The 57,671-nt window shown below is 65.1% G+C and carries 46 protein-coding genes and 2 tRNA genes (1 of these 48 running past the window's edge); 32 read left to right on the top strand and 16 right to left on the bottom strand.

Annotation, left to right across the window (positions count from 1 at the left end; translation table 11 throughout):
- The 17 genes from AC07X4_RS08930 to AC07X4_RS09010 form a co-directional block, all read left to right on the top strand.
- A partial coding sequence (locus AC07X4_RS08930; protein WP_198556962.1) for an EF-Tu C-terminal domain-related protein occupies positions 1–76 on the top strand: 76 nt, incomplete at its 5' end.
- A 15-nt stretch (positions 77–91) separates the two neighbouring features.
- Positions 92–167 (top strand) — tRNA-Trp (locus AC07X4_RS08935).
- Positions 168–258: 91 nt separating this feature from the next.
- Positions 259–645 carry a preprotein translocase subunit SecE gene (gene secE, locus AC07X4_RS08940; RefSeq protein ID WP_056641821.1) on the top strand — a complete coding sequence of 129 codons (387 nt, stop codon included), beginning with the start codon at positions 259–261 and terminating at the stop codon, positions 643–645.
- Positions 642–1,238, top strand: a complete 597-nt coding sequence (nusG, locus tag AC07X4_RS08945) for a transcription termination/antitermination protein NusG (RefSeq protein ID WP_015012231.1) — start codon at positions 642–644, stop codon at positions 1,236–1,238. The genes secE and nusG overlap by 4 nt, the downstream gene beginning before the upstream one ends.
- Positions 1,239–1,398: 160 nt before the next feature.
- Positions 1,399–1,830 carry a 50S ribosomal protein L11 gene (rplK, locus tag AC07X4_RS08950; protein ID WP_008907082.1) on the top strand — a complete coding sequence of 144 codons (432 nt, stop codon included), beginning with the start codon at positions 1,399–1,401 and terminating at the stop codon, positions 1,828–1,830.
- Positions 1,831–2,526 (top strand): 50S ribosomal protein L1, encoded by a 696-nt coding sequence (rplA, locus tag AC07X4_RS08955; protein WP_056059944.1) that lies wholly within the window; start codon positions 1,831–1,833, stop codon positions 2,524–2,526. It abuts the gene before it with no gap.
- Positions 2,527–2,767: 241 nt separating this feature from the next.
- Positions 2,768–3,292 carry a 50S ribosomal protein L10 gene (gene rplJ / locus AC07X4_RS08960; protein ID WP_034695835.1) on the top strand — a complete coding sequence of 175 codons (525 nt, stop codon included), beginning with the start codon at positions 2,768–2,770 and terminating at the stop codon, positions 3,290–3,292.
- Positions 3,293–3,332: 40 nt separating this feature from the next.
- Positions 3,333–3,710, top strand: coding sequence for a 50S ribosomal protein L7/L12 (gene rplL, locus AC07X4_RS08965; RefSeq protein ID WP_008907085.1), 378 nt, complete (start codon positions 3,333–3,335; stop codon positions 3,708–3,710).
- A 266-nt stretch (positions 3,711–3,976) separates the two neighbouring features.
- Positions 3,977–8,089, top strand: coding sequence for a DNA-directed RNA polymerase subunit beta (gene rpoB / locus AC07X4_RS08970; protein WP_494739878.1), 4,113 nt, complete (start codon positions 3,977–3,979; stop codon positions 8,087–8,089).
- A gap of 21 nt (positions 8,090–8,110) precedes the next feature.
- Positions 8,111–12,346 carry a DNA-directed RNA polymerase subunit beta' gene (gene rpoC / locus AC07X4_RS08975; RefSeq protein WP_056745839.1) on the top strand — a complete coding sequence of 1,412 codons (4,236 nt, stop codon included), beginning with the start codon at positions 8,111–8,113 and terminating at the stop codon, positions 12,344–12,346.
- A gap of 179 nt (positions 12,347–12,525) precedes the next feature.
- Entirely contained in the window at positions 12,526–13,134 is a 609-nt protein-coding gene (locus AC07X4_RS08980) for a LemA family protein (RefSeq protein WP_494739879.1), read from the top strand.
- Between the two features lie 18 nt (positions 13,135–13,152).
- Positions 13,153–14,625, top strand: a complete 1,473-nt coding sequence (rsmB, locus tag AC07X4_RS08985; protein ID WP_494739880.1) for a 16S rRNA (cytosine(967)-C(5))-methyltransferase RsmB — start codon at positions 13,153–13,155, stop codon at positions 14,623–14,625.
- Positions 14,626–14,635: 10 nt separating this feature from the next.
- The gene (locus tag AC07X4_RS08990) at positions 14,636–15,247 is read left to right on the top strand and encodes a DUF4390 domain-containing protein (RefSeq protein WP_108498076.1); all 612 of its coding nucleotides are present in this window, start codon (positions 14,636–14,638) and stop codon (positions 15,245–15,247) included.
- Entirely contained in the window at positions 15,244–17,538 is a 2,295-nt protein-coding gene (locus AC07X4_RS08995; RefSeq protein WP_494739881.1) for a sensor histidine kinase, read from the top strand. The genes AC07X4_RS08990 and AC07X4_RS08995 overlap by 4 nt, the downstream gene beginning before the upstream one ends.
- Positions 17,539–17,580: 42 nt before the next feature.
- Positions 17,581–18,264: a response regulator gene (locus tag AC07X4_RS09000; RefSeq protein WP_060986598.1), complete on the top strand. Its 684-nt coding sequence runs from the start codon at positions 17,581–17,583 to the stop codon at positions 18,262–18,264.
- Positions 18,265–18,324: 60 nt separating this feature from the next.
- A tRNA-Phe gene (locus AC07X4_RS09005) sits at positions 18,325–18,400 on the top strand.
- Positions 18,401–18,569: 169 nt separating this feature from the next.
- Positions 18,570–19,823: an Hsp70 family protein gene (locus tag AC07X4_RS09010; RefSeq protein ID WP_056059922.1), complete on the top strand. Its 1,254-nt coding sequence runs from the start codon at positions 18,570–18,572 to the stop codon at positions 19,821–19,823.
- A gap of 101 nt (positions 19,824–19,924) precedes the next feature.
- Here the strand turns inward: AC07X4_RS09010 and rsmI are convergent, their stop codons facing one another.
- On the bottom strand, positions 19,925–20,854 hold the full coding sequence (gene rsmI, locus AC07X4_RS09015; protein WP_146870195.1) for a 16S rRNA (cytidine(1402)-2'-O)-methyltransferase: 930 nt from the start codon (positions 20,852–20,854) through the stop codon (positions 19,925–19,927).
- Between rsmI and AC07X4_RS09020 the strand changes: the two genes are divergently transcribed.
- The 3 genes from AC07X4_RS09020 (at position 20,854) to AC07X4_RS09030 (ending at position 22,616) form a co-directional block, all read left to right on the top strand.
- Positions 20,854–21,264, top strand: a complete 411-nt coding sequence (locus tag AC07X4_RS09020; RefSeq protein WP_494739882.1) for a YraN family protein — start codon at positions 20,854–20,856, stop codon at positions 21,262–21,264. The genes rsmI and AC07X4_RS09020 overlap by 1 nt on opposite strands.
- A gap of 90 nt (positions 21,265–21,354) precedes the next feature.
- Positions 21,355–21,954, top strand: a complete 600-nt coding sequence (locus AC07X4_RS09025) for an SIS domain-containing protein (RefSeq protein ID WP_056059914.1) — start codon at positions 21,355–21,357, stop codon at positions 21,952–21,954.
- Positions 21,951–22,616: a BON domain-containing protein gene (locus AC07X4_RS09030; protein ID WP_056745822.1), complete on the top strand. Its 666-nt coding sequence runs from the start codon at positions 21,951–21,953 to the stop codon at positions 22,614–22,616. The genes AC07X4_RS09025 and AC07X4_RS09030 overlap by 4 nt, the downstream gene beginning before the upstream one ends.
- A gap of 204 nt (positions 22,617–22,820) precedes the next feature.
- On the opposite strand, the gene AC07X4_RS09035 is transcribed toward AC07X4_RS09030, so the two are convergent.
- From AC07X4_RS09035 to AC07X4_RS09050, 4 genes are all read right to left on the bottom strand, one after another.
- Positions 22,821–23,735: an NAD(P)-dependent oxidoreductase gene (locus AC07X4_RS09035; RefSeq protein ID WP_494739883.1), complete on the bottom strand. Its 915-nt coding sequence runs from the start codon at positions 23,733–23,735 to the stop codon at positions 22,821–22,823.
- 99 nt (positions 23,736–23,834) lie between these two features.
- Positions 23,835–24,971 carry a PilT/PilU family type 4a pilus ATPase gene (locus AC07X4_RS09040; protein ID WP_056059906.1) on the bottom strand — a complete coding sequence of 379 codons (1,137 nt, stop codon included), beginning with the start codon at positions 24,969–24,971 and terminating at the stop codon, positions 23,835–23,837.
- 58 nt (positions 24,972–25,029) lie between these two features.
- On the bottom strand, positions 25,030–25,665 hold the full coding sequence (locus AC07X4_RS09045; RefSeq protein WP_015012256.1) for a Crp/Fnr family transcriptional regulator: 636 nt from the start codon (positions 25,663–25,665) through the stop codon (positions 25,030–25,032).
- 67 nt (positions 25,666–25,732) lie between these two features.
- A complete protein-coding gene (locus tag AC07X4_RS09050) occupies positions 25,733–26,776 on the bottom strand; it encodes a type IV pilus twitching motility protein PilT (RefSeq protein ID WP_015012257.1) in 1,044 nt (347 codons plus the stop codon).
- A gap of 37 nt (positions 26,777–26,813) precedes the next feature.
- Between AC07X4_RS09050 and AC07X4_RS09055 the strand changes: the two genes are divergently transcribed.
- Positions 26,814–27,533: a YggS family pyridoxal phosphate-dependent enzyme gene (locus tag AC07X4_RS09055; protein WP_218299053.1), complete on the top strand. Its 720-nt coding sequence runs from the start codon at positions 26,814–26,816 to the stop codon at positions 27,531–27,533.
- A 6-nt stretch (positions 27,534–27,539) separates the two neighbouring features.
- Here the strand turns inward: AC07X4_RS09055 and ltaE are convergent, their stop codons facing one another.
- The 3 genes from ltaE to AC07X4_RS09070 form a co-directional block, all read right to left on the bottom strand.
- Complete coding sequence (gene ltaE / locus AC07X4_RS09060) at positions 27,540–28,610, bottom strand: low-specificity L-threonine aldolase (RefSeq protein WP_494739884.1); 1,071 nt, start codon at positions 28,608–28,610, stop codon at positions 27,540–27,542.
- A gap of 109 nt (positions 28,611–28,719) precedes the next feature.
- The gene (locus AC07X4_RS09065; RefSeq protein ID WP_494739885.1) at positions 28,720–29,967 is read right to left on the bottom strand and encodes a branched-chain amino acid ABC transporter substrate-binding protein; all 1,248 of its coding nucleotides are present in this window, start codon (positions 29,965–29,967) and stop codon (positions 28,720–28,722) included.
- 52 nt (positions 29,968–30,019) lie between these two features.
- Positions 30,020–30,670 carry a TetR/AcrR family transcriptional regulator gene (locus AC07X4_RS09070; RefSeq protein WP_063459232.1) on the bottom strand — a complete coding sequence of 217 codons (651 nt, stop codon included), beginning with the start codon at positions 30,668–30,670 and terminating at the stop codon, positions 30,020–30,022.
- A gap of 155 nt (positions 30,671–30,825) precedes the next feature.
- Between AC07X4_RS09070 and AC07X4_RS09075 the strand changes: the two genes are divergently transcribed.
- Together AC07X4_RS09075 and AC07X4_RS09080 are read left to right on the top strand one after the other, a co-directional pair.
- The gene (locus tag AC07X4_RS09075) at positions 30,826–32,436 is read left to right on the top strand and encodes an AMP-binding protein (RefSeq protein WP_494739886.1); all 1,611 of its coding nucleotides are present in this window, start codon (positions 30,826–30,828) and stop codon (positions 32,434–32,436) included.
- 87 nt (positions 32,437–32,523) lie between these two features.
- Complete coding sequence (locus AC07X4_RS09080) at positions 32,524–35,796, top strand: acetyl-CoA carboxylase family protein (protein WP_494739903.1); 3,273 nt, start codon at positions 32,524–32,526, stop codon at positions 35,794–35,796.
- Positions 35,797–35,824: 28 nt separating this feature from the next.
- On the opposite strand, the gene AC07X4_RS09085 is transcribed toward AC07X4_RS09080, so the two are convergent.
- Positions 35,825–36,436 (bottom strand): LysE family translocator, encoded by a 612-nt coding sequence (locus AC07X4_RS09085; RefSeq protein WP_494739887.1) that lies wholly within the window; start codon positions 36,434–36,436, stop codon positions 35,825–35,827.
- Positions 36,437–36,534: 98 nt separating this feature from the next.
- Positions 36,535–37,341 (bottom strand): AraC family transcriptional regulator, encoded by an 807-nt coding sequence (locus tag AC07X4_RS09090; protein WP_260666025.1) that lies wholly within the window; start codon positions 37,339–37,341, stop codon positions 36,535–36,537.
- Between the two features lie 90 nt (positions 37,342–37,431).
- Here AC07X4_RS09090 and AC07X4_RS09095 point away from each other — a divergent pair, with 90 nt between their 5' ends.
- Together AC07X4_RS09095 and AC07X4_RS09100 are read left to right on the top strand one after the other, a co-directional pair.
- Positions 37,432–38,571, top strand: coding sequence for an aminotransferase class V-fold PLP-dependent enzyme (locus AC07X4_RS09095; RefSeq protein WP_494739888.1), 1,140 nt, complete (start codon positions 37,432–37,434; stop codon positions 38,569–38,571).
- A 33-nt stretch (positions 38,572–38,604) separates the two neighbouring features.
- The gene (locus tag AC07X4_RS09100) at positions 38,605–39,900 is read left to right on the top strand and encodes a DUF445 domain-containing protein (protein ID WP_494739889.1); all 1,296 of its coding nucleotides are present in this window, start codon (positions 38,605–38,607) and stop codon (positions 39,898–39,900) included.
- A gap of 55 nt (positions 39,901–39,955) precedes the next feature.
- On the opposite strand, the gene AC07X4_RS09105 is transcribed toward AC07X4_RS09100, so the two are convergent.
- The 5 genes from AC07X4_RS09105 to purU all read right to left on the bottom strand — a co-directional run bounded on the left by AC07X4_RS09105 (position 39,956) and on the right by purU (position 44,547).
- Positions 39,956–40,681, bottom strand: coding sequence for an LrgB family protein (locus AC07X4_RS09105; protein WP_056059876.1), 726 nt, complete (start codon positions 40,679–40,681; stop codon positions 39,956–39,958).
- A complete protein-coding gene (locus tag AC07X4_RS09110; RefSeq protein WP_494739890.1) occupies positions 40,665–41,024 on the bottom strand; it encodes a CidA/LrgA family protein in 360 nt (119 codons plus the stop codon). Before AC07X4_RS09110 ends, AC07X4_RS09105 begins: the two co-directional genes overlap by 17 nt.
- A 5-nt stretch (positions 41,025–41,029) precedes the next feature.
- Positions 41,030–42,529: an FAD-linked oxidase C-terminal domain-containing protein gene (locus AC07X4_RS09115; protein ID WP_494739891.1), complete on the bottom strand. Its 1,500-nt coding sequence runs from the start codon at positions 42,527–42,529 to the stop codon at positions 41,030–41,032.
- Between the two features lie 251 nt (positions 42,530–42,780).
- Entirely contained in the window at positions 42,781–43,686 is a 906-nt protein-coding gene (locus AC07X4_RS09120) for a LysR substrate-binding domain-containing protein (protein WP_056059867.1), read from the bottom strand.
- Positions 43,687–43,698: 12 nt separating this feature from the next.
- Positions 43,699–44,547 (bottom strand): formyltetrahydrofolate deformylase, encoded by an 849-nt coding sequence (gene purU, locus AC07X4_RS09125; protein ID WP_056059864.1) that lies wholly within the window; start codon positions 44,545–44,547, stop codon positions 43,699–43,701.
- Between the two features lie 72 nt (positions 44,548–44,619).
- Here purU and AC07X4_RS09130 point away from each other — a divergent pair, with 72 nt between their 5' ends.
- The gene (locus tag AC07X4_RS09130; protein ID WP_165836537.1) at positions 44,620–46,941 is read left to right on the top strand and encodes a putative bifunctional diguanylate cyclase/phosphodiesterase; all 2,322 of its coding nucleotides are present in this window, start codon (positions 44,620–44,622) and stop codon (positions 46,939–46,941) included.
- A 9-nt stretch (positions 46,942–46,950) separates the two neighbouring features.
- On the opposite strand, the gene AC07X4_RS09135 is transcribed toward AC07X4_RS09130, so the two are convergent.
- A complete protein-coding gene (locus AC07X4_RS09135) occupies positions 46,951–47,817 on the bottom strand; it encodes a ChaN family lipoprotein (protein ID WP_494739892.1) in 867 nt (288 codons plus the stop codon).
- A 71-nt stretch (positions 47,818–47,888) separates the two neighbouring features.
- Between AC07X4_RS09135 and AC07X4_RS09140 the strand changes: the two genes are divergently transcribed.
- The 6 genes from AC07X4_RS09140 to narH all read left to right on the top strand — a co-directional run.
- Entirely contained in the window at positions 47,889–49,835 is a 1,947-nt protein-coding gene (locus AC07X4_RS09140) for a type IV pili methyl-accepting chemotaxis transducer N-terminal domain-containing protein (protein ID WP_494739893.1), read from the top strand.
- Positions 49,832–50,581, top strand: a complete 750-nt coding sequence (locus tag AC07X4_RS09145) for a response regulator (RefSeq protein ID WP_494739894.1) — start codon at positions 49,832–49,834, stop codon at positions 50,579–50,581. The genes AC07X4_RS09140 and AC07X4_RS09145 overlap by 4 nt, the downstream gene beginning before the upstream one ends.
- A gap of 205 nt (positions 50,582–50,786) precedes the next feature.
- Positions 50,787–52,079 carry an MFS transporter gene (locus AC07X4_RS09150; RefSeq protein ID WP_395457750.1) on the top strand — a complete coding sequence of 431 codons (1,293 nt, stop codon included), beginning with the start codon at positions 50,787–50,789 and terminating at the stop codon, positions 52,077–52,079.
- A 20-nt stretch (positions 52,080–52,099) separates the two neighbouring features.
- Positions 52,100–53,509, top strand: a complete 1,410-nt coding sequence (locus AC07X4_RS09155) for a NarK family nitrate/nitrite MFS transporter (RefSeq protein WP_056745778.1) — start codon at positions 52,100–52,102, stop codon at positions 53,507–53,509.
- Positions 53,510–53,553: 44 nt separating this feature from the next.
- The gene (locus AC07X4_RS09160) at positions 53,554–57,357 is read left to right on the top strand and encodes a nitrate reductase subunit alpha (protein ID WP_494739895.1); all 3,804 of its coding nucleotides are present in this window, start codon (positions 53,554–53,556) and stop codon (positions 57,355–57,357) included.
- Positions 57,358–57,374: 17 nt separating this feature from the next.
- Positions 57,375–57,671: the 5' portion of a nitrate reductase subunit beta gene (gene narH / locus AC07X4_RS09165; protein WP_056745774.1), read on the top strand. 1,227 nt of this gene lie beyond the right edge of the window; the window shows 297 of its 1,524 coding nt (coding positions 1–297); it begins with the start codon at positions 57,375–57,377; its stop codon lies beyond the right edge, outside the window.

The following is a 57,671-nucleotide window of genomic DNA, read 5'->3' on the forward strand; positions in this document are numbered from 1 at the left end:
AGAAGGTCTGCGCTTCGCTATCCGCGAAGGCGGCCGTACCGTGGGCGCTGGCGTCGTGGCCAAGATCATTGCTTAATCAAGCAAGATATACAGGGGTATAGCTCAATTGGCAGAGCGTCGGTCTCCAAAACCGAAGGTTGTAGGTTCGATTCCTACTGCCCCTGCCACTTGAATGTGGCCCCCAACAAGCCCGCCAGACCCTGGCGGGCTTCGGTGTCTTAAGTGATGCCGTGACTAGGAAGCAGGAAATACTCAAAGATGGCCACTTCACAGGTTGAAACTGTCAATACAGGCGCAGACAAGGCCAAGCTCGCAGCGGTAGTGGCGTTGGTCATTGCCTCCGTTGCGGGCTTTTATTTGTTGAGCAAGCAAGGCGCTGTCGTGCAGTGGGCGGCATTGATCGTCGGGCTGGTTGCGGCTGCGGCGGTGTTTTTGGTGTCGGAATCTGGGCGTCAATTCGTCGCGTTTGCCAAAGACGCATGGCGCGAAGTGAAAAAGGTAGTCTGGCCCACGCGCAAGGAAACCTTGCAGATGACGGCCTATGTGTTTGCCTTTGTGGTCATCATGGCGCTTTTTCTGTGGTTCACGGACAAGACGCTGGAGTGGGTCTTGTACGACTTGATTTTGGGTTGGAGAAAGTCATGACGACCGCTGCGGAAATCACGGGAGCACAAGCTCCTGCAGGCGCTTCTGCCTCGGCCAATCCAGACCTGCGCTGGTACATCGTCCATGCCTATTCAGGCATGGAAAAAGCGGTCGAACGCAACATTCAGGAGCGCATCGGCCGTTCTGGCATGCAAGACAAATTTGGTCGGATCTTGGTGCCGACCGAAGAAGTCGTGGAAATGAAGAACGGCCAACGCAAGACGACGGAGCGTCGCTTGTTCCCTGGCTATGTGTTCGTTGAGATGGTGATGGATGACGATACCTGGCACTTGGTGAAGCACACCAACAAGGTCACAGGTTTTGTGGGCGGCGCCAAGAACAGACCTGCCCCCATCTCGGAAGACGAAGTGCAAAAGATCGTCAGCCAGATGCAGGAAGGCACCGACAAACCACGGCACAAGATCGAGTTCATGGTGGGCGAGTTGGTGCGCGTTAAGGAAGGTCCTTTCACGGACTTCAATGGCTCTGTCGAGGAAGTCAATTACGAAAAGAGTCGCGTGCGCGTCTCTGTGATGATTTTCGGTCGCTCGACCCCTGTGGAGCTGGAGTTCGGACAGGTCGAAAAGACATAAATCTGTCGAGCACAAGCCTGCCTGCCTCGGCAGTCAGGGCAAAGATTTTGGACGCCGCACTTTTCGGCTCGGTGCGGACGTCGTCACAGTGAGTCGTTAACCCGGGGAGCTGGTGGTTGCATGGTGCAACACAAGCGTTATGACCCGTCAGGAGTAAAGCATGGCGAAAAAAATCGTCGGTTTTATCAAGCTGCAAGTTCCAGCTGGTAAGGCCAATCCATCCCCACCGATCGGCCCAGCACTGGGTCAACGTGGCCTCAACATCATGGAGTTCTGCAAGGCATTCAATGCGCAGACCCAAGGTGTGGAGCCAGGTCTGCCACTGCCCGTGGTCATCACGGCGTTCGCAGACAAGAGCTTTACCTTCATCATCAAGACGCCGCCTGCGACGACTCTGATCAAGAAGGCCATCAAGCTCGAAAAGGGTTCTTCCAATGCCCTGAAGACCAAGGTTGGCAAGATCACGCGCGAACAGCTCGAAGAGATCGCCAAGACCAAGATGAAGGACATGAACGCCGCTAACGTTGACGCTGCTGTCCGTACGCTGGCTGGTTCCGCACGCTCGATGGGCGTGACGGTGGAGGGTTTGTAAATGGCCAAGTTGACGAAAAAGCAAAAGGCCCTGCAGGGCAAGGTTGACAGCACCAAGCTGTACGCTTTTGCAGACGCAGTGGCGCTCGTGAAAGAAGCTGCAACGGCCAAGTTCGATGAATCCATCGACGTGGCAGTGCAACTGGGCATCGATGCCAAGAAGTCGGACCAAGTGGTGCGTGGCGCCGTGGTGCTGCCCAATGGCACTGGCAAGACGACCCGTGTCGCTGTGTTTGCACAAGGCGCCAAGGCGGAAGAAGCCAAGGCTGCGGGCGCTGACATCGTTGGCATGGACGACCTAGCTGCCATGGTCAAGGCTGGTGACATGCCTTTCGACGTGGTGATTGCTGCCCCCGACGCTATGCGCGTTGTGGGTACGCTGGGCCAGATTCTGGGCCCTCGTGGTCTGATGCCTAACCCCAAGGTTGGCACCGTGACTCCTGACGTTGCCACGGCTGTGAAGAACGCCAAGGCTGGTCAGGTGCAGTTCCGCGTGGACAAGGCCGGTATCGTGCACAGCACCATTGGCCGCCGTTCGTTCGACAACGAAAAGCTGCAAGGCAACCTGGCTGCGCTGATCGATGCACTGAACAAGGCCAAGCCAGCTTCGAGCAAGGGTCTGTACCTGCGCAAGGTCGCTGTGTCCTCCACGATGGGCGTTGGCGTCCGCGTGGATACGCAATCCATCGCAGCGTAATTGCGATTGAAATCTTCGGGCCTTTTTCAAAGGGCCTGATGTGGTGGGCTGTGGGTGGTGCAATACCTGCCTGCAGGCCATCCAAGACCGTTGGTGTGTGGCTCGCCGCACTTAATCCCCTTGCGGGGCCAACGCAGATGGCGATCCCGCTGCAGATGGAATTCGTTCCGAAACAGTTGGTCGCTGCAACAAGAGCGCGCAGGAGGGTGCAAGCCTGAGTGCGCAATTTAAGGAGTAGACCTTGAGTCTTAATCGCAGTGAGAAAGAAGCGGTCATCAGTGAAGTGACCAGCCTCGCCGCTAAAGCTCAAACGCTTGTGATCGCGGAATACCGTGGCATCACGGTCGCCGACATGACCAAACTGCGCGTTGATGCTCGCAGCAAGGGTGTGAGCCTGAGTGTTCTGAAGAACACCCTGGCCCGCCGTGCTGTGGCAGGCAGCCAGTTTGACGTGGTGGCAGACCAGATGACCGGTCCCCTGATCTATGGCTTCTCCGAAGACGCCGTGGCTGCCGCGAAAGTGGTGGCTGACTTTGCGAAGACCAACGACAAGTTGGTGATTCGCGGTGGCGCTTTCGGTGGTAAAGCCCTGGACGTCAACGGCGTGAAGCAACTGGCCAACATTCCTTCCAAGGAAGTTCTGCTGGCTCAGATTTGTGGCTTGCTTATGTCCCCCATGTCGCGTACAGCCGTTGTGCTGGGCGCACTGGCGGCGAAAAAAGGCGAAGGCGCAGCCGCACCGGCCGCCGAACCTGCAGCAGCTTGATAGCTGGGCAGTCAACCAACACAATTGTTAGGAAATCAAAATGGCATTCGATAAAGACGCATTTTTGACCGCGCTGGACAGCATGACGGTTCTGGAACTCAATGACCTGGTGAAGGCCATTGAAGAGAAGTTTGGCGTGAGCGCTGCAGCTATGGCTGCTCCTGCTGCCGCTGGTGGTGGCGCTGGCGCCGCTGCTGCTGAAGAAAAGACGGAATTCAACGTGGTGCTGACCGAAGCCGGCGCCAACAAGGTGTCCGTCATCAAGGCAGTGCGCGAAATCACTGGCCTGGGCCTCAAGGAAGCCAAGGACCTGGTGGACGGCGCTCCCAAGAACGTCAAGGAAGGCATTGCCAAGGCCGACGCCGAAGCAGCCGTCAAGAAGCTGGTGGAAGCCGGCGCCAAGGCCGAACTCAAGTAATTCGGTCTTGCTCAAGGGCTGGAGTGCTCCTCAAAGGGCCTCCAGCCTTTGGTGCTTTCAGAGAGCACCCGTAAGCCCCGTCTGCAACGAGGCTTTCGAGTGTCTTCTGACAACCCCGACAGCAGAAGACGCCTTGGTTCGGGTGATGTGCAACGCATCACCGTCCGCCATGGTTGGTAGTGGCCAACCGCCAAGCCCGTAAGGACCACGCTCCTTGCGGGTCAGTCGTCGAAGACCCAGGACTCATGTCTTTGCCCGGAGATCTCATGGCCTATTCCTACACCGAACGCAAGCGAATTCGCAAAAGTTTCGGCACTCGCGATAGCGTGCTCGAAGTTCCTTATCTGCTGCAGATGCAGAAGGACGCATACACCGCTTTCCTGCAGGCAGATACAGCACCCCAGAAAAGAACCATCGAAGGCCTTCAGGCTGCATTCGACGCTGCCTTCCCCATCGTCTCCCACAACGGTTTTGTGGAGATGAAGTTCATTGAGTACAACCTGGCAAAGCCTGCCTTCGATGTGCGTGAGTGCCAGACCCGTGGTCTGACGTTCGCCTCGGCAGTGCGCGCCAAGGTGCAACTGATCATCTATGACCGCGAGTCCTCGACGTCGCAGTCCAAGGTGGTCAAGGAAGTGAAGGAGCAAGAGGTCTACATGGGTGAAGTGCCCCTGATGACCGACAAGGGCTCGTTCATCATCAACGGCACGGAGCGCGTGATCGTGTCGCAGCTGCACCGTTCGCCAGGCGTGTTCTTCGAGCATGACAAGGGCAAGACCCACAGCTCGGGCAAGCTGCTGTTCTCGGCTCGGATCATCCCGTACCGCGGCTCCTGGCTCGACTTCGAGTTCGACCCCAAGGACATCCTGTACTTCCGCGTGGACCGTCGCCGCAAGATGCCGGTCACGATTCTGCTCAAGGCCATCGGCCTGAACCCCGAGTCCATCCTGGCGAACTTCTTCGTCAACGACAACTTCCGTCTGATGGACAGCGGTGCGCAGATGGAGTTTGTCTCCGAGCGCCTGCGTGGCGAAGTGGCACGTTTCGACATCACCGACAAGTCGGGCAAGGTGGTTGTGGCCAAGGACAAGCGCGTCACGGCCCGTCACACCCGCGAACTGGAGCAGTCTGGCACCACGCACATCAGCGTGCCAGAAGACTTCCTGATTGGCCGTGTGGTCGCTCGCAACATTGTGGACGCCGACACGGGCGAAATCATCGCCAAGGCCAATGAAGAACTGACCGAAGCGCTGCTCAAGAAGCTGCGTACTGCCGGCGTGCAAGACCTGCAGGTCATCTACACAAACGAACTGGACCAAGGCGCCTACATCTCGCAGACCCTGCGCATCGATGAAACGGTGGACGAGTTCGCTGCCCGCGTGGCCATCTACCGCATGATGCGCCCCGGCGAGCCGCCGACAGAAGACGCCGTGCAGGCCCTGTTCCAGCGCCTGTTCTACAACCCCGACACGTACGACCTGTCGCGCGTGGGCCGCATGAAGTTCAACGCCAAGATTGGCCGCGACGAATCCACTGGCCCCATGGTGCTGTCCAACGAAGACATCCTGGCCGTGGTCAAGATCCTGGTGGACCTGCGCAACGGCAACGGCGAAGTCGATGACATCGATCACCTGGGCAACCGCCGCGTGCGTTGCGTGGGCGAACTGGCCGAAAACCAGTACCGCACGGGCCTGGCACGTATCGAAAAGGCCGTGAAGGAGCGTCTGGGCCAGGCCGAGCAAGAGCCGCTGATGCCCCACGACCTGATCAACAGCAAGCCGATCTCGGCCGCCCTGAAGGAATTCTTCGGTGCCTCGCAGCTGTCGCAGTTCATGGACCAGACCAACCCGCTGGCTGAAATCACGCACAAGCGCCGTGTATCTGCCCTCGGACCAGGCGGTCTGACCCGTGAACGTGCAGGCTTCGAAGTGCGTGACGTGCACGTGACCCACTACGGTCGCGTCTGCCCTATCGAAACGCCTGAAGGTCCCAACATTGGTCTGATCAACTCGCTGGCCCTGTACGCCCGCCTGAACGAGTACGGTTTCATTGAGACTCCGTACCGTCGTGTGGTGGACGGCAAGGTGACCAACGACATCGACTATCTGTCGGCGATCGAAGAAGGCAAATACGTGATTGCGCAGGCCAATGCGCAGCTCGACAAGGACGGTCGTCTGACGGGCGAACTGGTCTCAGCCCGTGAAAAGGGTGAGTCGATTCTGTGCGGCGCAGACCGCGTGCAGTACATGGACGTGTCGCCCGCGCAGATCGTGTCGGTGGCAGCCTCGCTGGTGCCATTCCTGGAGCACGATGACGCGAACCGCGCGTTGATGGGCGCCAACATGTCGCGCCAGGCCGTGCCTGTGCTGCGTCCTGAAAAGCCCCTGGTCGGTACGGGCATCGAACGTGTGGCCGCTGTGGACTCGGGCACCGTGGTGACCGCTACACGTGGTGGTATCGTGGATTACGTGGATGCCACCCGTATCGTGGTCCGCGTGAACGACGACGAAGCCGTGGCCGGTGAAGTGGGTGTGGACATCTACAACCTCATCAAGTACCAGCGTTCCAACCAGAACACCAACATCCACCAGCGTCCTATCGTCAAGAAGGGTGACAAGCTGGTCAAGGGTGACGTCGTGGCCGACGGTGCATCGACGGACTTTGGCGAAATCGCCATCGGCCAGAACATGCTGATCGCGTTCATGCCCTGGAACGGCTACAACTTCGAAGACTCGATCCTGATCTCCGAACGCGTGGTGTCCGAAGACCGCTACACCTCGATCCACATCGAAGAACTGGTGGTCATGGCTCGCGACACGAAGCTGGGTGCAGAAGAAATCACACGCGACATTCCGAACCTGTCGGAACAGCAACTGAACCGTCTGGACGAGTCCGGCATCATCTACGTGGGCGCCGAAGTGCAACCCGGCGACACGCTGGTCGGCAAGGTCACGCCCAAGGGCGAAACCACCCTCACGCCTGAAGAGAAGTTGCTGCGCGCCATCTTCGGCGAGAAGGCTTCCGACGTGAAGGACACGTCGCTGCGCGTGGACCAGGGGTCGTCGGGCACCGTGATCGACGTGCAGGTGTTCACCCGCGAAGGCATCCAGCGAGACAAGCGCGCCCAGCAGATCATCGACGATGAACTCAAGCGCTTCCGTCTGGACCTGAACGACCAGCTGCGCATCGTGGAGGCCGACGCCTTTGATCGTATCGAGAAGCTGCTGACCGGCCGCGTGGCCAACGGCGGCCCACAGAAGCTCGCCAAGGGCACGAAGATCGACAAGGCCTATCTGGCTTCCGTCGAGAAGTTCCACTGGTTCGACATCCGCCCTGGGGAAGACGAAGTCGCCACCCAGCTCGAATCCATCAAGAACGCGCTGGAGCAAACGCGCCACAGCTTCGACCTGGCCTTTGAAGAAAAGCGCAAGAAGCTCACGCAAGGCGACGAGCTGCCTGCTGGCGTGCTCAAGATGGTCAAGGTGTACCTGGCCGTCAAGCGCCGTCTGCAGCCTGGCGACAAAATGGCCGGCCGCCACGGTAACAAGGGTGTGGTGTCCAAGATCGTTCCGGTCGAAGACATGCCCTACATGGCCGACGGCACGCCTGCCGACATCGTTCTGAACCCGCTGGGCGTGCCCTCGCGGATGAACATTGGTCAGGTGCTGGAAGTCCACCTGGGCTGGGCCGGCAAGGGCATTGGTCAGCGCATCGGCAACATGCTCCAGGAGCAGGCCAAGGCGTCCGAGCTGCGCACCTTCCTCGAAGAGGTGTACAACTCGCGCGGCCGCAAGGAAGACCTGTCGCAACTGAGCGACGACGACCTGATGGCCATGGCGGAAAACCTGACGAGTGGTGTGCCTTACGCTACCCCCGTGTTCGATGGTGCCTCGGAAGAAGAAATCAAGGACATGCTCAAGATCGCCTACCCGGACGATATTGCTGAGCGCAAGGGCCTGACACCGACCCGCACACAGGCTTATCTGTTTGATGGCCGCACGGGCGAGCGCTTTGAGCGCCCGACCACCATCGGCTACATGCACTACCTGAAGCTGCACCACTTGGTGGACGACAAGATGCACGCCCGCTCGACCGGTCCTTACTCGCTCGTCACGCAGCAGCCGCTGGGTGGTAAGGCGCAGTTCGGTGGCCAGCGTTTCGGGGAAATGGAAGTGTGGGCGCTGGAAGCTTACGGCGCCGCCTACGTGCTGCAGGAAATGCTGACCGTGAAGTCCGACGACGTCGTGGGCCGTACCAAGGTGTACGAGTCCATCGTCAAGGGCGAACACGCCATCGAAGCCGGCATGCCGGAATCGTTCAACGTGCTGGTCAAGGAAATCCGTTCGCTGGGCCTGGACATCGAGCTGGAACGCTCCTAAGCAGAAAAGGAAAGAGTCACTATGAAATCGCTACTCGACCTGTTCAAGCAATTCACGCCGGACGAGCATTTCGATGCCATCCGCATCGGCATGGCTTCGCCCGAAAAGATCCGTTCGTGGTCTTTCGGCGAAGTGAAGAAGCCCGAAACCATCAACTACCGCACATTCAAGCCCGAGCGTGACGGTCTGTTCTGCGCCAAGATTTTTGGTCCTATCAAGGACTACGAATGCCTGTGCGGCAAGTACAAGCGCCTCAAGCACCGCGGTGTGATCTGCGAGAAGTGCGGCGTTGAAGTCACGCAGACCAAGGTGCGTCGCGAGCGCATGGGCCACATTGATCTGGCCGCACCTTGCGCTCACATCTGGTTCCTGAAGTCGCTGCCTTCGCGTCTGGGCCTGGTGCTCGACATGACGCTGCGCGACATCGAACGCGTGCTGTACTTTGAAGCCTACGTGGTGACCGACCCCGGCATGACCCCGCTGAAGAAGTTCAGCATCATGTCCGAAGACGACTACGACGCCAAGCGCAAGGAATACGGCGACGAGTTCATCGCCAAGATGGGCGCCGAAGGCATCAAGGACCTGCTGGAATCCATCGACATCGACCTGTCGATCGAACGCCTGCGCGGTGACCTGACCGGCTCCGAAGTCAAGGTCAAGAAGAACGCCAAGCGCCTGAAGGTGCTCGAAGCCTTCAAGAAGTCGGGCATCAAGCCCGAATGGATGGTGCTGGAAGTGCTGCCCGTGCTGCCACCGGACCTGCGTCCGCTGGTGCCGCTGGACGGTGGCCGCTTCGCGACCTCCGACCTGAACGATCTGTACCGCCGCGTCATCAACCGCAACTCGCGTCTGCGCCGCCTGCTGGAGCTGAAGGCCCCTGAAATCATCGCCCGCAACGAAAAGCGGATGCTGCAGGAAGCCGTCGACTCGCTGCTGGACAACGGCCGCCGTGGCAAGGCCATGACGGGCGCCAACAAGCGTGCGCTGAAGTCGCTGGCCGACATGATCAAGGGCAAGTCCGGCCGTTTCCGCCAGAACTTGCTGGGCAAGCGCGTGGACTACTCCGGTCGTTCCGTGATCACCGTGGGCCCAACGCTCAAGTTGCACCAGTGCGGTCTGCCCAAGCTGATGGCTCTGGAGCTGTTCAAGCCTTTCATCTTCTCGCGCCTCGAAGCCATGGGCATCGCGACGACGATCAAAGCCGCCAAGAAGGAAGTCGAATCTGGCACCCCCGTGGTGTGGGACATCCTGGAAGAGGTCATCAAGGAACACCCTGTGATGCTGAACCGTGCACCTACGCTGCACCGTTTGGGCATCCAGGCCTTTGAGCCCATCCTGATCGAAGGCAAGGCCATCCAGCTGCACCCCCTCGTTTGTGCGGCCTTCAACGCCGACTTCGACGGTGACCAGATGGCTGTGCACGTCCCGCTGTCGGTGGAAGCACAAATGGAAGCCCGCACGCTGATGCTGGCCTCCAACAACGTGCTGTTCCCCGCCTCAGGCGAACCCTCCATCGTGCCTTCGCAGGACGTGGTGCTGGGTCTGTACTACGCCACCCGTGACCGTATCAACGGCAAGGGCGAAGGCCTGGTGTTCGCTGACACCGGCGAAGTGCAGCGTGCCCTGGACGCTGGCCAGGTCGAACTGGCTGCCAAGATCACGGTGCGCATGACCGAGTGGACCAAGGACAAGGCCACGGGCGAATTTGTGCCCTCGACCTCGCTGGTGGAAACCACTGCAGGCCGCGCACTGCTGTCCGAGATCTTGCCCAAGGGCCTGCCGTTCAGCAACATGAACAAGGCGCTCAAGAAGAAGGAAATCTCCAAGCTCATCAACGTGAGCTTCCGCAAGTGCGGCCTGAAGGAAACCGTGGTGTTTGCAGACAAGCTGCTGCAAAACGGTTTCCGCCTGGCTACGCGCGCTGGTATCTCCATTGCCATCGACGACATGCTGGTGCCGCCACAAAAGGCCGGCATCATTGAGCGCTCCGAGAAGGAAGTCAAAGAGATCGAACAGCAGTACGTGTCCGGTCTGGTGACGTCTGGCGAGCGCTACAACAAGGTGGTGGATATCTGGGGCAAGGCCGGCGACGAAGTGTCCAAGGTGATGATGGCCCAGCTGTCCAAGCAAAAGGTCACCGACCGCCACGGCAAGGAAGTGGACCAGGAGTCTTTCAACTCCATCTATATGATGGCCGACTCCGGTGCTCGGGGCTCTGCTGCCCAGATCCGTCAGGTGGCTGGTATGCGGGGTCTGATGGCCAAGCCAGACGGCTCGATCATCGAGACGCCCATCACCGCGAACTTCCGCGAAGGTCTGAACGTGCTGGAGTACTTCATCTCCACCCACGGTGCCCGTAAGGGTTTGGCCGACACGGCGCTGAAGACGGCGAACTCCGGTTACCTCACCCGCCGTCTGGTGGACGTGACGCAAGACCTGGTTGTGACCGAAGAGGATTGCGGCACGGCCAATGGTTCGCTGATGCGCGCCATCGTCGAAGGCGGTGAAGTGATCGAATCGCTGCGCGAGCGTATCCTGGGCCGCACTGCGGCTGAGGACGTGCTGCACCCCGAGAACCGTGCGGTGCTGGTCGAAGCTGGTGTGATGCTGGACGAAGACCTGATCGAAGAGCTCGAAGCCGCTGGCGTGGACGAAGTGAAGGTGCGCACGGCCCTGACCTGCGAAACCCGCTACGGCCTGTGCGCCAAGTGCTACGGCCGCGACCTGGGCCGCGGTGGCCTGATCAACCTCGGCGAAGCCGTGGGTGTGATCGCTGCCCAGTCCATCGGCGAGCCCGGCACGCAGCTGACCATGCGTACGTTCCACATCGGCGGTGCCGCTTCGCGTGCAGCCATCGCGTCGAGCGTGGAAGCCAAGTCCAACGGCGTGATCGGCTTCAACGCCACGATGCGCTACGTGAGCAACACCAAGGGTGAGCTGGTGGTGATTGCACGTTCGGGTGAAATCATCATCCAGGACGAGCATGGCCGCGAGCGTGAGCGTCACAAGGTGCCTTACGGTGCGACGCTGACGGTGAAGGCCGACCAGCAGATCAAGGCCGGTACGATCCTGGCCAACTGGGATCCGCTGACGCGACCCATCATCACCGAGTTCGCCGGCCAGACCAAGTTCGAGAACGTCGAAGAAGGCCTGACGGTGGCCAAGCAGGTCGATGAAGTGACCGGTCTGTCCACACTGGTGGTGATCGATCCGAAGCGCCGTGGTGCCGCCAAGGTGGTGCGTCCGCAGGTGAAGCTGATCGACGCCCAGGGCAACGAAGTGAAGATCCCTGGTACCGACCACTCGGTGACCATCGGCTTCCAGGTCGGCGCTCTGATCCAGGTGCGCGATGGCCAGGACGTGGGCCCCGGCGAAGTGCTGGCGCGTATTCCGGTCGAAGGCCAGAAGACCCGCGACATTACCGGTGGTCTGCCCCGCGTGGCCGAGCTGTTCGAAGCCCGTACACCGAAGGACAAGGGCACCCTGGCCGAAATGACCGGTACCGTGTCGTTCGGTAAGGAAACCAAGGGCAAGGTTCGCCTGCAGATCACTGACCCTGAAGGTCGCGTGTTCGAAGAGCTCGTGCCCAAGGAAAAGAACATCCTGGTGCACGAAGGCCAGGTGGTGAACAAGGGCGAATCGATTGTGGACGGCCCGGCCGATCCACAAGACATTCTGCGTTTGCTGGGTATCGAAGAACTCTCGCGCTACATCGTCGATGAAGTGCAGGACGTGTACCGCTTGCAGGGCGTGAAGATCAACGACAAGCACATCGAGGTGATCGTTCGCCAGATGCTGCGCCGCGTCGTGGTCGAGAACGTCGGCGAGTCGAACTACATTGCCGGCGAGCAGGTCGAGCGCTCCGAGATCCTCAACACCAACGAGGCACTGCAGGCCGAGGGCAAGATCCCTGCGACCTACAGCAACCTGTTGCTGGGTATCACGAAGGCATCTCTGTCCACCGACTCGTTCATCTCGGCCGCTTCCTTCCAGGAAACGACCCGCGTGCTTACCGAGGCTGCCATCATGGGCAAGCGCGACGAGCTGCGTGGCCTGAAGGAAAACGTGATCGTGGGTCGCCTGATCCCTGCCGGTACGGGTCTGGCCTACCATCAGGCACGCAAGGCCAAGGACGCCATGGACGACGCCGAGCGCCGCGCCATCGCCGAAGCCGAAGCCGCCGAAATGGCAGCCCAGTCGGACGCCTCGGATGTGGACAGTGGCAGCGTCACTGCCACCGACGCAGCGGCAGACTGATAGAAAACAGCAAGGCCTCCCCCAGGCCCTGCTGCGGTCGCCACAGCGCCCCCGTCCTGTCCCAGGCAGGCCGGGGGCGTTTTTGATGGACGCGTGTCTTTTCACCGCCCGTCGTTTGTTTCAACTTTCTGTTTTTCGGGCCGCGACGGGTGCAGCAGCATCCGCTCCGGCAACTGTGCATGCTGTGGTCGTCGCCCCTCTTCTGGATTGCTTTTGCCGTCTTTCTGTTCTGGGCCCTGGGGGCCTACAACCGTCTGATGCGCCTGCGCTCGGCTGTCGTTCAGTCGTTCGGCAGTTTTGACGCACACATGGTGCGGCTGGTGGCCTTGCTCGGCGAGTTCGGCGCGGCGCAGACCGTACAGCGCGGCAGCTTGCTGGCCGATGCAGGTGCGCAAGAGTTGGCCGCGCTGCAGGGTGCCGTGACGCAATTGAGTGCCTCGCTGGCCGTGGCACGTGCCCGCCCGCTGCAGGGTGACGCGGTGGCTGCATTGACGGCCGCCCGCGAAGTGCTGCGAGCGACCTGGGCCACCGCCTTGCAGAAGTTGCTGGCCGACCCTGCACAGCCAGCAGCGTTGGTTCCGACCGCAGATGCCGGTACGGTGACCCCAGGGTCTGCGCCTGTGGTCCTGTCCGTGTGGCAGGTGCGCTGGGACGAACACGCCGTGCAGAACGAGCAAGCGATTCGCGTGTTCAATGAGGCCGTGGTGCAGTACAACAGCGCCATTGCCCAGTTTCCGGCCAGCCTGCTGGCCTGGGTGTTCGGGTTCAAGGCGGCACGTGCGCTGTAACCCGTTTTCAGGATCACGATGACTCCACCTCCCCACCACCGTCCCCGCCGCACCGGTGGCAACGCGCCGCGTCCCGTGCGCGCAGGCTCCGGCCAGCAGTCTGCGCAGGCGGGTTCTGCTGCGAGCTCACCCGATAGGGCGACTCCATCGAGTGCCACGACGGTTCCTCTGTGGCGGTTGCTGACAGCGGTGGCTGGCGCCTTGCAGGCGATCCGGGGTGGGCAGTCCGGCACGGCAGCGCTGGCGGCCATAGAGATCGCGCTGCGCCCTGGCGCGCAGGCCCTGCTGTTCCAGGTATTGCGCCAGACCGGGCGGGCCGAGGCCCTGCGCCGACAGCTGGCCGCCCGTGCCCCCGCACCCGCCGCCGATGCGCTGCTGTGCAGCGCGCTGGCGCTGTGCTGGGACCCGCAGGCCTCGCCCTATGAACCCTTCACCCTGGTGAACCAGGCGGTGGAGGCGGCCAAGCACCACCCGGCCACCCGCGCGCAGGCCTCGTTCATCAACGGCTGCCTGCGCCGTTTTCTGCGCGAGCGCGACGCCCTGGTGGCCGCCACCGACAACGATCCCGTGGCGCGCTGGAACCATCCGGCGTGGTGGGTGCAGCGCCTGCGCAAGGACCACCCCCAGCACTGGGAGCAGATCCTGCAGGCCAACAATGCCCACGCACCCATGGTGTTGCGGGTCAACGAACAAAAATGCACGGTAGCGCAGTATTTACATGCCTTGGATGCTATTGGTTTAGGAGCGGTTGCGGTGGGCCAGCATGGCGTCGCGCTGCGCCAGGCGGTGCCCGTTCAGTCGCTGCCACACTTTGCGGAGGGCTGGGTGTCCGTGCAGGACGCCGCCGCCCAGCAGGCGGCTCCTTTGCTGCTGCAAGGGCTGGATCTGAGTCAGCCCTTGCGCGTGCTCGACGCCTGCGCCGCCCCCGGCGGCAAGACGGCGCACCTGCTGGAGATGGCGGGTCCGCAGCCTCCCTTGCAGGTGACGGCGCTGGAGATCGATGCCACACGCAGCGTCCGCATTGGTGAAACCCTGCAGCGCCTGGGGCTGATGGCCCAGGTCTTGGTGGCCGATGCCGCCCGCCCGCAAGACTGGTGGCAGTCGCAGTGCGGCGGCGTGCCGTTCGACGCCATCCTGCTCGACGCTCCGTGCACCGCGTCCGGCATTGTGCGTCGCCATCCAGACGTGCGCTGGCTGCGCCGTGAATCCGACATTGCCCAGCTGGCAACCCTGCAGGCGGCCCTGCTCAAGGCCCTGTGGCCGCTGTTGCGTCCCGGCGGGCGCCTGCTGTATTGCACTTGTTCCGTCTTCCGGGCAGAGGGTGATGCCCAGGTGCAAACGTTTCTTGCACACAACACCGATGCGCAAATGCTGCCGTCGCCGGGGCATTTAATTCCCGGCAACGCGGACAAGGTCGGGGCTGTCCCGGACAATCTGACCGGTGACCACGACGGCTTTTTTTACGCACTGTTGCAAAAATCGGCGCAATGAGCCCCGGGGCATGCGCTGGTGGCTGGTGTGCGCATGGTTTGTGCTGTTTTGGGGGACGGTGCTCTGCTGGGTGCCGCAGGCCGTAGCGGCACAGGCGGCCTCCTCCGAGGTGGGTGACCTGCGCCTCGAACGCGGGGACGACGGTCTGTACCTGAGTGCCAACCTGCAATTTGAACTGCCCGAGCTGGCCGAAGACGCCCTGCAAAAAGGCATTCCCATGTTCTTCGTGGCCGACGCCCAGGTGCTGCGCGACCGCTGGTACTGGTCCGACCGGCAGGTGGCCGAGACCACCCGGTACTTCCGCCTGAGCTACCAGCCGCTCACCCGCCGTTGGCGTCTCAACATCTCCTCCACGCCTTTCACCAACAGCGGGCTGGGCGTGGTGCTGGGTCAGAATTTTGACAATTACGCCGATGCCTTGTCGTCGATTCAGCGTTTTTCACGTTGGAAGATCGCCGAACGCGATGTGATCGAGTCCGATGCCGTGCATACGGTGAACTTCCGCTTCCGCCTCGACATGTCCCAGCTGCCCCGTCCTTTCCAGATCGGTGCGGTCGGCCGGTCGGGCTGGAACCTGCTGGTCTCCCGCAGCCAGCGCCTGGGCGCAGAGCCAGTCAAGTGAGCACGTCCCCCCCATCCACCGGCGTTTCGGCATCGACCCACGCCACCGCCCGCCAGTCCCGCGCAGTGCGCTGGGCCGTGGGCGTGGGCGCTGCCATCATGTCGGCCATCGGTCTGGTACTGCTGTTCTTGCTGACGCTGGCCACCAACAACCGTGTGCTGTACGAGCGCAACTACGCCTGGCTCTTCGGCGTCAACGTGTTTGTGGCGCTGCTGCTGCTGCTGGTGCTGGGCTGGGTGGCGGTGCGCCTGGGCTTGCGCCTGCGCAAGGGGCGCTTTGGCAGCCGCCTGCTGGTCAAGCTCGCAGCCATTTTTGCGCTGGTGGGGCTCATGCCGGGGCTGCTGATCTATGTGGTGTCCTACCAGTTCGTCACGCGCTCCATCGAAAGCTGGTTCGACGTGAAGGTGGAGGGGGCCCTGTCTGCGGGCGTCAACCTGGCCCGCGTGTCGCTGGACTCGCTGGCCGCGGACATGGCCGCCAAGACCCGCAATGCCAGCGCCCAGGTGGCCCAGGTGCCCGACGCCGCTGCAGGCCTGGTGCTGGAGCGTATTCGCGACCAGCTCGGAGCGACCGATGTGGTGCTCTGGAACGCGTCCGGTCAGGCGGTGGCCAGCGCGGGGCAGTCGCGGTTCAGCCTCAACCCCGAGCGGCCCGGCGCTGCCTTGCTGCGCACGGCGCGCCAGCAGCGCGCCACGGCGCAGATTGAAGGGTTGGACGACATCGCCGACCCGGCTGCGGCGCAGAACGCGCGGGTCAAGGTGCTGGCCCTGGTCAGCAGCCCCAGCGTGGGCCTGTTGATGGAGCCGCGCTATCTGCAGGCCACCTTGCCCCTGCCGCCAGCCTTGGTGGCCAACGCCATCGCCGTGCAGGAGGCCAATCGTGAATACCAGGAGCGTGCGCTGGCCCGGGGCGGGCTGCGGCGCATGTATGTGGGCACGCTCACGCTGAGTCTGTTCCTAGCGGTGTTCGGCGCGGTGCTGCTGGCGGTGCTGCTGGGCAACCAGCTGGCGCGGCCTTTGTTGGTGCTCGCAGAGGGGGTGCGCGAGGTGGCTGCGGGCAACCTGAGTCCCAAGGCCGCGTTGCAAAGCAAAGATGAGTTGGGTGGGCTGACGCGCTCGTTCGCGCTCATGACCCAGCAACTGGCAGACGCGCGCCAGGCGGTGGAGCAGAGCATGGGCGAGGTCGATGCCTCCCGCGCCAACCTGCAGACCATTCTGGACAACCTTACGGCGGGTGTCATCGTGCTGGATGCGCAGGGACTGATCCGTTCGTCCAACCCGGGCGCCACCCGCATCCTGCGCGCTCCCATGGCCGCCTATGAGGGGCGGCCGCTGTCCGAAGTGCCGGGCCTCGCGGAGTTTGCCGCGTCGGTCCAGGGCCATTTCGATGCGTTTTTGGGGGACCATGAACGCCATGGCCTGGACCATTGGCAGCAGCCGTTCGAACTGCATGCCTCCTCCGGCGGCGCCGGACAACACGCCACCAGCCTGGTTGCGCGGGGCGCAGAGCTGCCCGATGCCACCCGACTGTTGGTTTTTGACGACATTTCGGAGATCGTTTCGGCCCAGCGTGCGCAGGCCTGGGGCGAGGTAGCGCGCCGGCTGGCGCATGAAATCAAGAACCCGCTGACCCCCATCCAGCTGTCGGCCGAGCGCCTTGAAATGAAGCTGTCGGGCAAGCTGCCGGACCCTGAACAGGCCATCCTCGCCAAGTCAGTCAAGACCATCGTGGACCAGGTCGATGCGATGAAGCGACTGGTCAACGAGTTCCGCGATTACGCGCGCTTGCCTGCCGCCGAACTGCATGCGCTGGACCTCAATGCCCTGGTCGCCGACGTGCTCCATTTGTATGGGGCAGAAAACGCCACCGTGCCTGTAGAAGCCGAGCTGGACCCGCGCTGCCCCTGGATTGCGGGCGATGCGCAGCAGTTGCGCCAGGTCGTACACAACCTGCTGCAGAACGCTCAGGACTCGACCGAGCAGGCCCGCGCCGGGGCCTCCGAGCCCGTGCCGCCGGTGCGCATCAGCACCCGCTGGAGCGAATCGTCACGCCGTGTGCGGCTCACGGTGTCGGACAGCGGCGGGGGCTTTCCGTCCCACATCCTGCAGCGCGCTTTCGAACCCTATGTCACCACCAAACCGCGTGGCACCGGCCTGGGTTTGGCCGTGGTCAAAAAGATCGCAGATGAGCACGGAGCGCGCATCGAACTGTCCAATCGCACCGAAGAAGGCGTGGTGCGCGGCGCCCAAGTGTCGTTATCATTCGCCCCTGAACCAGCGGTGGCGTCATAACAACACCGCCCCGCAGTACCTCCCCAAGGCGCTTCAACACACATGGCAAACATTCTGGTGGTCGACGATGAGCTCGGCATTCGTGATCTGCTGTCGGAAATCCTGAACGACGAAGGTCACAGCGTAGACCTCGCAGAAAATGCGACCCAGGCCCGAGCCGCCCGGGCAGGCAACAGCTATGACCTGGTGCTGCTGGACATCTGGATGCCTGACACCGACGGCGTCTCGTTGCTCAAAGAGTGGGCGACTGCGGGCGTGCTCACCATGCCGGTCATCATGATGAGCGGCCACGCCACCATCGACACGGCGGTGGAGGCCACGCGCATCGGCGCTTTCTCGTTCCTTGAAAAACCCATCACCCTGCAAAAGCTGCTCAAGGCCGTGGAGCAGGGCCTGGCCCGCAACGCGGCCCACCAGGCTGCACCCGTGGCTGCCGTGTCCGCACCCGCTGCCGCTCCGGCCGATCCCACGTTCTCGCAGCTGCCTGCCGTTTCCGCGGTGATGGCGGGGGTGGACCCTGGCCCCCACGCCCACCAGGGGTTTGACCTGGATCGCCCCCTGCGCGAAGCGCGCGATGGTTTCGAGAAAGCCTACTTCGAGTTTCACCTGGCCCGCGAAGGCGGCTCCATGACGCGCGTGGCCGAAAAGACGGGCCTGGAGCGCACCCACCTGTACCGCAAGCTGCGCCAGCTGGGCGTGGATCTGGGGCGCGGCAAGCGCGGCTGATCAATTAATTTGTGCCTTTTGCCGGAAGCGCTGATTTTTCTGGCTATAATTTGAGGCTCAGGCCCGGTAGCTCAGTCGGTAGAGCAGAGGATTGAAAATCCTTGTGTCGGTGGTTCGATTCCGCCCCAGGCCACCAAACAAAAGCCCTTGATTTGCAAGAATCAAGGGCTTTTTCAATTTCGTACCGCCGAAGCAGGGCCACACCCAGCTGGGCAGGTGCGCATGCCGAAATCCTGCGTTGCCTTGGTGCTGGTTGCCGCCCGTACCGCGCATTGCCTTCTTTGTTGTCTCTCCCCACGTTCCCCATGCCCCTTCTGCAGGACACCACCCTTGGTATCGACTTCGGCACTTCCAACTCCGCGATGGCGGTGCGGCAGGGCGCGGGCCTGTCGCGGATGGTGGCGCTGGAGGGGGATGCACACACGCTGCCCACCGCGCTGTTCTTCAACGCCGAAGACCAGCGCACGCACTTTGGGCGCGATGCGGTGGCGCAGTACCTCGCGGGCACGGAAGGGCGGCTGATGCGCTCGCTCAAGAGCCTGCTGGGCAGTGCGCTGCTGCAGGACAAGACCGCAGTGCACAACCAGCTGGTCAGCTACCAGGACATCATCGGCCTCTTCTTGCGGATGCTGGCGCAGAAGGCCCGCGACGAACTCGGTGGCATGCCCGGGCGGGTGGTGATGGGGCGGCCGGTGCATTTTGTGGACGGCGATGCCGAGCGCGATCAGCAGGCCGAGGACGCGCTGCGCCAGGCCGCGCTGTCTGCAGGGTTCGAGAACGTGAGCTTCCAGTTCGAGCCCATTGCGGCCGCGCTGGACTACGAGCAGCGCATCGACCGGGAGTCGCTGGTGCTGGTGGTGGACATTGGCGGCGGTACGTCGGACTTCACGGTGGTACGCCTGGGCCCCGAGCGCATGGCCCGCGCGGACCGCAGCAGCGATGTGCTGGCCACCACTGGCGTGCACATCGGTGGCACGGACTTTGACCGGCGCCTCAGCCTGGACCTGCTCATGCCGCTGCTGGGCTTTCGCCACATCGGTCCGTCGGGGCGCGAGGTGCCCAGCCGCGTGTTTTTCGACCTCTCGACCTGGCACCTGATCCAGTGGCTGTATTCGCCGCGCGCACTGCGTGATGCGCAGAACCTGCGCACCGACTATGCCGATGCCGCGCTGCATGCCCGGCTGATTCGGGTGTTGAACGAGCGGCTGGGCCACCGCCTGGCCAACACGGTGGAGCAGGCCAAGATCGCGGCTTCTCTGGCCGATGCCGAGGCGCCCATGCCGCTGGACTGGGTCGAGGCTGGGCTCGGCGCCGCCATCACGCCGCCCGGATTGGCGCAGTCCCTGGCGCAGCCGCTGGAACAGGTGGTGGCCTGCGCGCGCGACTGCCTGCAGATGGCGGGACTGGGCGATGGGGGTGTGGATGCGATCTACCTGACTGGGGGCTCGTCGGCATTGCGGCCCCTGCGCCAGGCACTGCGCACGGCCTTCCCGGCAACTCCGCAAGTGGAGGGTGATCTGTTCGGCGGGGTGGCTGCGGGCCTGGCGGTTTCGCGGTAGTCATGCCATCCAGTTTGCTATTAATTGGATAGCTTGTGCGGCATATTGCACTAGCGCTACCGCCCGAAAACATCGCAAACACGGCCCGGGAGCACCTGGAGTCAGTCCTGTACGCCATCCTCGCGCTTCCACTCCAGCGCGGTGTCGTACAGCACGTTGCGTGACGCGCCCGTGATCTCGGCGGCCAGGCGCACGGCGGTCTTCAGGGGCAGCTCGGCCAGCAACAGGCGCAGCACGCGGTGGCTGTCGCCCGCGTCGCTGACCACAGGGACCGGGTGCAGCAGCACCACGAATTCGCCGCGCGAGCGCTGGGGCGACCCATCCAGCCACGCCGTCAGCGCCCGCGCGGGCTGGGTGGTGACTTCTTCAAACTGTTTGGTCAGCTCGCGCGCCAGGGTGACGGGGCGCTCGCCCAATACGGCCAGGGCCTGGGCCAGCTCGCCGATGCGGTGGGGCGCTTCGAGCAGCACCACGCACCGGGGCTCCTGAGCCAGTTGCTGCGCAATCACGTTGGCACGCTCCGCGTTCTTGACGGGCAGGAATCCTGCAAACACAAAGCCGCCGTGTTCGGTGCTGTGGGCTACGGCACCGGCCACGCTCAATGCGGTGGTGATGCTGCTGGCGCCCGGCAGTGGCACGGCACGCAGGCCCGCCGCCTGCACGGCAGCCACCAGACGTGCGCCGGGGTCGCTCACGCCGGGGGTGCCTGCGTCGCTCACATAGGCCACGCGCTGGCCCTGCTGCAGCCGGTGCACCACGTTCTGCGCGGCTTCGGCCTCGTTGTGCTGGTGCACAGCCAGCAGCTGGCTGGCGCCCTTGTCGATGCCGTAGGCGCGCAGCATCGACTGCGTATGGCGCGTGTCTTCGCAGGCCACCGTGTCGGCCAGTTGCAGCACATGCAGTGCGCGCAAGGTGATGTCGGCCAGGTTGCCGATGGGCGTGGCCACCACGTACAGCGCGCCCTGCGGATAATGCTGCGCAGCGGCGGCGTCGTGCGCCGCGCCCTGGGCTGAAGCGAAAGATGCGCTCAATGAATTTCCTTGGAAAAAGACCACCGGCCCTTGCCACCCCAGGGGCTGCCAAAAAAGCCACCACGCGTGAGCGGGGCAACGCTGCCGAGGACCAGGCATTGGCCCATCTGCAGGCAGCGGGACTGCAACTGGCGGTGCGCAATTATCGGACGCCCGGACGCGGCGGGGGCGAGATTGATCTGGTGATGCGTGACCGGGATGGCACCCTGGTGTTTGTGGAGGTGCGCAGCCGCGCGCATGGCGGCTTTGGCGGCGCCGGTGCCAGCATCAGCGCGACCAAGCAGCAGCGCATCATCTTTGCCGCACGGCACTACCTGATGCGCTTGCCGTCGCCACCGCCCTGCCGTTTTGACGTGGTGCTGGTGGAGGAGGGGGTGCAGTGGATCAAGGCGGCGTTCGATGCGCAGTAGCGGCGGGCGCCGTACCGGTCGCCAGCGCAATGCAGGTGGCTACCCTTTGCTACAAAAGCTGTAACACGCGGCGGGTATCATCGGGCCCTCATGCTTGAGCAACGCATCCAACAGCATTTCATCGACAGCGCCGACCTGAAGTACCAGGCCGCGCAGACCCTGAGCCACCCCATTGCCGCTGCCGTACAGGCGGTGCTGGCCTGCGTGACCAGCGGCGGCAAGGTGCTGGCCTGTGGCAACGGCCCGTCCGCCGCCGAAGCGCAGCAGTTTGCCGCCTTTTGCGTGGCGGGCTTTGAACGCGAACGTCCCGAGCTGGCCGCGCTGGCGCTCACATCCGACAACACCCTGCTCACGGCGGCTGCGGGCAGCAACGATGCCACCCAGCAGTTTGCGCGCCAGGTGCGCGCCCTGGGCCAGGCGGGCGATGTGCTGCTGGCCCTGACGGTGCACGGCAACGACCCCAACCTGCTGGCTGCCGCCGAGGCCGCGCACGAGCGCGACATGACCGTGGTGGTGTTGGCGGGCCGCACCGGCGGCAAACTGGCCGCCATGCTGAGGGAGACCGACGTCTTGATCAGCGTGCCCCACGACCGTGCGGCACGCGTGCGCGAAGTCCACACGCTGGTATTGCATTGCATCAGCGACGGCGTGGACGCACAGTTACTTGGTGAACAGGAGATCCCACTATGAACCCGACAACCCTGAACCGCACCCGCCGCGTGGTGGGCACTGCCCTGGCTGCTGCCACACTGGCCGCCGCACTATCGGCCTGCGCGCCCCTGATCGTGGGCGGCGCTGTGGTCGGCGGCGTGATGGCGGTGGACCGCCGCACGGCCGGCACCCAGATCGAAGACGAAGGCATTGAGCTGCGCGCGGCCAACCGCATTCGCGAAGCCCTGGGCGACCGGGCCCATGTCAACGTGACCAGCTACAACCGCCAGGCCCTGCTGACCGGTGAAGTCGCCACGGCCCAGGACCGCCAGGCGGTGGAGCAGATGGTGTCGCAGGTGGAGAACGTGCGCTCCGTGGTCAACGATCTGGCCGTGATGCCCAGCTCCACCCTGAGCCAGCGGTCCACGGACACCTTCATCACCGGCAAGGTGCGTGCGAGCCTGGTGGACGCGCAGGACATCTCGGCCAACTCCTTCAAAGTGGTGACCGAGCGCAACACGGTCTATCTGATGGGCCGTGTCTCGCAGCGCGAGGCTAACCGTGCCACGGACATCGCCCGGGGCGTGAGTGACGTGCGCAAGGTGGTGCGTGTGTTCGAGATCGTTTCGGAGGAAGAGCTGCGCCGCATCGCGCCGCAGCCTGCGCCGGTCACCACGGACACCAAGCCGGCCGGCGGCTGAGGACAGGGTTCAGCCCAGAGGGGCCAAGTCCCAGACCGCAGCGCGTGGTCTGGGGCTTTTTTCTTGCAGCGCAGCGCTGGGGCTCCGCTGCGCTGCCACACGTCGTCGGCGTTGCACCCGGGGGTGAGGCTGTGACGACGCCTGCTTCGCCCGACCGCCGGGTCTGCCCTTTGTCAGGGCAGACACCGCAGGCGGCTGAGGGGGTTACTTCAAGCGCTGAATCAGGCTGGACGTATCCCAGCGGTTGCCGCCCATCTTCTGCACATCGGCATAGAACTGGTCCACCAGTGCCGTCACGGGCACGCGTGATCCGTTGCGCTTGGCTTCGTCCAGCACCAGTCCCAGGTCCTTGCGCATCCAGTCCACGGCAAAACCAAAGTCGAACTTGCCGTCCACCATGGTCTTGCCACGGTTGTCCATCTGCCAGCTCTGGGCAGCGCCCTTGCCGATCACTTCCAGCACCTGCTTCATGTCCAGCCCGGCGTTCTGGCCAAACGCCACGGCTTCCGACAGGGCCTGCACCAGCCCGGCGATGCAGATCTGGTTGACCATCTTGGCCAACTGGCCCGAGCCGCTGGCACCCAGCAGCGTGAAGGCGCGCGAGAACGCCATGGCCACGGGCTGAGCAGCCTCGAAGGCTGCGGGATCGCCACCGCACATCACGGTCAGCAGGCCGTTCTGAGCGCCGGCTTGGCCGCCGGACACGGGCGCATCCACAAACTGCAGGCCGAGCACTTGGGCGGCTGCATACAGCTCGCGGGCCACCTCGGCCGAGGCCGTGGTGTGGTCCACAAAAATCGCGCCGGGCTTCATGCCTGCGAAGGCACCGTCCGCACCCAGGGTGACCGAGCGCAGGTCATCGTCATTGCCCACACAGCAGAACACGATGTCGGCGCCTGCCGCCGCCTCGCGGGGCGTGGCTGCATGCTGGGGGGCCTTGGTGCTCGCATACTCTGCGCACCACGCTACGGATTTGGTAGCGGTCCGGTTGTACACAGTGACTTCATGACCAGCCAGCGCCAGGTGGCCTGCCATGGGATAGCCCATCACGCCCAAGCCCAGAAAGGCGACTTTGCGGGAGGGGGTGGTGTCGTAATTGCGGGGGTTAGTGCTTGGCATGGTGTGGCGGCAAGATGTTGCAAAAGTATGTGTGAAAACGAAAACCCGCCCAGGAGGGCGGGTGAAGCTGCGCGAAGGTGTGTGGACCTGGCTCTGGGGTCAAACGATCGCGAAATGCTCGGTGCCCTGTGCCAGGTCGGGTGACTTGGCGCGCTGGCTGTTGAGCTTGATCTGCAGGCGCAAGTCGTTGAGCGAGTCGGCATTGCGCAGTGCGTCTTCGTAGCTGATGACATTGGCCTCGTAGGCATCGAACAGCGCTTGGTCGAAGGTCTGCATGCCCAGGTTGCGGCTCTTCTTCATGATCTCCTTGATCTCGGAGACCTCGCCCTTGAAGATCAGGTCGGAGATCAGCGGGGTGTTGAGCATCACCTCCACCGCTGCGGCGCGGCCCTTGCCATCCTGCTTGGGGATCAGGCGCTGCGACACCATGGCGCGCAGGTTGAGCGACAGGTCCATCAACAACTGTGCGCGGCGCTCTTCAGGGAAGAAGTTGATGATCCGGTCCAGCGCCTGGTTGGCGCTGTTGGCGTGCAGCGTGGCCAGGCACAAGTGCCCGGTTTCGGCAAACGCCACCGCATGCTCCATGGTCTCGCGGTCGCGGATTTCGCCCATCAGGATCACATCGGGCGCCTGGCGCAGCGTGTTCTTCAGCGCTGCTTCCCAGCTGTCGGTATCCAGGCCCACTTCACGCTGCGTCACCACGCAGTTCTTGTGCGGGTGCACAAATTCGATGGGGTCTTCCACCGTGATGATGTGGCCGAACGAGTTCTCGTTGCGCCAGTCCACCATGGCGGCCAGCGTGGTGGACTTGCCCGAGCCCGTGGCACCCACCAGGATGCACAGGCCGCGTTTGGTCATCGTCACTTCCTTGAGCACCTGCGGCACACCCAGGCCGTCGATGGTGGGCAGCGTGAGCGGAATGGTCCGCAGCACCATGCCGACCTTGCCCTGCTGGATGAAAGCGTTGACGCGGAAGCGCCCGATGCCAGCGGGCGAGATGGCGAAGTTGCACTCCTTGGTGCGCTCGAAGTCTGCCACCTGCTTGTCGCTCATGATGGCGCGCGCCAGCGTGAGCGTGTGGTTGGACGTGAGGGGTTGCGGCGACACCTTGGTCACCTTGCCATCGACCTTGATGGCGGGTGGAAACTCTGCCGTGATGAACAAGTCGCTGCCGTTGCGGCTCACCATCAGCTTGAGCAGGTCATTGATGAATTTACTGGCCTGATCGCGTTCCATCAGAAGTTCTCCCGGGGGTGGTCGTCTGCCGGACGATCTTGTGTCGTGGATAGGTGCATCATTTCTGGTTGTCGCTCAGGCGTGCGCTCACCACGCGCAGGCGCAGCGACAGCTTGCGCGCCAGCAGGGCAATCAGGCTGGCGGCCAGTTGCGGATCCTTGGTCATCATGTCGTCCATGGCCTCGGCGGAGAGCACGGCGATCTCGCAGTCGGTCAGTGTGGTGCAGGCCGAAAAGCGGATGCCGCTGTCCAGCAGCGACATCTCGCCCAGGATGTCCCCAGGGCGTGTCTCGGCCAGGCGCAATTGTTCGCCCCAAGGCTGCACGCGGTCCACGGCGATGGTGCCTGTGAGCAGCACCACCATGAAGTTGCCGTACTCATCCTGGCGAATCACGTCGCGATTGGACGGGACGGCCGCAAATTCAAAAAAGCGCTCCATGCGCTCCACGGCGTCCTTGTCCAGGTGCGCCATGTACTTGTCCTTGGCCCACAGGCCTTGCAGCAGTTTGCCGCCCCGGCTGGTAGGCAGGCGCTTGGCGCCCACTTCCACGGCGCGTGCCTCCCAGGGCACCAGCATGGAGTCGTCCACACCCTGGCCCGCAAACGCGGTGGAAAACAGCACGGAATCCGTGTGGTCGTCCGATGGCTTGCCGCTGCGGGCTTTCATTTTCAGAAGGCTCAAAATGCCTTTCATATCGCGCTCCGGTATGCGGCGCCTGCAGGGGCCGCAAAGTCGTTCATGGGGGTGTGCTGTCGGGGGCTCAGCCGGGGAAGTTCTCGGGGATCTTGGCCTTGCTGCGTGCTTCGGCCGGACTGATGATGTTGCGGCGCACGAGGTCGGTCAGGTTCTGGTCCAGTGTCTGCATGCCCACGCTGTTGCTGGTCTGGATGGTGGAGTACATCTGCGCCACCTTGGCCTCGCGGATCAGGTTGCGGATGGCGCTGGTGCCCAGCATGATCTCGTGCGCAGCCACGCGGCCGGAGCCGTCCTTGGTCTTGCACAGCGTTTGCGAGATCACGGCCTGCAGCGATTCGGACAACATCGCACGGACCATTTCCTTTTCTTCGGCGGGGAACACGTCGATGATCCGGTCGATGGTCTTGGCAGCGCTCGAGGTGTGCAGCGTACCGAACACCAAGTGGCCCGTCTCAGCAGCCGTCATGGCCAGGCGGATGGTTTCCAGGTCGCGCATTTCGCCCACCAGAATGGCGTCCGGGTCTTCGCGCAGTGCGGACTTCAGGGCCGCCGCGAAGGACAGCGTCATCGGGCCGACTTCACGCTGGTTGATCAGGCACTTCTTGGACTCGTGCACGAATTCGATCGGGTCTTCCACCGTGAGGATGTGGCCGTATTCGGATTCGTTGAGGTAGTTGACCATGGCGGCCAGCGTGGTGGACTTGCCCGAGCCCGTGGGGCCGGTCACCAGCACCAGGCCCCGTGGCTTCAAGGCCAGGTCGCCGAAGATCTTGGGGGCGTTGAGCTGTTCCAGCGTCAGGATCTTGCTCGGAATCGTCCGGAACACAGCGGCCGCGCCCCGGTTCTGGTTGAAGGCGTTGACGCGGAAGCGGGCCAGGCCTTCGATCTCGAAGGAAAAGTCCACCTCCAGGAACTCTTCATACGTCTTGCGCTGCGCGTCGCTCATGATGTCGTACACCATGGCATGCACCGTCTTGTGGTCCAGCGCATCGACGTTGATGCGCCGCACATCGCCGTGGACCCGGATCATGGGCGGCAGGCCTGCGGAGAGGTGCAGGTCGGAGGCCTTGTTCTTGACGCTGAACGCGAGCAGTTGGGTAATGTCCACGGAATCCCTCTATCGTTTGGTACGCTTGCCAAACATTATGACCACGATTGCTAACAACCTCCAACAGGTTCTGGGCAGGATGGCGCAGGCGTGCAAAGCCGCCGGGCGCGATCCGGCCAGCGTTTCCTTGCTGGCCGTTTCCAAGACCTTTGGCGCCGATGCGGTGCTGGAGGCCGTGGCCGCCGGCCAGCGCGACTTCGGCGAAAACTACATCCAGGAAGGCGTGGACAAGATTGCGGCTGTGCGCGCCGCCTTGCCCGATGTGGCGCTGCAGTGGCACTGCATAGGCCCCATTCAGAGCAACAAGACCCGCCTGGTGGCCGAGCACTTTGGCTGGGTGCATACGGTGGACCGGCTCAAGATCGCCGAGCGCCTGTCGGCCCAGCGGCCCGATCACCTGCCGCCGCTGCAGATATGTATCCAGGTCAATATCGATGGAGGCCCCACCAAGTCAGGTGTGGCTCCTGCTGAAACGCTGGAGTTGGTGCGGGCTGTCGCAAAACTGCCACGGCTGGTGGTGCGGGGGCTCATGAGCATTCCGGACCATGCTCCTGAATTTGAAGCGCAACTGGCAATCCACACCAGCGCCAAGAGGCTTTTTGACCAAATATCTGCCTTGGGCGGACCGGGCCTGGGGAAGTTCGACACCCTGTCCTTGGGCATGACGGCCGATCTGGAGGCCGCCATCCAGGCGGGCAGCACGCTGGTGCGCGTGGGCACCGGCGTGTTTGGTGGACGGACCTACCCCGCCGCCTGAGCGGGCTCAGCCCGGCAGCGTGAAGCGCGCCACGCAATCCAGCGCTGCCGTCACATCCTCCTCGCTCACATCCAGGTGCGTCACCCAGCGCAGCCGGGTGGCGCCGCCATACAGGCTGCTGGTGACGCGCACGCCGTGCTGCGCCAGCCAGGCGGTGAAGGCTGGGGCCACCTCTGCGTGCAGGTCGGTGAAGAGGATGTTGGTTTGCCACGGCAGCACGGTGAGCTTGCCCTGCAGCACGGGGTGGCTGCGGTTGGCTTCGGACAGCCCTTGGGCCAGCCGGTCCAGGCGGGCGTGGTCTTCCGCCAGGCGCCGCACATGGTGCTGCAGCGCATAGTGGCCGGCAGCCGCCAGGACACCCGCCTGCCGCATGCCACCGCCCAGGATCTTGCGGGTGCGGCGCGCTTGTCGGATGAAGTCGCGCGAGCCCAGCACCAGCGAGCCCACGGGCGCGCCCAGGCCCTTGCTCAGGCACAGCGATGCGGAATCAAAGTGGCTGCACAGCGCGCGCGCTTCCGCATACACATCGGTACCGTTGCGCGCGGCATTGGCCGTGGCAGCGTTGAACATGCGTGCGCCGTCCAGGTGCATCGCCAGCCCCCGGCTGCGCGCCAGTTGCCCCACCTCGGCGATGTAGGCGGGCGGCAGCACCTGGCCACCGGTGGTGTTCTCCAGCACCACCAGGCGGGTGCGGGCAAAGTGCGGGTCGTCGGGCTTGATGGCGGCGGCGATGTCGGTCACGCGCAGCGTGCCGTCGGGCTGCGTCTCCACCGGCTGGGGCTGGATGGAGCCCAGCACGGCCATGCCACCCGCCTCCCAGCGGTAGGTGTGCCAGCTCTGGCCCACGATGGCTTCGTCGCCGCGCTGGCAGTGGCCCCACAGCGCGATCAGGTTGGTCTGCGTGCCAGAGGGGGCGAACAGCGCGGCCTCAAAACCCAGCAGCTCGGCGGCATGTTCCTGCAGTGCGTTCACTGAAGGGTCGTCGGCAAACACATCGTCGCCCAGCGGGGCCTTGAACATGGCCTCGCGCATAGCGGGCGTGGGCTGGGTGACGGTGTCGCTGCGAAAGTCGGGCATGGGCGCGGTCCTTGTGGGTCGGGTCAATGAATGCAATGACCGGCCATGGTAGCGGCGGCCTGTGGCGGTTGCCGCTGTGGGGATTTCGGCGCCCTTCGGCGCCGTGGCATCAAGGCCGCGTCATCTTGCACTCGGTGCCTTGGGCTATTTCATTGCCGGTGTAGGCGGCATCGGTGCGAAAGCCATAGTTCGTGCCTTCCCATCCCACCTTCACAGCCTTGCCGTCCACCGGCGCGATGGTGTTGACCACCTGCGGCAGCAACAGCTGGTGGTCTTCGCCGCGCATGCGCACGGGGCCCACTACCGAATCAATCGTCAGATCTTCCAGCGCGCGCGCCACCTTCACCGGGTCGGTGGACTGGGCTTTGTTGATGGCGGCGGCGAGGAAGCGGGGCGTCATCTCGATGCGCGGCGCGAGGAAGTCCTTGCCCGTCTTTGCCTTGTAGGTCTTGGCTAGCGTGTCCACCTTGGGCGTGTCGGCCTGGCCGGGGTGCCATTCAGCCACCCAGGTCAGCTGGCCTTGCTTGGCCTGCGACACGGCCAGCACCGTGCCCGGGATGGAGCCCGCGCTGTGATTGAAATACCGCAGGTTGTAGCCCGCATCGCCCGCCGCCTTGAGCAGCAGCGTCATGTCCTGCCCCCAGTTGCCGGTGATGACCGAATCGGCCTCGCTGCTCTTGACCTTGGCGAGATAGGGCGCAAAGTCCTTCACACGCCCGATGGGGTGCAGCGCCTCGCCCACAAACTGGATGTCGGGCCGCGCCAGGCCCACCATCTCGCGGCCATAGTGCGCCCACTGCTTGCCGTGCGCGTAGTCCTGGTTCAGCAGGTACACCTTCTTGATGTCCGGCTGCTTCTTGATGTAGTTGGCGATGGCCTTCATTTTCATGGCCGTGTTGGCCTCGAACTGGAAGTGCCAGAAGTTGCAGGCCTTGCCCGTCAGCTCGGGGTCGATAGAGGAGTGGTTCAGCACCAGGATCTCCTTGCCCGGGTTGCGCTGGTTGTGGCGCGCTGCCGCCTGCACCAGCGCCGTGACCACGGAGGAGCCCGAGCCGCCCGTCACGATGGCCTTGGCGCCCTGGTCGATGGCGGCCTGCAGCGCGCTCTGGCTCTCTTGCGCCGAGAGCTTGCTGTCAAACTGCAGCAACTGCAGCTTGGTGCCTTTGAGCACGCCGCCCTTGGCATTGATGTCCTCGATGGCGTACTGCGTATGCGTGAGCATCAGCTCGCCCACATTGGCAAACGGGCCGGACAGTGGGTCGATGTAGGCGACCTTGAAGGTTTCCTGCGCGCTGGCGGCCGTGCCGATCAGCAACGCCGCCGCAGCGGCCAGGGGGGTGAGAAACACGGTTTTCATGGGCTTTGTCTCCGGTGGTTGTTGTGCTGGGTGTAGGGGGCTGCGGTGCGCGTCATGCCGGGTTGCGCTTGCGGGTGCGCCGCAGACCGAGCACACGCCAGGCCAGTTGCGCCAGCTCCTGCGCCACCTCGTCTTGCGACAGGCGGCCGTCAGGGCGGTACCAGTTGTAGAGAAAGCCGGGCAGGCTGCAGGCGGCCAGGGCGGTGATCTTGGTGTCGTTGAACTCGAACATGCCGTCGTCGCGGCCCTGTTCGAGCAGCGCGCACAGCCGGTCATAGAAATGGTTCGCCAAATCCTTCTGCGCCGCCAGGTACTCGGGCCGGTACACCTGCGGCTCGCGGTACGGGAAGAAGGCCGAGGGGTGGTGCTCCAGCGTAGCGCGTATCAACCGCTCGATGCCCTCCGTCACCTTCACATGCGCAGGCCGGTCATCGTCCGCCGCAAAGTCCATGGCGGTAAAACACGCCACGGCAGGCGCCCACGACAGGGTCTCGAAGATCTCCTGCTTGTTGCGAAAGTAGTAGTACACAAAGGGCTTGGTCACGCCCAGCTGCTGCACGATCTGCTCGATGGTGGTGTTGGCGTAGCCCTGCGCATCGAACAGCGCCTCGGCTGCGCGCAGGATGCGTTCGCGCTTCTCGTCTGACCCGGCCGTGGCGGCCTTCTGGCGGCCGCTGGCCTGCACGGGGGGCTGCTGGTTCATCGGTGTCCTTTGCGCGACGTTTGATTTATACCCATGGGTAGCATTGTTCTACCGAGCGGTATATATTGGCAAGACGCTGGCGGGTGCGGCCACCCAGAGAAAACCCTGAGTGGCCGCCAAGAACCAGCGATTCCAGACACCTCGGAGACAACGCCATGCCTTCTGCCGCACCGCAGCTGCCGCTGCACGAACACCTGCGCCGCCACGCGCGCGAAACGCCCGACCGCATCGCCTACCTCTGGTACGGCCAGCCCCTCACCTGGGCGCAGCTTGATGCGGCCAGTGATGCATTTGCCGCGCGCCTGCAGGCGCTGGGTGTGGCCAAGGGCGAGCCCGTGGCACTGTTCATGAACAACTGCCCGCAGTACGTGATGGCGCACTACGGCATCCAGAAGATCGGCGCCATCGTCTGCCCCTGCGGCCCGCTGAACAAGGAGCACGAGCTGGAATACCAGCTCACCGACCTGCAGGCGCGCGTGATCGTCGCGGCCGATGTGCTGCTGCCCGTGGTGGACAAGGTGCGCGCCAAGACCGCGCTGCAGCAGGTGTTTGTGGTGCGCTATGCCGAGCTGCTGCCCGAGGGTTCGCCCAGCATCGACGTGCCTGCCGAGCTGCTGGCCATGCGCGCCGCCATGGCGCCGGTGCCTGCGGGCTGCGAAGACTTCCTGGCCGCCACCCGCACCGGCGCGCGGCCTGCGCCCGTGGCGCTGGCGATGGACGACGTCTCGCTGATGACCTACACCTCGGGCACCACCGGCCTGCCCAAGGGCGCGATGCTGAGCTACGGCAACGCCACCTTTAAGACCGCCGCGTCTGCCGACTGCAACGGCATGACGCCCCACGAAACACTGCTGGCCGTGGCGCCGCTGTACCACATCGCCGGCATGGTGATGGGCGTGAACCTGCCGGTCTACACCGGCGCCACCGCCGTGCTGCTGTACCGTTTTGACCCGCTGGGCGTGGCCCAGGCGCTGGAGCGCCACCGCGTGACCTGGTGGTACAGCATCGCGCCCATGAACGGCGCGCTCATGCAGGTGCCCGGCGCACGCGAGATGGACTGGAGCGCGCTGCGCCGCAACCCGGTCACGAGCTTCGGCATCACCTTCACCGAGGCGCTGGCCCAGCAGTGGCAGCAGTTCGCGCCGAACTGCATTGCGCACGAGGCGGCCTATGGCCTGTCGGAGACCCACACCGTGGACACCGCCATGCCGGTGGACGCCATCCGCTGGGGCACCCAGGGCAAGCCCGTGCCGGGCAACACCCTGCGCATCGTCGACCCCGACACCGGTGCGCCGCTGGCCGTTGGCGAGGTGGGCGAGATCACCATACACGGCCCCGGCAACTTCAAGGGCTACTGGAACAAGCCCGAGGCCACGGCCAAGACGCTGCGTGACGGCTGGGTCTACACCGGCGACATGGGCAAGATCGATGCGGACGGCTATGTCACCTTCATCGGCCGCTTCAAGGAAATGATCAAGGTCTCGGGCTACAGCGTGTTCCCCGAAGAGGTCGAGACCCTGCTCATCAAACACCCCGCCGTGGCCCAGGCCGCCGTGATTGGCGTGCCCGATGCGGAAAAGGGTGAGGTGGTGCGCGCCTTCATCGTCAAGAAGTCCGGCCAGGAGGTGGACGCCGCCGGCCTGGTGGCCTGGTGCCGCGAGAACATGGCGCCCTACAAAGCCCCGCGCGAGGTGCGTTTCATCGACGCACTGCCCGCCACGGGCGCTGGCAAAGTGCTGCGCCGCCTGCTGCGTGATATTGCTTGAATGAGTGAAAAATTGGCTGCTGGCGCTAGTTGAATATGCGCTGGCAGCTATAAAAAATAGAGCGACTGCCCCATGCCATCTTCTGTTCTGTTCACCAAAGTGCTGGTTGCCAATCGGGGCGAAATCGCACTGCGCACCGTGCGCGCCCTGCACGACCTGGGCATCACCAGCGTGGCCGTGTATGCCGACGATGACGCCACCAGCCCCCATGTCCACGCAGCCAGTGCGGCCGTGGCACTGGGCGCCACCGGCCCGGCTGCGTACCTGGACGGCGCGCGCCTCATCTCCATTGCGAAGGCGCAGGGCTGCGATGCCGTGCACCCGGGCTATGGCTTCTTGAGCGAACGCGCTGACTTCGCCCGCGCCTGCGCCGAGGCCGGGTTGCGCTTCATCGGCCCCACGCCCGCACAGCTGGCGCTGTTCGGTGACAAGGCACAGGCCCGTGCGCTGGCGCAGCAGCAGGGCGTGCCGCTCATGCCCGGCACGCAGACGGCGGTGACGCTGCAGGAGGCGCAGGCCTTCTTCGCGCAGCACGCCCATGCTGGCATCGTCATCAAGGCCATCGGTGGCGGCGGCGGGCGGGGCATGCGCGCGGTGGCGTCGGCCGATGACTTGCCCGCTGCCTACGCGCGCTGCCGCAGCGAGGCGCAGGCCGCCTTTGGTGTGGACGGCGTGTACGTGGAGCGCCTGATGGGCAACGCCCGCCACATCGAGGTGCAGGTGCTGGGCGATGGGCGCGAGGTGATCGCCCTGGGCGAGCGCGAATGTACGCTGCAGCGGCGCTTTCAGAAGGTGGTGGAGATCGCGCCCAGCCCTTCGTTGCCCGCGCCGCTGCGCGAGCGCATCACCGCTGCTGCGCTGGACATGGCGCGTGCCGTGGCCTACGAGGGCCTGGGCACTTTCGAGTTTCTGGTGGACCTGGCCTCCAGCGACTTGCCGTTTGTGTTCATCGAATGCAACCCACGCCTGCAGGTGGAGCACACCATCACCGAAGAGGTCACCGGCGTGGACCTGGTGCAGGCCCAGATCGCGCTGGCGGCGGGCCGCAGGCTGCGGGACATCGGTCTCGACCCGGCCGCACCGCCCCCCGTGTTGGGCTTTGCGATTCAGTGGCGCATCAACGCCGAAACGCTGGACGCGCAAGGCAACGCCACCCCCGGCAGCGGCACGCTCAGCCGCTTTGACCTGCCCGCAGGCCCAGGCGTGCGCGTGGACACGCACGGCGCAGCGGGCGCTACGCCGTCGCCGCACTACGACACGCTGTTGGCCAAGCTCATCGTGCATACGCGCAGCCCGCGTTTTGCCGATGCGCTGCGCCGCTCGCAGCGCGCGCTGGCCGAGTGCCGCATCGACGGTGTGGCCACCAACCTCGCGCTGCTGCAGGCGCTGGCAACACGGCCCGAAATGGAGAGCCAGCAGGTGCACACACGGTGGCTGGAGTCGGTGCTGCCAGAGCTTCTGATTGCTACAAAATATATAGCTATTAAGGCAGATTCGACTAGCGCTATAGGGCAAAAAGACTTGCGTATTGCCTCTGAAGCGCCGGAAGGAGCCGTGCTGGCCCCCATGCCCGCCCGCCTGGTGCAGATGAGCGTGGCCGAGGGCGACGTGGTCGCCGCCGGCGCCGAGCTGGCCGTGCTTGAAGCCATGAAGATGGAGCATGTGCTGCTGGCCCCGCACGCAGGCCGCGTGGGCGCGCTGCTGGCCGTGGCCGGTGGCTACGTCGCGCAGGGGCAGCCGCTGCTGGTGCTGGACGCGGTGGATGAGGGGGCCGATGTCGAAGTGCAGGGCGGTACGGTACATGACCCGGACCACATCCGCGCCGACCTGCAACGCGTGATCGACCGCCACGCCTTCACGCTCGACGCCGCGCGCCCCGAGGCCATGGCCAAGCGCCACGCCCAAGGCGGCCGCTCCGCGCGCGAGAACATTGCCGACCTGTGCGACGAAGGCAGCTTCATCGAATATGGTGCTCTCGCCATCGCCGCGCAGACGCGCCGTCGCAGCAAGGAGGACCTGATTGCCAACACGCCCGCCGACGGCATGGTCACGGGCATTGGCGGCATCAATGGTGCACTGTTTGGCGACGAGAAATCCCGCGCCGTGGTCATGTCGTACGACGCCACCGTGCTCGCAGGCACCCAGGGCGCACGCAATCATGCCAAGACCGACCGCATGCTCGGTATCGCGCTGGCGCAGAAGCTGCCGGTGGTGCTGTTCGCCGAGGGCGGCGGCGGGCGCCCGGGCGACACCGACATGCCCGTGGTGGCGGGGCTGCATGTGCACACCTTCGCCAGCTACGCGGCGCTGTCGGGCCAGGTGCCAGTCATCGGCATCGCCGCCGGGCGCTGCTTTGCGGGCAACGCGGCGCTGCTGGGCTGCAGCGACGTGATCATTGCCACGCGCGCCAGCAACATCGGCATGGGCGGCCCGGCCATGATCGAAGGTGGTGGGCTCGGCGTCTTCAAGCCCGAGCAGATCGGCCCGAGCCGCGTGCAGCATGCCAACGGCGTGATCGACGTGCTGGTCGATGACGAGGCCGGGGCGGTGCAGGCCGCGCGCCACTATCTGTCGTTCTTCCAGGGCCGCACATCGCAGTGGTCTGCACCCGACCAGCGCCTGCTGCGCGCCGTGGTGCCCGAGAACCGCCTGCGCGTGTACGACACCCGCACGGCGATGGCGGGCCTGGTGGACGACGGCAGCCTGCTGCTGCTGCGCACCGGCTTTGGCGCGGGCATCCACACCGCACTCGCGCGCATCGAAGGCCGCCCCGTGGGCCTGCTGGCCAACAACCCGCAACACCTGGGTGGCGCCATCGACGCCGATGCGGCCGACAAGGGGGCGCGCTTCATGCAGCTGTGCAACGCGCATGGCCTGCCCATCGTGAGCCTGGTGGACACGCCCGGCTTCATGGTCGGCCCCGAGGTCGAAGCCACGGCCCAGGTGCGCCACGTGAGCCGCCTGTTCGTCACCGCCGCCAGCCTGCGCGTACCCACCTTCAGCGTGGTGCTGCGCAAGGGTTACGGCCTGGGCGCCATGGGCATGACGGCCGGGGGCTTCCATGCGCCCGTGTTCACCGTGGCCTGGCCCACGGGCGAGTTCGGCGCCATGGGCCTTGAAGGCGCCGTGCGCCTGGGCTTTCGCAAGGAGCTGGAGGCGCTGCCCGAAGGCGCCGAGCGCGATGCGCTGTTTGCCAAGCTGCTGGCCAAGTCCTACGCCAATGGGGAGGCGATGCACATGGCGGCCACGCTGGAGATCGATGCGGTGATCGACCCGGCCGACACGCGGGCCTGGCTGGCGCGGGGGTTGGCATCGGCGCAGGTGGCGCCGCTGGGTCCACGTTGCATCGATACCTGGTGAAGCAGCACGGCACCTGACACGGTGGTGCCTATCGGTGCATCAGGGCGAGCTTTGCGCCGAGCCCGACAAACGCGGCCGCAAAGCCGCGGCGCAGCCACACCAGCGTGCCGGGGCGCTGCAGCACCTGGTCACGAAACCGGGCGGCAAAGACGCCATAGCCCAAGAACACCACAAAGGTCATGGCCATGAAGACCAGCGAGAGCTGGAGCATGCGCCACGCGGGCTGCGCTTCACCCGGTGCGATGAACTGCGGCAGAAAGGTGAGGAAGAACAGCGACAGCTTGGGGTTGAGCAGGTTGATCAGCATGGCTTCCGCGATACGCCCACCGGCTGTGCGTGCGGGTGCGTCAGTGCGAACCTCCAGTGTGGCGGGCGAGCGCCACGTGGCCCAGCCCATGTAGACCAGGTAGGCGACCCCCGCGTAGCGCAGAACATCGAATGCCGTGGCGCTGGCGTTGAGAAGTGCGGCCAGCCCGGTGATCGCCGCCAGCAGGTGCGGCACGATGCCGAGCGTGCAGCCCAGCGCCGTCACGGCGGCGGCTCGCGCGCCGCCCGAGAGCCCGGCCGCCACGGTCAGCAGGGTTCCTGGCCCCGGCGAGACGACCACGATGAGAGAGGTGATGAGAAATTCGATGCCCATGGCGAGAGGCCGCGCGGCGGCGGCGTGAATTGGCGATGCCCGCAGCATCGGCCAACCCCCGCACAACGGTCTTGAACGAAATTGCAGGGTCCGGGCTGTCAGCCGCGTGTGCGGACGTAGGCGCCCGGTGTGATGCCAAAGCTGCGCGTGAAGAGGCGCGTCAGGTGGCTTTGGTCGGCAAAGCCACTGGCTGCGGCGACATCAGCCAGGGGCGTACCCGCACCCATCAGATGGCGCGCAAGCTGCAGTCGGCGCTGCAGCAGGTAGGCGTGCGGCGTGAGGCCCGTGGCCTGGGCAAATTGGCGCACGAGCTGGTAGCGGCTCAAACTTGCTGCATCGGCCAGTTGCGCGAGGCTCCAGGCCGCGGTGGGATCGTCGTCCATCATGGTGCGAGCCCTGGCGATGGACGCGGCGGATTGTTGGTGGCCCTTCGGCCGCAGCAGGCCGCTCAGCACCCGCAACAGGCATTCCTCCACATGCAACGCTGCGGCCGAGTGGTTGGGGCGGTGGGTGGCCGCGTCGAACAGCGCCAGTACCTGGTCCGCCAGCCGCGCATCGCGCATCGTCGGAGCATGGAATTCGAAGGCGGAGCCGTGCGGGCCCGGATGCACCTCTGCCGCCAATGGCGCCACCAGGGCGGGCTCCAGGTAGAGCATGCGCCAGGCGCGTCCACGCTCGTCCAGCGGCATGCCATCGTGGACTTCGCCGGGGTTGACCGTGATGGTGTCGCCTGGGCCCGATTCCACAATCCCCCGGCCGCTGGCCGATTTCTGCGCACCCCGCTCGATCACGCCGAGGCCGAACTGCAAGTGCATGTGCCTGCCGAAGACGAGGCGGGAGTCGGCCTGCATCGCTTCGATGCCGGGCAGTGCGGTGGGCAGGAATCGGAAGGGTTTTTGCTGCATGGCGCGCGGCCTTGGGGTGGCGCGGGGCCATGATAAGCTGACCTGATCGTCCCTTTTTCCTCCCTCAGTTTCACACGCGGAGACTCCTCTATGCCCGGCCTTTTGCCCGATATCGACCCCGATGGTTTGCTCGAATTTTCGGTGGTCTACACCGACCGCGCGCTCAACCACATGTCCAAGCGCTTCACCGGCGTGGTGCAGGACATCCTGGGCACGCTCAAAGAGGTCTACCACGCCCACACGGCCGTGCTGGTGCCCGGCAGCGGTACCTTCGGCATGGAGGCCGTGGCGCGCCAGTTTGCCAACAAGGAAAAGGTGCTCATCGTGCGCAACGGCTGGTTCAGCTACCGCTGGACGCAGATCTTTGATGCCGACAAGGGCTTGGGCGGTGGTTCCGTGGTGTGCAAGGCGCGCCAGCAGGGCAGTGGCCCGCAGGCGCCCTGGGCACCATGCCCCGCAGAAGAAGTCGCCGCCACCATCCGCGCAGAAAAGCCCAAGGTGGTGTTTGCGCCCCATGTGGAAACAGCCAGCGGCATCATCCTTTCGGACGACTACATCCGCACGCTGACGGCGGCTGCGCATGAGGTGGGCGCGCTGTTTGTGCTGGACTGCGTGGCGTCGGGCGCGATGTGGGTGGACATGCAGGCCACGGGCGTGGATGTGCTCATCAGCGCGCCGCAAAAGGGCTGGAGCGGATCGCCTTGCTGCGCCATGGTGATGCTGTCCGAGCGTGCCCGCCAAGCCATCGAGGGCACCACGAGCAGCAGCTTCTCGTGCGACCTCAAGAAGTGGATGCAGATTGCCGAGGGCTACGAAAAGGGCCAGCACGCGTACCACACCACTATGCCCACGGATGCGCTGGTGCGCCTGCGCGAGGTGATGGCCGAGACGCGTGAATATGGATTTTCCAAGGTGCGTGACGAGCAGATCGAATTGGGCGCCAAGGTGCGCGCGCTGCTCGAATCGCGCGGCTTCCCCAGCGTGGCGGCAGACGGCTTCAAGGCGCCCGGCGTGGTGGTGAGCTACACCACCGACCCCGGCATCCAGAACGGCAAGAAGTTCATGGAAGTGGGGCTACAGACCGCTGCCGGCGTGCCGCTGCAGTGCGATGAAGGGCCGGACTTCAAGACCTTCCGCATCGGCCTGTTTGGCCTGGAGAAGTGGCACAACGTGGACCGCACGGTGGGCCACTTGTCGAAGGCGCTGGACCAGATTGCGGCGGCTGCCTGACGCATTGGGGTCGAGGTCGGCGGGCTGGCCCGGATGAAGCCAGAGACTGACAGCGCAACCGTCGCCCTGCGGCGTGCCAAACGGCAGGCGCTGGGACTGTTGCTGCTGGTGACGGCGGTGTTCATCGCCACCAGCGTGGTCGAACGCGGCCTGCTGCTCAACGGTGTGAAAGCCATGGCTGAAGCCGCCATGGTGGGTGCGCTGGCGGACTGGTTTGCGGTGGTGGCGCTGTTCCGGCGCCCGCTGGGCCTGCCGATTCCGCACACGGCGGTCATTGCACGCAACCAGGCGCGCATCGGCCGCAACCTGGCCACCTTTGTGCGCGACAAGTTCCTGGACGTGCCTTCGCTCGTGTCGCTGATCCGCCGGCACGACCCGGCCGAGCGTCTGGCGCAGTGGCTCACGGCGCCAGGCAACGCCGCGCTGCTGGGGCACCAGGCCACACGCCTGGCATCGGCCGCGCTGGAGACGGTGCAGGACGCGCAGGTGGAGCGCTTCATCCACAAGGCCGCGCGTGCCTTGATCGGGCAGGTGGATATGTCGCGTGCCCTGGCGGCGGTGCTCGACACCCTCACGCACAACGGCCGTCACCAGGCGCTGCTGGACGACGTGCTGGCCAAGCTCATCGAACTGTTGCAGAACGAGCAAACCCGTACCTGGGTCGCGCAGTCCATCGTGGCCTGGCTCAAGAAGGACCACCCGCGCACCGAGAAGTTGCTGCCCAGCGACTGGCTGGGCGACAAGGGCTCGGCCCTGCTGGCCCGCGCGCTGGAGAGCCTGATGGCCGATGTGGCCGCCGACCCGCAGCACGCATTGCGTGCGCAGTTTGATGTGGCGGTGCAGCGCTTTATCGAGCGCCTGCGCAGCGACCCGGAATGGTCGCGCAAGGGCGAAGAAATCCGTACCTGGCTGCAGACCGATGCCACCGTGGGCGGCTATGTGCAGACGTTGTGGCTGGACCTGCGTGGTTCGTTGCAGCGCGACCTGTCCGATGCCGACTCGGTGCTGGCGCGGCAGGTGGGCAAGCTGGGGTTGTGGCTGGGTGAGTCGCTGGCGGGCGATGCGGCGTTGCGACAGTCGTTCAATGAGCGGCTGGAGCGGTGGGTGGAGGGGCTGGCGCCGGATGTGTCGGCGTTCATTGCGCAGCACATTGAGGACACGGTGCGGCGGTGGGATACCGAGGAGATGACACAGCTGATTGAGCTGAACATTGGGAAGGATCTGCAGTACATCCGCATCAATGGCACCGTGGTGGGCGGGCTCATCGGACTGGTGCTGTTTGCTGTGTCGCATGTGGGCGAGATGGGGCGGGCTTTGTGGGGCGGGTGAGGGCCGCTGAGCGCGGCGCAGCGTGGGACAAGAGGTGATGCCCCTGCCGCACCCCTCACAACAACCGGAACACCAGCGGCATCAGCACCGCAGCCAGCACCACCTGCAGCCCCAGCGCCAACCCTGCATACGCCCCCGCTTCGGCATGCACCTGCAGCGCATGCGCCGCGCCGATGCCATGTGACGCCGTGCCCAGCGCAAAGCCCCGCAGTGCCATGCCTTGCGCGTCGGTGGGCAGGCGCATCAAGCCAAACAACCAGCGCGCAGACAGCGCCCCCACCATGCCCGTCAGCGCCGCGAACACGGCGGCCAGGGCGGGCACGCCGCCGATCTGTGCGGCGATACCCATGGCGACCGGGGCTGTGACGGATTTGGGGGCCAGCGACATCAGCACATCACCCGGCAGGCCCAGTGCCCAGCCCAGGCCTACAGCGCTGGCGGCCGCCGCGCTGCCACCCGCCAGCGAGGCCAGCACCAGCCGGCCCCAACGCGAGCGCAAGGCCGCGCGGCGCTGCCACAGGGGCCAGCCCAGCGCCACCACCGCAGGGCCCAGCAAGAAGTGGATGAACTGCGCGCCCGCAAAGTACGTGGGATAGGCCGTGCCGGTGGCCAGCATGACCGTGGCCAGAATGGCCACTGACAGCATCACCGGGTTGGCCCAGGGCGCGTGCCCCGAGCGCACCGACAGCGCCTGCGCCAGCACATACACCGCCAGCGTTGCGGTCAGCCCGAACAGTGGGGCCGATGCCAGGTACACCCACAGCTCAACGAAGTTCGCCATGGTTCTCCTTAGGCTGCAAAAGACGCAGCACCAGCGCCGTCACGGCCATACCGACCCAGGTGGACAGCACAATCACCGCCACCAGCTGCAGGCCATAGGTGTTCAGCAGCGCCAGGTGGGTCATGACCCCCACGCCCACCGGCACAAACAGTAGCGACAGGTGCTGGAGCAAGAAGCCCGCCGCCGGGGCTACGGCATCCCGCACGGGCTGCCAACGCAAGGCCAGCAAGAGCAGCACCATGCCGACCACCGGCCCTGGGGCCGGGAGCTTCAAAAAGTGAGAAAGCGCCTCGCCCCCCGACTGCATGAGCAGAAGAAAGGCCAGCCCTTGCAGCGCCTTCATGGCGATCAGAAACGCGGCAGATCAGGGTGCTTGATCTGCCCCCCACGCACCAGCATCTTCCCGTACTCCGCGCACCGGTTCAGCGTGGGGATCACCTTGCCGGGGTTCAGCAACCCTGCCGGATCAAACGCGTGCTTGAGCCCGAACATCTGTGCGTTCTCTGCCGCGGAGAACTGCACGCACATGCTGTTGAGCTTCTCCACGCCCACGCCATGCTCGCCCGTCACCGTGCCGCCCATGGCGACGCTGGTCTCCAGGATGTCGGCGCCAAACAGCTCGCAGCGGTGCAGTTGGTCGGCATCGTTCGCATCGAACAGGATCAGCGGGTGCAAGTTGCCGTCGCCCGCGTGGAACACGTTGGCACAGCGCAGCTGGTATTTCTTTTCCATCTCCTGGATGGCGAGCAGGATGTCCGCCAGGCGCTTGCGCGGGATGGTCGAGTCCATGCACATGTAGTCGGGGCTGATGCGGCCGCTGGCGGGGAAGGCGTTCTTGCGGCCGCTCCAGAAGCGCAGGCGCTCGGCTTCGTCGTTGCTGACCGAAATGGCGGTGGCGCCTGCAGCGCGCAGCACGTCGCTCATGCGGCCGATTTCTTCCTCTACCTCTTCGGGTGTGCCGTCGCTCTCGCACAGCAGGATGGCTTCCGCAGTCAGGTCGTAGCCCGCATGCACGAAGTCCTCCACGGCAGCGGTCATGGGTTTGTCCATCATCTCCAGGCCGGCCGGGATGATGCCGGCCGCGATGACCGCGGCCACCGCGTCGCCCGCTTTGCGCACGTCGTCAAAGCTGGCCATGATGCAGCGCGCCAGCTGGGGTTTGGGGATGAGCTTGACGGTGACCTCGGTGGTCACGGCCAGCATCCCCTCGCTGCCGATCACGGCGGCCAGCAGGTCGTAGCCAGGGGCGTCGAGTGCCTCGCTGCCGAATTCGACGGGCTCGCCTTCCACCGTGAAGCCCTTCACCTTGAGCACGTTGTGCACCGTCAGGCCGTACTTCAGACAGTGCACGCCGCCCGAGTTCTCGGCCACGTTGCCGCCGATGGTGCAGGCGATCTGGCTGCTGGGGTCGGGCGCGTAGTAGAGGTTGTAGGGGCCCGCCGCCTCGCTGATCGCCAGGTTGCGCACGCCACACTGCACCACGGCCGTGCGGCTTTCGGGGTTGATGTCGAGAATGCGGTTGAACTTGGCCAGCGACATCGTCACGCCCAGGGCGTGCGGCATGGCGCCGCCCGACAGACCCGTGCCCGCACCGCGCGCCACCACCGGCACCTGCAGCTGGTGGCACACCTGCAGCACGGCCTGCACCTCGTCGTAGGTTTCCGGCAGACACACCACCAGCGGGCGCTGGCGGTAGGCGGTGAGGCCGTCGCATTCGTAGGGCGTGGTGTCCTCGTTGTGCCAGAGCAGTGCGTGGGCGGGCAGCACGCGGCCCAGGGCCTGGACAACCTCGGCCTGGCGCGCGGCGCGTTCGGACAGGGCTACGGTGGGGTCGGCGGCAGTGTTCATGGCTGTCACTGTAGGGGATGGCTCGGTGCCCGGGCTTGAGCTTTTCTTCAGGGGATTGTGAAAAACACCGGATTGCTCACCAATTGATAGCTGCTGGTGCCTGTTGAGCAAGCGCTGGAGGCAAATTTGCCTGAACCTGATAGAGGCGGGCGCGGCTCGGCGAGGGCGGCCGAGCAAGGGCTGCGTCCCCCTTCCCGGCGCAGCCGAGAGAAGGGGGAAGTCGCCCAAGGCGACTCAGGGGGATGCCTCTACTACGCCATGGTTTTGCGCAGCCATTCGGCAAACGCCGCGCATTCCCACCGGTCCATGGTGCCCGTGCGCCAGCACAGGTAGTGCGCGTGGGGGCTGGCGGTGTCGGTGTCAAACAGGCGCACCAGAGTGCCGTTCTCCAGCCAGGGCGCGCCCAGCTTCAGGCGTACCAGCGCCACGCCCATGCCGGCAGCAGCGCCGTCGCACATCAGGCCGATGTCGTTGAACTGCGAGCCCTCGCTGGGCTCAGCCCAGTCGAGACCCGTGGCAGCAAACCAGGTGCGCCAGGGCTCCAGCGGGCTGCGCAGCAGGGGCACGCCCTCCAGGTCTTCGGGGCGGTCAAAGGGCCCGTGCTCGCGCACGAATGCGGGCGAGGCCAGGGGTGTGACCACGTCGCGCGCCAGCTCCACATGCTCCACGTCGGCATAGTGGCCAGGGCCAAAGCGCACCATCAGGTCGGCGTCTTCGGCCACCACGTCCAGCAGCGGGATGGAGACCTGCAGCGCCAGGTCGATCTCGGGATAGGCCTCGGTGAACTGGCGCAGGCGGGGGATGAGGATGGTGCGCGCAAACGTGGGCGTCACGGCCAGCTTGAGCCGCCGGCGCCCTGGCGCGGCCGCCTGGCCGGGGAACCGCTGCAGCGCACCCAGTCCCTCGCGCACATGGGCCAGGTAGGCGCTGCCCTCGGTGGTCAGCGAAAAATCGGCCCGGCCAAACAGCCGCACGCCCAGGATCTGCTCCAACTGCTTGACGCGGTGGCTCACGGCGCTGGGCGTCACGCACAGCTCGTCGGCCGTCTGCGTCACGCTGCGCAGGCGGGCCAGCGCCTCGAAGGTCAGCAGGCACTGGATGGGCGGGATGCGCCGGGCCGCGCTGCTGAGGAAGGAGGACGGGGCTGCCGTGGCCATGGGAAAGCTGGACTAGCGGAAGATGACTGTCTTGTGGCCGTTCAGGATCACGCGGTGCTCGCTGTGCCACTTCACAGCGCGGGCCAGCACCTGGCTTTCGGTGTCGCGGCCGCGGGCCGTGAGGTCTTCCACGGTGTCGGTGTGGTCGGCGCGGGCCACGTCCTGCTCGATGATCGGGCCTTCGTCCAGGTCGGCCGTCACATAGTGGGCCGTGGCGCCGATCAGCTTCACGCCCCGGTCATGGGCCTGGTAGTAAGGCTTGGCGCCCTTGAAGCTGGGCAGGAAGCTGTGGTGGATGTTGATGGCCCGACCGGCCAACTTTTGACATAGGTCAAGAGAAAGTATCTGCATGTAACGGGCCAATACCACCAACTCGGCCCCTTCGCCCTCGATAATCTCAAACTGTTTGGCTTCGGCCTGGGCCTTGGTGCTGCCCGTCATCGGGATGTGATGAAACGGCACGTTGTAGCTGGCCGCCAGCTGGTAGAAGTCGCGGTGGTTGCTGATGATGGCGCGGATGTCGATGGGCAGCAGACCACTCTTCCAGCGGAACAGCAGGTCGTTGAGGCAGTGGCCTTCCTTGCTGACCATGAGCACGGTTTTCATGGGGGCTGCCGTGGCGTGCAGGCTCCAGTGCATGTTGTAGGGCTCGGCAAAGCTGGTCAGGCGCGCTTTGAGGGTGGGGTGGTCGTGCTGGTCGCAGGCAAACTGCACCCGCATGAAGAACAGGCCCGTGGCGTGGTCGTTGTACTGCGCGGCTTCTTCGATGTTGCCGCCATGCTCCAGCAAAAAGCCGGAGACGGCGTGCACCAGCCCCAGGCGGTCGGGGCAGGACAGGGTAAGGATGTAGGCGTTGGTCATAGCTGTGCAATTGTCGCAGCAAGGGCCAAAGGCCGTGAAACCGTGAAATCAACAAGGAGCGCAAGAAGCGCAATGGGCAACGAGGGCTATGCCTCATCACTGGTCCCCTGGCGGGGCATGCTGCTGTACCTGGTGCTGGGGGTGGCCTGGGTGTTTGCGGGCGATGTGTTGCTGGCCCACTGGGTGACCGACCCGGCCCTGCTGACCCGTTTTCAGACCTGGAAGGGCTGGGGCTATGTGGCGCTGACCAGCGGCCTGGCCTGGTGGCTGCTGCGGCGCATGCGCCGCGCCGAAAAGGTGCGCATGGCCATGGCGCAGGAGCTGACGCAGATCGTGCGCCATGCGCCGGCCGGGTTTGCGCGGGTGGCGCTGGACGGCAGCTTTCTGTGGGCCAACGCCCGCCTGTGCGACCTGCTGGGGGCCACGCCCGCGCAGACGCTGGGTCTCAATTTTCGCGATGTGATGATCGCCCAGGACCCTGACTGGGCGGCGTCGCAGCTGGAGCGCCTGCTGGCTGGCGAGATCGACCACTATGTGGGCGAGCGCCATTGCCTGCGGCTGGACAACGGCCGCCGGGCGCCTGTGCTGTGCACCGTGACACTGGCGCCCGAAGTGGGCGATGAGCCCGCGCACCTGGTGTGTGTGGTGCAGGACCTCGACGAGATCAAGGCTGCCCGTGCGGCGCTGCAGCGCAGCGAGGCCCGCCAGCGCCTGGCGGCCACGGTGGTGGACAACACCATGGAGGGCGTGGTGGTGACCGACGCCCACAGCCGCATCCTGTCGGTCAACGCGGCGTTCACCCGGCTGCTGGGCTATACCGAGGAGGAGCTGCTGGGCAAGACCCCGCGCGTCTTCAAGTCGGGCCGCCACGACAAGGCTTTTTATGAGGCGATGTGGTCGGCGCTGACCGAAACCGGGTACTGGCAGGGCGAGATCTGGAACCGCCGCAAGAACGGCGAGATCTTCCCGGAGCACATGTCCCTGTCGGCCGTGCGCGACCCGGCGGGCGAGATCACGCACTACGTGTGCATGTTCACCGACATCTCCGAAGAAAAGGCCCAGCAGCGGCAACTGGAATACCTGGCGCACAACGACCCGCTCACGGGCTTGTCCAACCGCACCTGGTTCGGGCATCAGCTGGAGCTGGCGGTGCAGGAGGCCCAGGGCAGTGGCGAGCACATTGCCGTGCTGCTGCTCAACCTGGACCGTTTCAAGGATGTGAACGACAGCTACGGCCATGCTACGGGCGACGAGGTGCTCAAGCACATTGCGCGGCAGGTGCAGTCCGCCCTGCGGCCCGGGGATGTGCTGGGGCGCATGGCGGGTGACGAGCTGGCCGTGGTGGCGCGCAACCTGCGCCATGCCGACGGTGCGGCTGCCGTGGCGCGCCACCTGATCCGCGCCGTGGCCGAGCCCTGGCGTTCGCCCGACGGGCTCGAGGTGGTGGCGGGCGTGAGCGTGGGCATCTGCATGTTCCCAGAGCACGCGGGCACCACCGAGCTGCTGCTGCAGGGCGCCCACGCGGCGGTGTACGGTGCGAAGGCGCGCGGCCGGGGCGCGTGGTGCTTCTTCCACGAGGCCATGACCCAGGCGGCCCGCGAGCGGCTGGAGCTGGAGTCGCGCCTGCGCCTGGCGCTGGCCCAGGGCCATCTGCAGATGTACTACCAGCCCCAAATCGACATTGCCACCGGTCGCATTCAGGGCGCCGAAGCCCTGGTGCGCTGGAACGACCCGCAAGAGGGGCTGATCTCCCCCGCGCGCTTCATTCCCGTGGCCGAGACCTCTGGCGTCATCGGCCCGCTGGGGGAATGGGTGGTGCGCGAGGTCTGCCGCCAGGGCCAGCAATGGCGTGATGCCGGGCTGCCCCCGCTGACCCTGGCGCTGAATGTGTCGCCGCGCCAGTTCCACCTGACCGACTTGGCCGGTTGCACGGCGGCCGCGCTGCAGGCCAGCGGGTTCCCCGCGGCACTGCTGGAGCTGGAGATCACCGAAAGCGCCCTGGCCGAACGTACCGAAGAAGCCCGCCAGGTGCTGGTGCGCCTGCGCGAGCTGGGGGTGCGCATCGCGGTGGATGACTTTGGCACCGGCTATTCGTCGCTGGCGCAGCTCAAGCGGTTTCCCATCGACGTGCTCAAGATCGACCAGGGATTCATCCGCGATATTCCGCAAAGCGAGGACGACATGGCCATCAGCGCTGCCATCATCGCCATGGGGCACAGCATGGGCCTGTCGGTGCTGGCCGAGGGGGTGGAGACCGAGGGCCAGCTGGCCTTCCTGCGCGAACGGGGCTGCGACGCCTACCAGGGCTACCTGTGCAGCCGCCCTGTGCCTGCCGACGATTTTGTGGCGCTGCTGCGCGCGCAGGCGGAGACTGCTGCCGCCGCGCAGGGCTAAAAGGCGCGCTCAGACCTTCTGTCCGGGGGGCGCAGGGCGCCACTGCTCGCGCAACTCTGCGCACACATCACGCGGGGGAAGCGCCGGGGTCTGGACCACGGCATCTGCTTGTGCACCTGATTTGATAGCGGCTGGCGCATGTTCCACCTGCGCTATCACTACTTTTGACACCAGATTTGCCGGCCAATGCGTTGGCACGCCCAAGTGGCGCAGCACATGGCCGCCGCCAGCCACCAGCAGCACCGTCTTGCCGGATCGCAACGCCTCCTGGGCCGTCCGGGCCATGCTCGCGTCGCGGGCGATCTGGATGCGGGCCATGGGCGCAATTTGCGACTCCGGTAGCAGCCCGCAATGGCCATCCCGCATGGCCTGCTGTTGCTCCGCCAGCGCCGGGGCGGGCAAGTGCCGGTCCCAGGCGGTCTCCGCCATGGCGGCCCGCATGCGGGCGCGGGGCAGGTTGCCTCCCAGCACCGGCACCCCTGCGCCCACGGCCGCCATCACTACCGGGCCATAGGCCTGCCATGGCCAGGCGGCGTTGTCCCATTGCAGGGCGGCCTGGGCCTGCGCTTCGCTGGCATCGCGCGGCAGGCCCCGGGTGCTGTGGCCCCGCTCGGCCATCTCCATCACCACGGCCGCCAGCTGCCCGCGCGCAGACAGCCACGCCACGGCCTCGCGCTGCAGGCGTTGGTGGTCGGGCGCATCGTGCTGCTCGCCCAGCAGCAGTACATCGGCGGGCAGCAGGCTCTGCAAGCGGTCGGTCCAGAGGGGGGAGGGCGGCGTGCCCGGGGCAGGGGCGTAGGCGCAGCCAGCCAGCGCCACGGTGGCGCTTCCCAGCACCAGCCAGGTACGCAGGAGAGGGAGGGGCAGTCGTTGCATGGCTCCATGCTACGCGGGCCGCTCTTGACCCAGGTCAAGATTGTGGTGATGCCCCTTCCCTACACTGCGCCATGCGCTCCCGTCCCACGCTCTCCACCAAACTCCTTGCCATGGGCGCGGGCTTCTTGTTGGTGGCGCTCGCTTCCATCGGCCTGACCCTGTGGGTGACCTGGAAGCTCGAGGGCGGCGCAGCGGCGGTCAATGAGGCCGGCCGCCTGCGCATGAACATGTTGCGCATGGTGCTGGTGCTGCAGACCGAGCCACCCGAGGCCGTTCAAGAACGCGCCCGCCAGTTCGACGCCAGCCTGGAGTTGCTGCGCACGGGCGATCCGTCGCGCCCGCTGTTTGTGCCGTGGAGCGATGAGACACGTACGCGGTTCGATGGCATCCGCGCCCGGTGGGCCGAGGCCCGCACCGGGTGGGTCAGCGCATCGCCCCCGGACCGCGCCCGGAACCTGGCAGAGGCCGATGCCTTTGTGCAGCAGGTCGATGGTTTTGTGGATGCCATCGAGATCCAGATCGCGGGCTGGACCGCCGCGCTGCACCTGTTCCAGCTGTTCATGATGGCGCTGGCCATCGTGGCTGCCGTCACCTTCATGGCTGTTAGCTATCTGCTGGTCATCAATCCCGTGGCACGTCTGCAGCAGGCTCAGGCCCGACTGCGCCAGGGCGAGCTGGGCACGCGGCTGCCGGTGGATACGGATGACGAGTTCGGTCAGCTGTCGGCGGGCTTCAACCTCATGGCGCATGCACTGCAGGCATCGCACGACGAGCTGGAGCACAAGGTGCGCGAAAAGACCGCCAGCATCGCTGTGCAGAACCAGCGCCTGGCCGCTTTGTATGAGGTGAGCGCGCTGGCCAGCACGGCGGGCAGCCTGGAGCTGCTGGCCCAGGGTTTTGTGCAGCAGATCCGCCGCGTGGCGGGGGCCGACGCAGCTGCCGTGCGCTGGTCCAATGAGGCCAACGAACGCTATGTGCTGCTGGCGGGCGACGGCCTGCCGCGCACCATGGCCGAAGGCGAACACTGCCTGCACACGGGCACCTGCCTGTGCGGCCAGCCGCAGGCCCAGGCGCGTACGCGGGTCATTCCCATCACACCGTCGACCACCGTTGCCTTGCCCCATTGCCGCGAGGCGGGGTTCCAGACCATGGTCACCATCCCGGTGCAGATGCTGCAGCGCCTGCTGGGCGAGGTGGATCTGTTCTTCCGCTCACCAGTGGAGCTGACCGATGAACTGCGCGACCTGCTCGAAGCCATGACGCGCCACCTGGCCAGTGCCATGGAGGGCCTGCGTGCCACCGCGCTGGAGCGCGAGGCGGCGGTGGCCGAGGAGCGCAGCCTGCTGGCGCGGGAGCTGCACGACTCCATCGCCCAGTCGCTGGCCTTCCTCAAGATCCAGACCCAGCTGCTGCGCGATGCCGTGGCGCGCGGCGATGAGGCCAAGCGCGACCGCAGCATCGGCGAGCTGGATGTGGGTGTGCGCGAGTGTTATTCCGATGTGCGCGAGCTGCTGGTGCACTTCCGCACCCGCACCAGCGAGGAAGACATCGAGTCAGCGCTGCGCGCCACCTTGTCCAAGTTTGAGCACCAGACCGGCATGGCCACCACGCTGGGCATGGTGGGCCACGGCTTGCCGCTGGCGCAGGACGTGCAGATCCAGGTGCTGCACATGGTGCAGGAGGCCTTGTCGAACGTGCGCAAACATTCGGGCGCCACGCGGGTGGATGTGCTGGTGCACCGCCATCCACGCTGGCGCTTTGAGGTGCAAGACAACGGCACTGGCTTTGAGGTGGCCTCCGTGCCACCGGACTCGCTGCATGTAGGCCTGGGCATCATGCGCGAACGGGCCCAGCGCATTGGCGCGGTGGTCCAGGTGGAGTCCGCTCCGGGGCAGGGCACCAGCGTGTGCATCGAGCTTCCCTCGGTCGCACCCACGCCGCCTCACCAGCCCGCCGCATCCACCCATTCAGCGGGTTCGATATACGCCGTAGCCCCCCAACAAGCCACCATGCCATGACGACCTCCGTATCGCCCGTTGCCACAACCCCCGCGTCAGCGCCGACGACACCGCCGGTCACGCTGCTGGTGGTGGACGACCACACGCTGTTCCGTCGCGGGCTGATCGCGCTGCTGAGCCAGTATGAGGGCCTGTCCGTGGTGGGCGAGGCGGGGGATGCCGCGCAGGCCCTGCGGCTTGCGCCCCAGCTGCAGCCGCAGGTGATCCTGCTCGACAACCACCTGCCCGGGGTGATGGGCGTGGATGCCATCCAGGGCCTGCGCGAGGTGTCACCCACCTCGCGCGTGCTCATGCTCACTGTGAGCGAGGACGCGCAGGACCTGGCCACCGCGCTGCGCAACGGCGCGCAGGGCTACCTGCTCAAGACCATCGACGGCGACCTGTTGGCCCAGGCCATTCGCCGTGCCGCCCGGGGCGAGCCCGTGGTCAGCCCCGAACTCATGGGCAAGCTGGTGGCGGCGTTCCAGTCGCAGGGTGTGCCCGAGATAGCGCCCGCAGCGTCCGTACCCGCCGATGCCGCTGCGGTCGCTGCAGGCGCCGTCAGCGGCTTCACCCCCCTGTCCCCGCGAGAGGAAGACGTGCTGCGCGAGATTGCACGCGGTGCCAGCAACAAGGAGATCGCGCGCACGCTCGACATCGCTGAGACCACGGTGAAGATCCACGTGCAGCACATCCTGCGCAAGCTGGGCCTGAGTTCGCGCGTGCAGGCGGCGGTGTACGCCTCGGACCGGCAGCGCGCGGAATAGCGCTGGCCCACGCACGCTCCGGGCGCGTCGGGCTGGTGTGGTGCGGGTGCTACTACCCACAACGCTTGCGCCATAGTTCTTTCGGACGACGCCCCGCCCCGGGTAACTAGTCCCTCTGCCGCGCCGCACACCCTCTAGTGAAGGATGTGCAAAAGCCCCTGCACACGCGACCATTCCTCTCATGCAAAAAGAGAGGAATCGCGCAATGGCCAACGCAACCCTGCCCCCGGGCGACAGCCCGCAGCGCACCCGCCAGGCTTGGTCGGTGCTCATCGTCAGCACCTTCGCCTTCACGGTCTGCTTCATGGTGTGGATGATGTTTGGCGTCATCGGCATCCCCATCAAGAAGATGCTGAACCTGAACTCCACGCAGTTCGGGTTGCTCATGTCCATGCCTGTGCTCACGGGCTCGCTGGTCCGGGTGCCGTTGGGCATCTGGACCGACAAGTTCGGCGGCCGCATCGTGATGGCCGCCGTGATGGCCACCACCGTGCCCGCCATCTGGCTGATGGGCTACGCCACGGAATACTGGCACTTCCTCACCATCGGCCTGTTTGTGGGCTTGGCGGGGGGCTCGTTCTCAGTGGGTACGCCCTATGTGGCGCGCTGGTTCCCCAAGCATCGCCAGGGCACGGCCATGGGTGTGTATGGCGCGGGCAACTCGGGTGCAGCCGTGAACAAGTTCGTGGCGCCGGTGCTGCTGGTGGCCTTCGGCTGGACCATGGTGCCGCAGGTGTATGCGGCCATCATGCTGGGCACGCTGGTGCTGTTCTGGTTGTTTAGCTACAGCGACCCGGCCCACCTGGTGCCCAGCAACGTCAAGTTCACCGACCAGCTCAAGGCGCTCAAGGACCCCAAGGTCCTCAAGTACTGCCAGTACTACAGCATCGTGTTTGGCGGCTATGTGGCGCTGTCGCTGTGGATGGTGCAGTACTACGTGGGCGAGTTTGGCCTTGATATCCGCGTGGCGGCACTGCTGGCCGCGTGCTTCTCGCTGCCCGGTGGTGTGCTGCGCGCCATTGGAGGCATGCTGTCCGACAAGTACGGCGCCCACAGCGTGACCTGGTGGGTGATGTGGGTGAGCTGGATCTGCCTGTTCCTGCTGAGCTACCCCCAGACCGATTTCACCATCGTCACCGTCAACGGCCCCAAGACCTTCCACATCGGCCTGAACGTGTACCTGTTCACCGGCCTCATGTTCCTGCTGGGCATTTGCTGGGCCTTCGGCAAGGCCAGTGTCTTCAAGTACATCAGCGACGACTACCCCCACAACATCGGCGCCATCAGCGGCATCGTGGGTCTGGCTGGTGGCCTGGGCGGGTTCGTGCTGCCGATCCTGTTCGGTGCTCTGATGGACCTTACCGGCATCCGCTCCAGCGCTTTCATGCTGATGTACGGCGTGGTGTGGGTCTCGCTCATCTGGATGTACTTCACCGAAGTGCGCAACACCCGTCTCATGGGTTCGCAGGGCGCTGTTGCGCAACCTGCCACCCGTTGATCTTTCAAGGAAAACTCACCATGTCTGCCACTACCACCAGCGGGCGCCAGGGGCGTCTGCTCACCCTCTGGGCCCCGGAGGACAAATCGTTCTGGGAGCGCGAAGGCGAAGCCATCGCCAAGCTCAACCTGTGGATCTCGGTGCCCGCGCTGTTCCTGGCCTTTGCCATCTGGCAGGTCTGGAGCGTGGTCGCCGTGAGCCTGCCGGGCCTGGGCTTCAAGTATTCGACCAACCAGCTGTTCTGGCTGGCGGCGGCGCCCGCGCTCTCGGGCGCCACGCTGCGCATCTTCTACTCGTTCATGGTGCCGCTGGTCGGTGGCCGCCGCTGGACGGCGATCTCCACCGCCTCGCTGCTGATCCCGGCCATCGGCATCGGCTTTGCGGTGCAGGACAACACCACGGCCTACCCCACCATGCTCATCCTCGCGCTGCTGTGTGGCCTGGGCGGCGGCAACTTCAGCTCCAGCATGGCCAACATCAGCTTCTTCTTTCCGAAGGAGCGCAAGGGCTCCGCGCTGGGTGTGAATGCGGGCCTCGGTAACCTGGGCGTGTCGGTGGTGCAGTTCCTCAGCCCTCTGGTCGTTACTGCCGGTATCTTTGGGGTCTTTGGTGGCGATGCACAGACCATTGTGAAGAACGGCCAGACCGCGCAGGTGTGGACGCAGAACGCCGCCTTCATCTGGGTGCCATGGATTGCGCTGACGGCGCTGGCCGCCTGGTTCGGCATGAACGACATTGCCGATGCGCGTGCCTCGTTCGCTGCGCAGGCCGCCATCTTCAAGCGCAAGCACAACTGGCTGATGTGTGTGCTGTACCTCGGCACCTTCGGGTCGTTCATCGGCTATGCCGCAGGCTTTCCGCTGCTCATCAAGAGCCAGTTTCCTAACATCAACCCCCTGGCCTACGCATGGCTGGGGCCGCTGGTGGGCGCGGTGGTCCGGCCGTTTGGCGGGTGGCTGGCCGACAAGCTCGGCGGCGCGCGCGTCACGCTGTGGAACTTCATCGTCATGGCGATTGCCGTGGTGGGCGTCACGGTGTTCCTGCCATCCGCAGGCAATGAAGGTCAGTTTGCAGGCTTCTTCGTGTGCTTCCTGGTGCTGTTCCTCACCACCGGTATCGGCAATGGCTCCACCTTCCGGATGATCCCCGTGATCTTCCTGACCGAAGCCATGCGCGGTGTGGACCCCCGCAACACTGCAGCCGTGGCCCAGGCCAACAAGGAAGGCAACACCCTGGGCGCCGCCACGCTGGGCTTCACGGCCGCCATGGCGGCTTACGGCGGGTTCTTCATTCCCAAGAGCTATGGCAGCTCCATTGCGCTGACCGGCAGCCCCCATGCCGCGCTGTGGACGTTCTTCGCCTTCTACCTCGTTTGCATCGTGATCACCTGGTGGCACTACGCGCGCAAGAACGCCGCCATGCCTTGCTGATGACCCCTGAACAGAACAGAACAGAACAGAACAAGGAGCCCCCGATGAGCCATTTCCTCGACCGCCTTTCGTACTTCTCGCAGCCCCGCGAGACCTTTGCCCAGGGCCATGGCGAAACCAATGGTGAAGACCGCACCTGGGAAGACGCCTACCGTGACCGCTGGGCACACGACAAGATCGTGCGCAGCACCCACGGCGTGAACTGCACGGGCTCCTGCTCGTGGAAGATCTACGTCAAAGGCGGCATCGTCACCTGGGAAACCCAGCAGACCGACTACCCCCGCACCCGGCCCGACCTGCCCAATCACGAACCCCGTGGCTGTGCACGCGGCGCCAGCTACAGCTGGTACCTGTACAGCGCCAACCGCGTGAAGTACCCCATGGTGCGCGGCCGCCTGCTCAAGCACTGGCGCGCCGCCATCGCCCTGGCCAAGAGCCCGGTGGACGCCTGGGCCAGCATCGTCGAGAACGATGCCTCCAAGCGCGAATGGCAAAAGCAGCGCGGCCTGGGCGGCTTTGTGCGCAGCACCTGGGACGAGGTCAACCAGATGATCGCTGCGGCCAACGTGTACACCATCAAGAAACACGGGCCGGACCGCATCATCGGCTTCTCGCCCATCCCGGCGATGTCGATGATTTCGTACGCTGCGGGTTCGCGCTACCTGAGCCTCATCGGCGGCGTGTGCATGAGTTTTTACGACTGGTACTGCGACCTGCCCCCCAGCAGCCCACAGACCTGGGGCGAGCAGACCGACGTGCCCGAGTCGGCCGACTGGTACAACAGCTCGTACATCATTGCCTGGGGCTCCAATGTGCCCCAGACGCGCACGCCGGATGCGCACTTCCTGACCGAGGTGCGCTACAAGGGCACCAAGGTGGTGTCCATCACGCCCGACTACTCCGAAGTGGCCAAGCTGGGCGATCTGTGGATGCATCCCAAGCAGGGCACCGACGCTGCCGTGGCCATGGCCATGGGCCATGTGATCCTCAATGAGTTCTACTTCAAGGACGGCGGCAAGGGCCGTTCGGCGTACTTTGATGACTATGCGCGCCGCTACACCGACCTGCCGCTCCTGGTGGTGCTGAAGGAAAAGACGCTGCCCGATGGCCGCACGGTGATGGTGCCCGACCGCTATGTGCGCGCCAGCGACTTTCCGAACAAGCTCGACCAGTCCAACAACCCCGACTGGAAGACCGTGGGCTACGACGAACTGGGCCAGGTCACGCTGCCCAATGGCTCCATCGGCTTCCGCTGGGGGGCCGACGGACGTGCCGACCAGGGCCTGTGGAACCTGGAGAACAAGGAAGCGCGCACCGGTAACACCGTCAAGCTCAAGCTCTCGGTGATCGAGGACGGCGCGCAGGCCCACGACGTGGCCGATGTGGCCTTCCCGTACTTCGGCGGCGTGGCAACGCCCAACTTCACGGCCAACGAACAAGGCAGCGATGTGATGGTGCGCCGCGTGCCGGTGTCCCACCTGGAGCTGGCCGGGCACGAAGCCCAGGGCCGGGTGATGGTGGCCACCGTGTTCGACCTGCTGGCTGGCAACTACGGCATTGACCGGGGTCTGCCCGGCGAAGAGCAGGGCGTCACCTACGACAGCGACCGCCCCTACACGCCCGCCTGGCAGGAAAAGATCACCGGTGTGCCGCGCGATCAGATCATCACCGTGGCCCGCCAGTTTGCCGACAACGCGCACAAGACCCATGGCAAGTCCATGGTCATCATTGGTGCGGCCATGAACCACTGGTACCACAGTGACATGAACTACCGCGGCATCATCAACATGCTGATGCTCTGCGGCTGTATCGGTCAGAGTGGTGGCGGCTGGGCGCACTACGTGGGCCAGGAAAAGCTGCGCCCACAGACCGGCTGGACGGCGCTGGCCTTTGCGCTGGACTGGATCCGCCCACCGCGCCAGATGAACAGCACCAGCTTCTTCTACGCCCACACCGACCAGTGGCGCTACGAGAAGCTGGGCATGGAGGAGGTCCTCTCGCCGCTGGCCGACAAGAAGGCTTATCACGGCGCGCAGATCGACTACAACGTGCGCGCCGAGCGCATGGGCTGGCTGCCATCCGCCCCCCAGCTCAAGACCAGCCCGCTGCAGGTGGCCAAGGACGCCGCAGCCCGGGGCATGGACGCCAAGGACTACGTGGTCCAGTCACTGAAAGACGGCAGCCTGCAGATGAGCTGCGAAGACCCGGACCACCCTGCCAACTGGCCGCGCAACATGTTTGTGTGGCGCTCCAACATTTTGGGCTCGTCGGGCAAGGGGCATGAATACTTCCTCAAGCACCTGCTGGGCACCACCCACGGCGTGCAGGGCAAGGATCTGGGCAAGGACGAAGCTAAGCCCGAGGAAGTGCAGTGGCACACCAACGCGCCCGAAGGCAAGCTGGACCTGCTGGTCACGCTCGACTTCCGCATGAGCACGACCTGCCTGTACTCCGACATCGTGCTGCCCACGGCCACCTGGTACGAGAAGAACGACCTCAACACCAGCGACATGCACCCCTTCATCCATCCGCTGTCCACCGCGGTGGACCCTGCCTGGCAGGCCAAGAGCGACTGGGAGATCTACAAGGGTTTTGCCAAGGCCGTGAGCGAGGTCAGCGTGGGCCATCTGGGCGTCGAAAAGGACGTGGTGCTCACACCCATCATGCACGACACCCCCGGTGAAATGGCACAGCCCTATGGCGTGCGCGACTGGAAGAAGGGCGAATGCGAACTCATCCCTGGCAAGACCGCGCCGCAGGTCACGGTGGTCGAGCGCGACTACCCCAACCTCTACAAGCGCTTCACCGCCCTGGGCCCCTTGATGGACAAGGCGGGCAACGGCGGCAAGGGCATTGGCTGGAACACGCAGACCGAGGTGGGCCAACTCGGTGACCTGAACGGCCGCGTGAAGGAAGAGGGCGTGACGCAGGGCATGCCCCGCATCGTGACCGACATCGACGCCACCGAAGTGGTGATGATGCTCGCGCCTGAAACCAATGGCCACGTGGCCTGCAAGGCCTGGGAGGCCCTGGGCAAGCAGACCGGCCGTGACCACGTGCACCTGGCGCTGCACCGCGAGGACGAGAAGATCCGCTTCCGCGACATCCAGGCGCAGCCACGCAAGATCATCAGCTCACCCACCTGGTCGGGTCTGGAAAGCGAGAAGGTCAGCTACAACGCGGGCTACACCAACGTGCACGAGTACATCCCATGGCGCACGCTCACGGGCCGCCAGCAGTTCTACCAGGACCACCCGTGGATGCGTGACTTCGGCGAAGGCTTTGTGAGCTACCGCCCACCTGTGCACCTCAAGACGCTGGAAGAAGTCGAGGGCAAGAAGCCCAACGGCAACCGCGAGATCGCGCTGAACTTCATCACGCCGCACCAGAAGTGGGGCATCCACAGCACGTACAGCGACAACCTGATGATGCTCACGCTCAACCGGGGTGGCTCCGTGGTGTGGCTGAGCGAAGACGACGCCAAGGTTGCGGGCATCGTGGACAACGACTGGGTCGAACTTTTCAACGCCAACGGCGCCATTGCGGCCCGCGCGGTGGTGAGCCAGCGCGTAAACCCCGGCATGGTGATGATGTACCACTCGCAAGAGAAGATCATCAACACCCCCGGCTCCGAGATCACCGGCACCCGTGGCGGTATCCACAACTCGGTCACGCGCATCGTGCTCAAGCCCACCCACATGATTGGCGGCTACGCACAGTACAGCTACGGCTTCAACTACTACGGAACCATCGGCACCAACCGCGACGAGTTCGTGCTGGTGCGCAAGATGGACCGCGTGGACTGGCTCGACGATGAGCCTGTGTCCAGCACCGCAGCCCACGCCTGAAGCCAAGGAGAAACACGATGAAAATTCGCGCACAAATCGGCATGGTGCTGAACCTGGACAAGTGCATTGGTTGCCACACCTGTTCCGTCACCTGCAAGAACGTCTGGACCAGCCGCCCCGGGGTGGAATACGCCTGGTTCAACAACGTCGAAACCAAGCCCGGCATCGGCTACCCCAAGGAATGGGAAAACCAGGACAAGTGGAATGGCGGCTGGGTGCGCAGCCCCGACGGCTCCATCGCGCCCCGCCAGGGCGGCAAGTGGAAGCTGCTCATGCGCATCTTCGCCAACCCCAACCTGCCGCAGATCGACGAC

This window comes from Acidovorax sp. GW460-11-11-14-LB4 (assembly GCF_059423685.1).

Bases quoted from the DNA above. Each gene is read 5' to 3' on its own strand.
- AC07X4_RS09135 (WP_494739892.1), bottom strand. From the start codon at position 47,817: ATGCAACGACTGCCCCTCCCTCTCCTGCGTACCTGGCTGGTGCTGGGA.
- AC07X4_RS09085 (WP_494739887.1), bottom strand. From the start codon at position 36,436: ATGGGCATCGAATTTCTCATCACCTCTCTCATCGTGGTCGTCTCGCCG.
- AC07X4_RS08990 (WP_108498076.1), top strand. From the start codon at position 14,636: ATGCGCTGGTGGCTGGTGTGCGCATGGTTTGTGCTGTTTTGGGGGACG.
- rplL (WP_008907085.1), top strand. From the start codon at position 3,333: ATGGCATTCGATAAAGACGCATTTTTGACCGCGCTGGACAGCATGACG.
- rsmB (WP_494739880.1), top strand. From the start codon at position 13,153: ATGACTCCACCTCCCCACCACCGTCCCCGCCGCACCGGTGGCAACGCG.
- ltaE (WP_494739884.1), bottom strand. From the start codon at position 28,610: ATGCCCGACTTTCGCAGCGACACCGTCACCCAGCCCACGCCCGCTATG.
- nusG (WP_015012231.1), top strand. From the start codon at position 642: ATGACGACCGCTGCGGAAATCACGGGAGCACAAGCTCCTGCAGGCGCT.
- AC07X4_RS09000 (WP_060986598.1), top strand. From the start codon at position 17,581: ATGGCAAACATTCTGGTGGTCGACGATGAGCTCGGCATTCGTGATCTG.
- AC07X4_RS09095 (WP_494739888.1), top strand. From the start codon at position 37,432: ATGCCCGGCCTTTTGCCCGATATCGACCCCGATGGTTTGCTCGAATTT.
- AC07X4_RS09145 (WP_494739894.1), top strand. From the start codon at position 49,832: ATGACGACCTCCGTATCGCCCGTTGCCACAACCCCCGCGTCAGCGCCG.
- AC07X4_RS09020 (WP_494739882.1), top strand. From the start codon at position 20,854: ATGAATTTCCTTGGAAAAAGACCACCGGCCCTTGCCACCCCAGGGGCT.
- rplA (WP_056059944.1), top strand. From the start codon at position 1,831: ATGGCCAAGTTGACGAAAAAGCAAAAGGCCCTGCAGGGCAAGGTTGAC.
- AC07X4_RS09100 (WP_494739889.1), top strand. From the start codon at position 38,605: ATGAAGCCAGAGACTGACAGCGCAACCGTCGCCCTGCGGCGTGCCAAA.
- AC07X4_RS09140 (WP_494739893.1), top strand. From the start codon at position 47,889: ATGCGCTCCCGTCCCACGCTCTCCACCAAACTCCTTGCCATGGGCGCG.
- AC07X4_RS09030 (WP_056745822.1), top strand. From the start codon at position 21,951: ATGAACCCGACAACCCTGAACCGCACCCGCCGCGTGGTGGGCACTGCC.
- AC07X4_RS09090 (WP_260666025.1), bottom strand. From the start codon at position 37,341: ATGCAGCAAAAACCCTTCCGATTCCTGCCCACCGCACTGCCCGGCATC.
- secE (WP_056641821.1), top strand. From the start codon at position 259: ATGGCCACTTCACAGGTTGAAACTGTCAATACAGGCGCAGACAAGGCC.
- purU (WP_056059864.1), bottom strand. From the start codon at position 44,547: ATGACCAACGCCTACATCCTTACCCTGTCCTGCCCCGACCGCCTGGGG.
- AC07X4_RS09120 (WP_056059867.1), bottom strand. From the start codon at position 43,686: ATGGCCACGGCAGCCCCGTCCTCCTTCCTCAGCAGCGCGGCCCGGCGC.
- AC07X4_RS09075 (WP_494739886.1), top strand. From the start codon at position 30,826: ATGCCTTCTGCCGCACCGCAGCTGCCGCTGCACGAACACCTGCGCCGC.
- rplK (WP_008907082.1), top strand. From the start codon at position 1,399: ATGGCGAAAAAAATCGTCGGTTTTATCAAGCTGCAAGTTCCAGCTGGT.
- rpoB (WP_494739878.1), top strand. From the start codon at position 3,977: ATGGCCTATTCCTACACCGAACGCAAGCGAATTCGCAAAAGTTTCGGC.
- AC07X4_RS09155 (WP_056745778.1), top strand. From the start codon at position 52,100: ATGTCTGCCACTACCACCAGCGGGCGCCAGGGGCGTCTGCTCACCCTC.
- AC07X4_RS09040 (WP_056059906.1), bottom strand. From the start codon at position 24,971: ATGGAACGCGATCAGGCCAGTAAATTCATCAATGACCTGCTCAAGCTG.
- AC07X4_RS09010 (WP_056059922.1), top strand. From the start codon at position 18,570: ATGCCCCTTCTGCAGGACACCACCCTTGGTATCGACTTCGGCACTTCC.
- AC07X4_RS09105 (WP_056059876.1), bottom strand. From the start codon at position 40,681: ATGGCGAACTTCGTTGAGCTGTGGGTGTACCTGGCATCGGCCCCACTG.
- AC07X4_RS09115 (WP_494739891.1), bottom strand. From the start codon at position 42,529: ATGAACACTGCCGCCGACCCCACCGTAGCCCTGTCCGAACGCGCCGCG.
- AC07X4_RS09130 (WP_165836537.1), top strand. From the start codon at position 44,620: ATGGGCAACGAGGGCTATGCCTCATCACTGGTCCCCTGGCGGGGCATG.
- AC07X4_RS09150 (WP_395457750.1), top strand. From the start codon at position 50,787: ATGGCCAACGCAACCCTGCCCCCGGGCGACAGCCCGCAGCGCACCCGC.
- AC07X4_RS09070 (WP_063459232.1), bottom strand. From the start codon at position 30,670: ATGAACCAGCAGCCCCCCGTGCAGGCCAGCGGCCGCCAGAAGGCCGCC.
- AC07X4_RS09065 (WP_494739885.1), bottom strand. From the start codon at position 29,967: ATGAAAACCGTGTTTCTCACCCCCCTGGCCGCTGCGGCGGCGTTGCTG.
- AC07X4_RS09055 (WP_218299053.1), top strand. From the start codon at position 26,814: ATGACCACGATTGCTAACAACCTCCAACAGGTTCTGGGCAGGATGGCG.
- AC07X4_RS09025 (WP_056059914.1), top strand. From the start codon at position 21,355: ATGCTTGAGCAACGCATCCAACAGCATTTCATCGACAGCGCCGACCTG.
- AC07X4_RS08980 (WP_494739879.1), top strand. From the start codon at position 12,526: ATGCTGTGGTCGTCGCCCCTCTTCTGGATTGCTTTTGCCGTCTTTCTG.
- AC07X4_RS09160 (WP_494739895.1), top strand. From the start codon at position 53,554: ATGAGCCATTTCCTCGACCGCCTTTCGTACTTCTCGCAGCCCCGCGAG.
- AC07X4_RS09045 (WP_015012256.1), bottom strand. From the start codon at position 25,665: ATGAAAGGCATTTTGAGCCTTCTGAAAATGAAAGCCCGCAGCGGCAAG.
- AC07X4_RS09035 (WP_494739883.1), bottom strand. From the start codon at position 23,735: ATGCCAAGCACTAACCCCCGCAATTACGACACCACCCCCTCCCGCAAA.
- rpoC (WP_056745839.1), top strand. From the start codon at position 8,111: ATGAAATCGCTACTCGACCTGTTCAAGCAATTCACGCCGGACGAGCAT.
- AC07X4_RS09110 (WP_494739890.1), bottom strand. From the start codon at position 41,024: ATGAAGGCGCTGCAAGGGCTGGCCTTTCTTCTGCTCATGCAGTCGGGG.